Origin of the sequence: uncultured Rothia sp. (assembly GCF_916715725.1) — a bacterium.
Classification (GTDB): Bacteria; Actinomycetota; Actinomycetes; order Actinomycetales; family Micrococcaceae; genus Rothia.
In genome coordinates this window covers 1-57671 of record NZ_CAKAPD010000005.1, presented here as the reverse complement: position 1 = coordinate 57671, position 57671 = coordinate 1, and the positions used below count along the sequence as shown (strand labels likewise).

At 59.1% G+C, this 57671-nt stretch carries 37 protein-coding genes, 1 tRNA gene, 1 pseudogene and 1 CRISPR repeat array (1 of these 40 running past the window's edge); of the genes and pseudogenes, 17 read left to right on the top strand and 22 right to left on the bottom strand.

Translation table 11 applies throughout. The features are described 5' to 3' along the window. Positions 1-25 carry the final stretch of a DUF6318 family protein gene (locus QZ822_RS04450; protein ID WP_294642902.1) on the top strand. It extends 686 nt beyond the left edge of the window, so 25 of the gene's 711 nt are visible here — the last part of the coding sequence; the start codon falls outside the window, past its left edge; its stop codon occupies positions 23-25. 163 nt (positions 26-188) lie between these two features. Further along, a complete protein-coding gene (locus QZ822_RS04445; protein ID WP_294642900.1) occupies positions 189-1037 on the top strand; it encodes a DUF6318 family protein in 849 nt (282 codons plus the stop codon). A 204-nt stretch (positions 1038-1241) separates the two neighbouring features. On the opposite strand, the gene QZ822_RS04440 is transcribed toward QZ822_RS04445, so the two are convergent. The 4 genes from QZ822_RS04440 to QZ822_RS04425 form a co-directional block, all read right to left on the bottom strand. Beyond that, positions 1242-1314: transfer RNA gene (locus QZ822_RS04440), tRNA-Glu, on the bottom strand. Positions 1315-1610: 296 nt separating this feature from the next. Further along, complete coding sequence (locus QZ822_RS04435; RefSeq protein WP_070643138.1) at positions 1611-3803, bottom strand: LPXTG cell wall anchor domain-containing protein; 2193 nt, start codon at positions 3801-3803, stop codon at positions 1611-1613. 579 nt (positions 3804-4382) lie between these two features. Beyond that, the gene (locus tag QZ822_RS04430; RefSeq protein WP_294642898.1) at positions 4383-7487 is read right to left on the bottom strand and encodes a DUF5074 domain-containing protein; all 3105 of its coding nucleotides are present in this window, start codon (positions 7485-7487) and stop codon (positions 4383-4385) included. 498 nt (positions 7488-7985) lie between these two features. Beyond that, on the bottom strand, positions 7986-9065 hold the full coding sequence (locus tag QZ822_RS04425) for an S-layer homology domain-containing protein (RefSeq protein ID WP_294642896.1): 1080 nt from the start codon (positions 9063-9065) through the stop codon (positions 7986-7988). Positions 9066-9551: 486 nt separating this feature from the next. Between QZ822_RS04425 and QZ822_RS04420 the strand changes: the two genes are divergently transcribed. Continuing rightward, positions 9552-10334 (top strand): nicotinamide mononucleotide transporter, encoded by a 783-nt coding sequence (locus QZ822_RS04420; RefSeq protein WP_294642894.1) that lies wholly within the window; start codon positions 9552-9554, stop codon positions 10332-10334. Between the two features lie 153 nt (positions 10335-10487). Here the strand turns inward: QZ822_RS04420 and QZ822_RS04415 are convergent, their stop codons facing one another. From QZ822_RS04415 to zapE, 7 genes are all read right to left on the bottom strand, one after another. Continuing rightward, on the bottom strand, positions 10488-11552 hold the full coding sequence (locus QZ822_RS04415) for an aldehyde dehydrogenase (RefSeq protein WP_294642892.1): 1065 nt from the start codon (positions 11550-11552) through the stop codon (positions 10488-10490). Next, positions 11552-14395 carry a type I-U CRISPR-associated helicase/endonuclease Cas3 gene (gene cas3u / locus QZ822_RS04410; RefSeq protein ID WP_294642890.1) on the bottom strand — a complete coding sequence of 948 codons (2844 nt, stop codon included), beginning with the start codon at positions 14393-14395 and terminating at the stop codon, positions 11552-11554. Before cas3u ends, QZ822_RS04415 begins: the two co-directional genes overlap by 1 nt. After that, on the bottom strand, positions 14388-15974 hold the full coding sequence (csb2, locus tag QZ822_RS04405; protein WP_294642888.1) for a type I-U CRISPR-associated protein Csb2: 1587 nt from the start codon (positions 15972-15974) through the stop codon (positions 14388-14390). The genes cas3u and csb2 overlap by 8 nt, the downstream gene beginning before the upstream one ends. A 1-nt stretch (position 15975) precedes the next feature. After that, positions 15976-17265, bottom strand: a complete 1290-nt coding sequence (gene cas7u, locus QZ822_RS04400; RefSeq protein WP_294642886.1) for a type I-U CRISPR-associated RAMP protein Csb1/Cas7u — start codon at positions 17263-17265, stop codon at positions 15976-15978. Between the two features lie 2321 nt (positions 17266-19586). Further along, entirely contained in the window at positions 19587-19886 is a 300-nt protein-coding gene (gene cas2, locus QZ822_RS04395) for a CRISPR-associated endonuclease Cas2 (RefSeq protein ID WP_012903699.1), read from the bottom strand. Further along, complete coding sequence (gene cas1, locus QZ822_RS04390; protein WP_294642884.1) at positions 19886-21496, bottom strand: CRISPR-associated endonuclease Cas1; 1611 nt, start codon at positions 21494-21496, stop codon at positions 19886-19888. The genes cas2 and cas1 overlap by 1 nt, the downstream gene beginning before the upstream one ends. 495 nt (positions 21497-21991) lie before the next feature. Next, positions 21992-25563: direct repeats of the CRISPR family, unit length 36 nt; unit sequence CCCTCAATGAAAGTCCCTCCGAAAAGGAAGGGAAAT. Positions 25564-25938: 375 nt separating this feature from the next. Next, positions 25939-26994, bottom strand: coding sequence for a cell division protein ZapE (gene zapE, locus QZ822_RS04385; protein WP_005506346.1), 1056 nt, complete (start codon positions 26992-26994; stop codon positions 25939-25941). Between the two features lie 754 nt (positions 26995-27748). On the opposite strand from zapE, the gene QZ822_RS04380 reads away from it, so the two are divergent. The 9 genes and pseudogenes from QZ822_RS04380 to QZ822_RS04340 all read left to right on the top strand — a co-directional run bounded on the left by QZ822_RS04380 (position 27749) and on the right by QZ822_RS04340 (position 35691). Further along, positions 27749-28465: a DUF6318 family protein gene (locus QZ822_RS04380; RefSeq protein ID WP_294642881.1), complete on the top strand. Its 717-nt coding sequence runs from the start codon at positions 27749-27751 to the stop codon at positions 28463-28465. Between the two features lie 387 nt (positions 28466-28852). Next, a complete protein-coding gene (locus QZ822_RS04375) occupies positions 28853-29650 on the top strand; it encodes a hypothetical protein (RefSeq protein ID WP_294642879.1) in 798 nt (265 codons plus the stop codon). 75 nt (positions 29651-29725) lie between these two features. Further along, a pseudogene (locus QZ822_RS04370) lies at positions 29726-30541 on the top strand (DUF6318 family protein). A 144-nt stretch (positions 30542-30685) separates the two neighbouring features. Then, complete coding sequence (locus QZ822_RS04365; protein WP_294642877.1) at positions 30686-31021, top strand: DUF6318 family protein; 336 nt, start codon at positions 30686-30688, stop codon at positions 31019-31021. A gap of 156 nt (positions 31022-31177) precedes the next feature. Then, positions 31178-32188 (top strand): YeiH family protein, encoded by a 1011-nt coding sequence (locus QZ822_RS04360; RefSeq protein WP_294642876.1) that lies wholly within the window; start codon positions 31178-31180, stop codon positions 32186-32188. Positions 32189-32424: 236 nt separating this feature from the next. Further along, positions 32425-32925 (top strand): Cys-tRNA(Pro) deacylase, encoded by a 501-nt coding sequence (gene ybaK / locus QZ822_RS04355; protein WP_294642874.1) that lies wholly within the window; start codon positions 32425-32427, stop codon positions 32923-32925. 76 nt (positions 32926-33001) lie between these two features. Next, positions 33002-33463: a peptide-methionine (R)-S-oxide reductase MsrB gene (msrB, locus tag QZ822_RS04350; RefSeq protein ID WP_294643014.1), complete on the top strand. Its 462-nt coding sequence runs from the start codon at positions 33002-33004 to the stop codon at positions 33461-33463. A gap of 212 nt (positions 33464-33675) precedes the next feature. Then, the gene (locus tag QZ822_RS04345) at positions 33676-34941 is read left to right on the top strand and encodes an HRDC domain-containing protein (RefSeq protein ID WP_294642872.1); all 1266 of its coding nucleotides are present in this window, start codon (positions 33676-33678) and stop codon (positions 34939-34941) included. 210 nt (positions 34942-35151) lie between these two features. Next, complete coding sequence (locus QZ822_RS04340; protein WP_294642871.1) at positions 35152-35691, top strand: Rieske (2Fe-2S) protein; 540 nt, start codon at positions 35152-35154, stop codon at positions 35689-35691. A 183-nt stretch (positions 35692-35874) separates the two neighbouring features. Here the strand turns inward: QZ822_RS04340 and dxs are convergent, their stop codons facing one another. The 3 genes from dxs to QZ822_RS04325 form a co-directional block, all read right to left on the bottom strand. Continuing rightward, positions 35875-37947: a 1-deoxy-D-xylulose-5-phosphate synthase gene (gene dxs / locus QZ822_RS04335; protein WP_294642868.1), complete on the bottom strand. Its 2073-nt coding sequence runs from the start codon at positions 37945-37947 to the stop codon at positions 35875-35877. Between the two features lie 225 nt (positions 37948-38172). Beyond that, complete coding sequence (locus tag QZ822_RS04330; RefSeq protein WP_294642867.1) at positions 38173-39810, bottom strand: class I SAM-dependent RNA methyltransferase; 1638 nt, start codon at positions 39808-39810, stop codon at positions 38173-38175. Between the two features lie 241 nt (positions 39811-40051). Then, positions 40052-42199 (bottom strand): APC family permease, encoded by a 2148-nt coding sequence (locus tag QZ822_RS04325; protein ID WP_294642864.1) that lies wholly within the window; start codon positions 42197-42199, stop codon positions 40052-40054. Positions 42200-42392: 193 nt separating this feature from the next. Between QZ822_RS04325 and QZ822_RS04320 the strand changes: the two genes are divergently transcribed. Both QZ822_RS04320 and QZ822_RS04315 read left to right on the top strand, forming a co-directional pair. Continuing rightward, on the top strand, positions 42393-43265 hold the full coding sequence (locus tag QZ822_RS04320) for a TrkA family potassium uptake protein (RefSeq protein ID WP_294642862.1): 873 nt from the start codon (positions 42393-42395) through the stop codon (positions 43263-43265). After that, on the top strand, positions 43266-43919 hold the full coding sequence (locus tag QZ822_RS04315; protein WP_294631326.1) for a TrkA family potassium uptake protein: 654 nt from the start codon (positions 43266-43268) through the stop codon (positions 43917-43919). A gap of 112 nt (positions 43920-44031) precedes the next feature. Here QZ822_RS04315 and QZ822_RS04310 read toward each other — a convergent pair whose 3' ends face one another. From QZ822_RS04310 to QZ822_RS04290, 5 genes are all read right to left on the bottom strand, one after another. Next, entirely contained in the window at positions 44032-44838 is an 807-nt protein-coding gene (locus tag QZ822_RS04310) for a DUF3159 domain-containing protein (RefSeq protein WP_294642860.1), read from the bottom strand. Next, positions 44828-45367: an asparaginase gene (locus QZ822_RS04305; RefSeq protein WP_294642858.1), complete on the bottom strand. Its 540-nt coding sequence runs from the start codon at positions 45365-45367 to the stop codon at positions 44828-44830. The genes QZ822_RS04310 and QZ822_RS04305 overlap by 11 nt, the downstream gene beginning before the upstream one ends. Next, positions 45367-46158: a DUF3710 domain-containing protein gene (locus QZ822_RS04300; protein WP_294642857.1), complete on the bottom strand. Its 792-nt coding sequence runs from the start codon at positions 46156-46158 to the stop codon at positions 45367-45369. Before QZ822_RS04300 ends, QZ822_RS04305 begins: the two co-directional genes overlap by 1 nt. Positions 46159-46235: 77 nt before the next feature. After that, positions 46236-46682 carry a dUTP diphosphatase gene (dut, locus tag QZ822_RS04295; protein WP_070506583.1) on the bottom strand — a complete coding sequence of 149 codons (447 nt, stop codon included), beginning with the start codon at positions 46680-46682 and terminating at the stop codon, positions 46236-46238. A 245-nt stretch (positions 46683-46927) separates the two neighbouring features. Further along, positions 46928-47227, bottom strand: coding sequence for a DUF4193 domain-containing protein (locus QZ822_RS04290; protein WP_005506382.1), 300 nt, complete (start codon positions 47225-47227; stop codon positions 46928-46930). A 326-nt stretch (positions 47228-47553) separates the two neighbouring features. Between QZ822_RS04290 and sepH the strand changes: the two genes are divergently transcribed. After that, positions 47554-48726, top strand: coding sequence for a septation protein SepH (gene sepH / locus QZ822_RS04285; RefSeq protein ID WP_294642854.1), 1173 nt, complete (start codon positions 47554-47556; stop codon positions 48724-48726). Between the two features lie 155 nt (positions 48727-48881). On the opposite strand, the gene QZ822_RS04280 is transcribed toward sepH, so the two are convergent. Both QZ822_RS04280 and QZ822_RS04275 read right to left on the bottom strand, forming a co-directional pair. After that, positions 48882-50147 carry an alkaline phosphatase family protein gene (locus tag QZ822_RS04280; protein WP_294642852.1) on the bottom strand — a complete coding sequence of 422 codons (1266 nt, stop codon included), beginning with the start codon at positions 50145-50147 and terminating at the stop codon, positions 48882-48884. Positions 50148-50259: 112 nt separating this feature from the next. Then, positions 50260-50853, bottom strand: a complete 594-nt coding sequence (locus QZ822_RS04275; protein ID WP_294642850.1) for a DUF5998 family protein — start codon at positions 50851-50853, stop codon at positions 50260-50262. Positions 50854-51139: 286 nt separating this feature from the next. On the opposite strand from QZ822_RS04275, the gene QZ822_RS04270 reads away from it, so the two are divergent. Together QZ822_RS04270 and QZ822_RS04265 are read left to right on the top strand one after the other, a co-directional pair. Further along, positions 51140-53665 carry a DNA topoisomerase (ATP-hydrolyzing) subunit A gene (locus QZ822_RS04270; protein WP_294642848.1) on the top strand — a complete coding sequence of 842 codons (2526 nt, stop codon included), beginning with the start codon at positions 51140-51142 and terminating at the stop codon, positions 53663-53665. A gap of 149 nt (positions 53666-53814) precedes the next feature. Continuing rightward, a complete protein-coding gene (locus tag QZ822_RS04265) occupies positions 53815-54600 on the top strand; it encodes a sulfite exporter TauE/SafE family protein (RefSeq protein ID WP_367118627.1) in 786 nt (261 codons plus the stop codon). A gap of 163 nt (positions 54601-54763) precedes the next feature. Here the strand turns inward: QZ822_RS04265 and QZ822_RS04260 are convergent. Next, the coding region (locus tag QZ822_RS04260) for an ATP-binding cassette domain-containing protein (RefSeq protein WP_294642846.1) at positions 54764-57671 on the bottom strand (2908 nt) is incomplete at its 5' end.

Here is a 57671-nt window from a genome sequence, read left to right as displayed (position 1 = left end):
AGCAAGCAGTTCTTCTCCGGCGTAGAAGCAACAATATTACTGCCTTAGCGAGAGCCCGTGTTTTTCGTCATCTCCCGCCGCTTTTAGGGTCATGGAGGCGCACACAACATTGGGCTGGCCGCTCCCCTGCGATATTCTGGAATTAGTTCAATACCGGCACATACTTTATTCACCTCAGAAAGAGCCCCATGTCTACCATGTATACCCGCCGCACCGCCCTGACCGCACTGGGTCTGGGTACCGCCGCGCTTCTTGCCGCATGTTCCTCGAAGTCCTCCGAGTCTTCGGCGACCACGAGCGCATCCGCTACCGAGTCTTCGACCGCGAGCGCTACCGCATCCGTCTCCCCCACCGCGGAGGCAACCACCACCGTTGAGCCTGGCCCCAGCATGAAGGGTGAGGTCGTTCTTGCCGATTACTCCTCCACCGGCACTTTTGAGCCCGGCACCAAGGAGCACAAGGCAGTGAACGTTGCGATCCCCGTGGAGCCGGCGAAGCTGCGTGAGAACAGTGTTGAGGGTCTGCACGCGTTCATTGCGTACTGGCAGGCTACCCTGAACTACCTGCTGCTGACCGGTGACGGTACCCGCTTCACGAACATTGACCACACCGGCGACTACTCGACCGTGGCTGAGTTCTTCCAGAGCATGTACGCTTCGGAGAGCGGCTGGGTTATTGGTTCGGAGCGTCCGATGGTTCTGTCGCTGACCGCTGACCGCCCGACCAAGGACACCCGCACCGGCTACTACACTTGGGCAACCGAGATGGTGATTGATGGTGCTGAGGGTGCTGGTGTGTACAGCAAGACTAACGATCGTGTGCAGCCGCTGACCGAGGTGTTCAAGTACCCGGGCAAGCCGGTGGCTGGTCAGATTGTGGCGCACTACCAGGACGGCACCTGGCGTATGGTGCGTCGCGCTCCGGGTACTGCTTCTGCTTCGCCGGTTCCGTCGCTAAGCCCGAGTGCTTCTGCTGAGGCGACCGCTGCAGGTTCTGCGGAGGCTACGACTGCTTCTGCTGAGGCATCGGCACAGTAAATCTAGACCCCCTTTATACCACTGAGAAGCCACATGTGTTTCGAGAAGCCACCATTATGGTTGCTTTTCGAAACACATGTGGCTTTTCGCTTTTATTCTTTGAGAGGCTCACGGCGGCACCATAGAATCTAGAAGGTCTTCCAACATATGCAGACATAAACAAAAAAGCCTTGATTCCGAAGAATCAAGGCTTTTTTCCTAGTGTGACCCCAACCGGATTTGAACCGGTGTTGCCGCCGTGAGAGGGCGGAGTACTAGGCCGCTATACGATGGGGCCGTGAGATCTACATCTCTTTTACCAGGTCTCCCTGGCAACACATATAACTATACAGAGGTTCCCGAAAACAACCAAATCGAAATGTGGTGAAATGAGTCACATATTTTACACTGAGTGCAAGGCGCTCAGCATAGGTTCTTTTCCAGCTATGCCAGGCACTCCCCCGGCAGTCACCCAGCACCTCCGCCGTGCCCGCCTCCGCACCCGTGCCCGCCTCATTCAGATACAACGACATCAAGGCACAAAAATGCGCCCCGCACAGTGTACGGGGCGCATCCGCTCAACAGAGCGAGAAACTATGCCTTACGGCGGCGAAGCACCATCACAGCGGCACCGGCAATCAGCGCGAACGCACCGACAGCAGCCAGGCTCAGAACGTTCTGAGCACCGGTCTTAGCCAGCGAACCCTTGCTCTGAGGCGCAGACTTGGTAGCCGAAGCGCTCACCTGAGCATCGGAGTTAGAGCCCTTAGGCTGGGAGTCAGACTTCACCGAAGAAGAGTTCTTCAGCGGCGCGGTCTTCGCGGTGGTTCCCAGCTGGTCGTTAGCTTCCTCAGCCTTCGACTGCTCACCCTTGGGCTGATCAGCCGAAGGCTTCTCTGCTACTGCAGCAGATGCGGAAGGCGATGCCGAGGCGTTGGTCGGGAATGCCGGCTCGTCAGCCTCATCGCGGTTATCTGCGTTGCCAGCGTCCTTCGCATCGTTGACGATCAGCGAAACAGCCGAATCGTAATTGCGGTTGGTAGCCACGTCAGAACCAGCGGTAACGGTACCGAGCATGTAGCCCTGGCTGTACTGCATGGTGTTCGCGGGAACACGCAGAGTTGCATCGAAGGAGTACTTGCCGGTGCGTGCGTTGTAAACAAACGCGCTCGCCGGAACAATGGTGGACACCTTCTGGATGCTTGCCAGCTCGCTATCGGTCAGCTTGTCGAAACCCATCGACCATTCGCCTTCCTTGACGAGGAACAGGCGAACACCTTCGGCCGGGGGCTTCTCAAAGTCGTAGCCAGACACGTGGAAGGTGTAGGGGCGGGTAATGTCGACGGTGCCCTCAGCGAAGTTCAGGGTGGGGTCAATCAACACTGCGGTAGCCTGCTTCGGGTAGCCCTGGAAGGGAACCTTAGCGGGGTTAATGGTCGCGGTGGAGGTGAACTCACCCTCGGAAACCTCGGCGTAGAACTTCACGATGGAGTTCGGGACCAGCTTCTGCTGCGAGGAAGGAACAGCCTTGCCATTACGGTCCACGGTCGCCTTAGAGGTGTAGGTGTCGGTCATAGAGCCGTCACCGGTCTTCGAGTTCAGCACATAGGGTACCGCCGCGGTGGTGTTAGCGATGTCCTGCTTGTCCACTGCGATGACGGAGCCGTCCGCGGTGATGGTCAGGTCGTTAGCCTTACCGCCGTTCATCTCAACCTCGCCGATCACGCGGTCGGTCTTGGCGTCAAAGATGGCGATCTTGCCGGTGCCGAAGTCGGTCACGTACACCAGGTCGCGATCCTCGTCGTTCTCCATAGACAGCGCCTGGTTGCCGAACTTGACGAACTTCTTGAACGCGCCGGTGGTCAGGTCGTAGACAGAGATACCGGAGTTAACGCCATCCACGCCCTGGGAGGAGACGTAAATTTCGTTCTCGGAGTGGTCAATGGTGACGTCAGAGGGGCGAACCTCAACGGAGGAGTTCTCGCCGCGAGTCTGAATAACCTGCTCGGTCTTGAAGGTCTTGGTGTTGATGACGAAGACCTTGCCGCCGGTGCGCTCGGGCACGTACAACTTGTCGCCGTCAATGGTCATATTCATGCCGACGTAGCGGGTACCGCCGTTGGGGGCACCCTCCAGCTGCAGCTTAGTAACCTCAAAGGTCTTCATGTCGATAGCGGACACATAGTAGCGACCGGTCACGAACACCTTGCCGGAGTTGTGGTCCACCAGCACGGAGCGGGGGTGTTCAATCCAGTTCGGGTCGCTCTCGGCGATACCGTGGTTAGTCCAAATCTGTTCCATGGTGTTCTGGTCGAACACGGACAGGGAGTTGTCGGTGGTGTTAGTAACCCACACGGTGCCGGACACGTCATCAACAGTGATGCCGTACGCGGAAATGTAGCCGAATTCGCCGTTCTTATCCAGCTCGAAAGGAAGCGCTGCTACTTCTTCAATCTGAAGAGTGTCTGCGTTGACACGAGCAATGGTGGAGGCGAGGTCGCCGCGTGCACCCACGCCGACCATCCAAATCTTGTTGGTCGCCTTGGAGTAGGCAACCTGGTACTGGCCGGGCAGACCCTGGGTAATCTGCGCGACGGACGCGGAGGTATCAACAACGCGGCTCAGCGATGCGGTGGAAGGAGCCGATGCGCTGGGAGTCGCGGTCTGGTTTGCGGTGTTCGGTGCTGCGAAGGAGGCAGGGATCATAGCTGCGCCAGAGATTGCGAGCGCAAGGGAGCCGACGGCGAGCCCCTTCAATGCCTTGCCTGAGGAGGGAGTGAGGTTCAATGTGTGTCCTTCAAATGTGTAACGGAAGTGCTCACATGCCGCATGCGAATGCTAACGAGACACCCGTGAATATGCGGTGACATATTCGACGGCACGAAAAGCAGAAATGCAGGTAACGCATAAATTTACCTACCTTCTAATCCTCAATGTTTTCCCAGGAAAATACAAGCAGCGACGTGGGCGTGTTTTGTGTTTTTGTGAGTAATCCCCTAATTCGCCTTCAGTATCACGTGAAGGTTGAGGCGCTTCCCCGGTTTTTCCTTGCTCTTGCGGGCAAAAACCCAGGTCGCGAGGGGTATTGTGATGCTTTTATATTTACACATTAATGTAAATGTTTAGGTGAGGCGCGCCAGCGAGATTCACCACGGGTTAAACATTTTCTCGACATTCAAAACCTATATTTTTACAGGCAAGTGCACATATATAAATATTTCCTAAAACCACCTATCCAGCATTAGCCCAAGCGGGCACACAAAAGGCGGGTACCCCTCCCCCCAGATTCGAAGAATCCGAAAGAGAAAATACCCGCCTTTCACGCGTTATATCGAGCGTTTAAGCCCGAGAGCTAAACGTTACGCTTTATGCCTTGCGGCGGCGCACCACCAGAGCAGCACCCGCAATCAGAGCCACAGAAGCAAAAGCAACCAGCGGCATCACAGCGTTCGCACCGGTGTTCGCCAGAGCGCCACGCGAAGAACCAGCCTGCGAGGAACCTGCGTCGCTCTTAGCTACCGAGGAGCCACCGCCCAAATTATCGGAACCACCTGCGGAGGAACCACCGTTCTTCACAGCCGAACCGGACTTATCAGCCTTCACAGCATCCGGAGCAGACTTGGAGTCCTGTGCACCGGTCTTAGCGTCAGACTTCTTATCCTCAGACTTAACGTCCTCAGACTTCTTATCTTCAGCCTTCTTGTCCTCTACCTTCGGGTCAGCAGGCTTCGGGTCAGCAGGCTTCGGGTCAGCCGGCTTCGGATCTGCCGGCTTCGGATCTGCAGGCTTCGGGTCAGCAGGCTTCGGGTCAGCAGGCTTCGACTCCTCAGCCTTCACACCGGTCACCGTCGGGTAACCCGCAAAGTCCAGCGAAGTCGGGGTGATACCCACCGGAGCTGCGCTCGCGTCGGTGTCCTTCACGCCAACCTTGAACTTCAGAATGGAGTTAGCCTTCAGCTGCTGAACCGATGCGGGAACGTCGTTACCCTGGCGGTCCTTGCCGGGCAGGGTGGTGTACTCGCTGGCGGTGGTAATCTCGCCGGTGGTGCCGTTGAGCACGTAGGGCAGGGTCACCTTCTCGTCGCGGTCCTTCTTGTCGAGGACCAGTACGGAGCCGTCCTTGAGCAGGGTCACGTCGTTCGCGGCTGCGCCGTTCATCTCGACCTCGCCGATGACCTCGTCAGCGCGGCCGTCGAAGACAGCCACCTTGCCGGTGCCGAAGTCGGTTACGTACACCAGGTCGCGGTCCTCATCGTGCTCCAGAGCGAGCGCCTGGGTGCCGAACTTGACGAACTTCTTGAACTCGCCGGTGGTCAGGTCGTACACGGAGATACCGGAGTTGACGCCCTTCACACCCTGGGAAGATACGTAAATCTCATTCAGCGAGTGATCCACAGCAACGTCAGAGGGGCGAACCTCAACGGTGGAATCCTCACCCTGAGTCTGGATGGTCTTCTCAACCTTGAAGGTCTTGGTGTCCACGACGAAGAGCTTGCCGCCGGTGCGCTCGGGCACGTACAGCTTGCCGCCATCGAGGAACAGGTTCATGCTGATGTAGCGGGTGCCACCGTCGGGTGCGCCCTCAAGCTGAATCTTCTCAACCTGCTTAGTCTTCAGGTCAATAGCAGAGACAAAGTAACGGCCGGTCACGAACGCCTTACCGGACTCGTGGTCAACCAAAACGGAGCGGGGGTGCTCAATCCAGTTCGGGTCGTCCTTCTTCACGCCCTCGTTGCTCCAGATGAGCTTGAGAGTCTGCTGGTCGTACACTGCCACGGAGTTGTCGGTGGTGTTGGTAACCCAGACGGTGCCGTCCACGTCATCAACGGTCACGCCGTACGCGGAGGTGTAACCATACTGGCCCTTGTCGTTCTTCTTCACGGGCAGCTCGGCGAAAGCCTCGGTCTGCAGGGTGTCTGCATCCACGCGTGCCAGGGAGGAAGCGAGGCCGCCGCGTGCACCCACGGTGGGCACGAACAGCTTGTGGTTCTTCTTGGAGTAGCCAACCTGGAACTGGCCGGGCAGACCCTGAATGATGTTCGCAACGCTACCGTTTGCGTCCACGGTGCGGTGTGCCTCGGTGGAGGGGGTGGTAGAGTCGGTTGCCTTGGTCTTGGTGGCGGTTGCCGGGTAGCCCTGGAACTCGCGGGTTTCGGGGGTGACCTGCTTGACCTCGGAGTTGTCGCCTGCGGTTGCGGTGACCTTGAACTTCAGGATGGAGTTCGCCTGAATATCGGTGGTCTTTGCGGGTACGTCGTTGCCCTGGCGGTCCTTAGAAGGCTTGCTGGTAACCTTGTCCGAGGTGCTGACGGTGCCGGTGGTGCCGTCGAGGACGTAGGGCACGGTTGCGGTTGCGCCAGCCTGCTTGTCCACAGCGATAACGGAGCCGTTGGGCAGTACGACCAGGTCGTTTGCCTTGCCGCCGTTCATAGCGACCTCGGCAATCAGCTTGTCCGCTGCGCCGCCGTCAATCACGCCCACCTTGCCGGTGCCGAAGTCGGTCACGTACACCAAGTCGTTCGCCTCATCGTTATCGAGCGAGAGCGCCTGGGTGCCGAAGGGGATGAACTTCTTGAACTCGTAGGTGGTCGCATCGTACACGGATACACCGGAGTTCGCGCCCTTCACGCCCTGGGAGGAGACGTAAATTTCGTTCTGGGAGTGGTCAATCGCGATGTCGGAGGGGCGAACCTCACCCTCAGCGTTGCCCTTGGTGTCGAAGCTGCTCTCTACCTTGAAGGTCTTGGTGTCGATGACGAAAATCTTGCCGCCGGTACGCTCGGGAACGTACAGCTTACCGCCGTCAACCAGGATGTTCATGCTGATGTAGCGGGTGCCGCCGTCGGGTGCGCCTTCGAGCTGGATCTTCTCAACCTGCTTGGTCTTCAGGTCGATAGCGGATACGAAGAAGCGGCCGGTCACGAACGCCTTGCCGGACTCGTGGTCAACCAGAACGGAGCGGGGGTGCTCAATCCAGTTCGGGTCGGTCTCTGCGATACCCGCGGTGGTCCAGACCTGCTGCATCGTTGCCTGATCGTACACGGACACGGAGTTGTCGGTGGTGTTGGTAACCCAGACGGTACCGTCTACATCGTCAACGGTGATGCCGTAAGCTGCGTCGTACTGGTAGCCCTTGTCGTTCTTGACGATGGGCAGCTCGGCGACTGCCTCAATCTTCAGGGAGTTCGCGTCAATACGAGCAATAGTGGAGACGTGCTTGTCGCGGTCTGCAGTGCCCGCAACCCAAATCTTGTTGGTCTTCTTGGAGTATGCGACCTGGAACTGACCGGGCAGGCCCTGGGTGATCTTTGCCATCGCCTTGTCGGTGATGGTGCGAGCGTCAGTGCTCTGGCTTGCTACCGGGGTGGAGTCTGCCGCGAACGATGCGGGGATGGTGGCAACGCCGGAAATTGCCAGTGCCAGCGATCCAACGGCGAGGCCCTTGAATGCCTTGCTTGAAGCGAGGTTCATATGTATGTCCTTTTTCGTGGGTGGCGCGTGAAGGCGCGTCTCTCCCCCACCGATGGGTGGTGAGGCGCCGCGTTTTTCCTGCTCTTTGGTATGGGTTTCGTGGGCCCATGAGGAAGGAAACTAGTCTTCACACAGTATTAAGTAAGGCAACCTTTAACTTACCTTCTAGGTAATACTTACTTAGCGCACAGGATTTTGCAAGATTTCAGGTATATATGACGCAAAATTTCATATGACAGGCACAGCCTGTCACTAAAACTCCCCGAGAAGCGGCAATGTAGCAGCACGGCACGAGTCAGCACCCCGAAATAATGCGTCAAAACGGCACCCCAGCATAGTGCCTCGGCATAGCGCGCCGCAGGGCGCCACCCAAGGGGCACCGTAAAAGGGCATAGAGGAACCCCCGCCTCCAGCAAAAGCCAGAAGACGGGGGTTTCACGAACCCCAACAGGCACGCGCCGTGCCGGGGGTAGCTAAAAATTAGGAGCCGTACGAGAATTAGGAAACGTACGAGAAGTCAGTGAACAGCAGGTTCTGCAGCTTGTAGCGGCGAATGAAACGAGCCAGCTCCGCGCGAGTAGTCGGTGCGGTCGGCTTGAACTCACCCGAAGCGTCGAGCACGATGTCGTTCGCGCCAGCCCACGCAACGTAACGGTGCAGAGTACCCGCACCGAGCACGTCGCGGAAACGAGAACCAGTGCCCTCCTTCATTTCGGTCAGCTGAACCTCCGCGTTGTACTGGAACAGCACAGCCGCCAGCTCCTCGTGAGAAACCGGTGCGGTCGGGTCAATCTTGTCGCCACCAGTGAGCGGCTCGGTGATCTTGCGGTCACGAGCCCAGTGCAGCGCGTTCGCGGTCGGGCGGCCTGCCGCATCCGCGAAGGGTGCAACATTAGAGTTTTCGCTCACGCCAGCGTGACCTGCAGCGTGGTTCAGCAGAGCAATAAGCTCCTCACGGGTCACGGGGCGGTCCGGCTCAAACGCGCCAGTCTGCGGGTTCGGCATCAGCCATTTCTTCTGGTTCGCCATGCGGATATCCTCAGCGAACGGGTGGTTATCCGGAACATCCTTGAAAGAAGTCTTCAGGATCTTGGTCTCAGCCACGGGGATGCGCGCAGCAATCTGGCGGGTGATCTCCTGACCCCACGGGTCGGAGCAAATATCCAGCTGCAGGGCGTGATCAACGCCCTCACCCTGCATCAGCTCGATGGGGAACTGGTCGCTACCGCTGAAGCTGTCAGCGTCACCGTCAAATTCGGGGGTGAGCGGCCAGGAGCGCAGAGTTTCGAAAGAGTCGTTACGAACGTAGCCGTGGCGTACGGTCAGGGTGGTGCCTTCGGTGAGGAATTCGCGCAGACCGTGTGCAGTGTAGTTGACGGTCATACCGGTTTCAGTGATGGTGGCGCGCTGAATGACGAGGCGCGGGCCTTTAGTTTCCTCGGTTGCCGGGGCAAGGTTTGCGGGGGCTTCGTCTGCCTGAGCGGCCTGTGCCTGCAGGGTCAGTGCGCCTGCGGCTGCGGCGGCGGAAGCACCCTTTACGAAGAATCGTCGTGAGAGTCGATGGTTAAGCAAGGGCATGATTGTCCTATTCAGTTCTTGTTTGAGTTGAGTGAGTTACGGGCGGCAGGACGCGCGGACAGCGGCGTAAACGGTGAGTGAGGCCGATACGGTGGTTCCCTCCCCTGTGTGCGTGAGTGAGATGCAACGTGCGGGGTGCGGGTGTCTGTCGGGCGGATGCGCGGTGAGTGAGACCAGCACGGTTCCCTGACCCAGTCATCTAGCGTACCTTAAGGTCCCCTTTAAAGCGAAGACGAAACGGCGGTGATTTTACGCCCATTTTTAGTGTTCAACGAAGTAGGGGCGTTATCTGGCAACGTTTGCCGGAAGTTGGTATGGGTTCTTGATGGGGCGGCTTTGAACTGCTCTACGCCGAGGTGTTTCGGGATGTGGAATATGTGGGTTTCTGAGGTTTTATGTGTGACACGCCGTTTCGAGTCCTTTTCAAAGAGTTATAGTTATTGGTACCCTATCACTGTTTCTATATTCTCAACAAAGGAGTTACCCATGGAGGCCAAGGAATTCTCTGAGAAGGCCCTCCTCTTTTTCGCCAAGTCCAAGTACGCCGACCTTTTCGGCGTAGCACTGGTTATCGCCATCGCAATCGCCTCAGGATACCTGAGCACCAACCTTGCTAAATACGTCGACTGGGGCCCGATTACGAACTTCATTCCCCTCGGCGTGATTTCCGTGATTAACGTGGGTATTTCGATGATGTCTACCCGCCTGACCGGCCGCCTCTCAAACGTTGGCAACGTGCTCGGCATTATTAACACGGCACTGTCCGGAGCGATCGACTACATTCTGGGCAACAAGGCAGCAATCATCACCTACCCGGTGACCTTCATCGTGTACACCTTCGCGATTCGTAGGTGGCAGAACTCCGAACGCGGCAAAGCGATGGAACCGCCGACCGGCAAGAAGGGGCAGCTGATTATCGCCGGCATTGTGGTGGGCTCGTTCGCGTTCTCCCTGATTGCGAACTATGTCGGTTACTATCTGATTGCGAACTATGTCAGTTACGATGACAAGACCTCATTCCTGTTCTGGATCACGACCGCAGTGTTTGGCCTGTCCCTGTCAGCGAACATTCTGAACGCACTGAAGCTGACGATGCAGTGGCAGTTCTGGTTCGCGTACAACACCGTGCAGTGCATCAAGGCGCTGACCCAGGGCAACTTCGCGAACGTCGGCAAATACATCTTCTACATCATCAACAGCGTGGCGGCGCTCCTGCTCTGGACCCGAAGCGGCACCGCAGCCAAGGGAACTGTAGCGGCGGTGGCGTAGGGGTACTCCCCTGGGTACGCTACTGCGCTAGAGAGCTAGCCACCGAATATCCGCTGAACGATGCACAAAGGGAGGGGCCCTCCGGTCATTCAACCGGAGGGCCCCTCCCCTGCATTTTGTGGGCATATTTGCCCGCTCCTATAAGCGGCTAGGTTAGCCCAGCGGAATCGCGCTACCCTTCAGAACCTGACGTTCAGGAGCCGAGTCACTACCCACCTTCGCAATGGGGAAAGCAACAAACGCCTGAACGCCCTTCTCACGAAGAATCGCCTTCTCATCCGCCAGCTCAGACACGAAAATGTCAGAGCTCAAGGAACCGCGTTCCATCGCCTTACCGACCTCGTCAACCACCCTACGGTAGGGATGGCTGCGCAGCATGGTTCGTAACCGGGCGGGCGTAACCCTTCCGGAGGATACCGGAAGCACCATGAGCCGCGGGTGCAAAGCGTTGTACGGGTACGCACCGGGGGTCACACCAATCCGGTGAATCTGGTGAATCACCGGGAAATTCGCAACACCCACCAGGGCACAGAATGCGAGCGCGGTGTCCGTCGGCTGCGGGACGGTGAAGCCGGTTCCGGTTCGGGATTCCGGCTTATTATCCAGCGAGTCGTACAGGGTCTGCCCGGTAATACCGCTGAGCATCGCGGAAGGTTCCCAGGTTGCCAGGTCCGCGCACATCAGGCGCAGGCGGTCCTTGACGAATTCCTGGCCCTTATTGCGAGTCTTCATCTCCCAGCGGGATGCACCGTGGTCGGGGCGAGGTGCCTTGGAATCAAAACGCCAGTAGGAAGGTTCGCCCAGGCCGGAGATCCAGAGCAGAGACAGCAGGTCGTCACGTTCCATCAGTGCGTCCAGATGAGCCTGTCGGGTCTTCTGGTGAGAAGCCCAGTCGTCCGGGTACTTCTCCGCGTCGATTCCTCGAATACGCGGGGAGAACGGGGAGAAAACAGCAGCTTCCTTACCCGCACCGTAGGACTGGTCGACGTTCACCCAGCTGTCTTCGGCAGCCAGGGAAGAAACGTAGGAGTGCACGCACTCGGCAATTTCTTCTTCTGACATGCCTTCAGCATGCATCTGGGCGCGCGGCTGGCCCTCCTGAGACCAACCGACAGTAACGGTTCCGGGGTGCTTCTGCTCAACCATCAGGGACAGCCCGTAGAGGGCAAAATGGGTCAATGCCGAGGTGTAGTCACCGGCAATAGTCAGCGTTGCCATTAGTGTCCCTCCCGTGAAATCTGGGCATCTGCTGCGCGTTCAACAGCCTCAAGGTAGGCGGTAGCGTACGGGCCGTAGGTGCGGCTCGTCTGCTCTATGAGGTTGTCCCAGTAACCGACATTGAAGAGTCGGGTCGCCTGTTCCTTGAGCGCTTCGTAGTCCGTTCCCTCGGGCAGGTAGCCTTCCTTGAGCAGGAAGCCTGCGTCGTGGGCGAAGGAGAACCGGCCGTGACCGTGACTGCAGCCAATGATGCGCAATACCAGGTCGCGGTGCTCCCCCACCTGTTCGGGCGAGGCGGCAACCATGAGCGCGGACAGCTGCTCGTGACGCCAGCCCCTCGGCAGGGCGCTACGGCTACGGGCGCGGTACGCTTCTGCCACGGAACGGTGGCCACTCTTTGCAAGCGCCTCGGCATCCGGGTCTGCACCTAGCATTTGCTGGAAGCGCAGGTCGCGTTTGCCCTCGTCGTGGTACTTTGCAGCCAGTTCCAGTGCCTCAGAGAATTCCGGTGCCAGGCCGAGGTTCTCGGCAAGCTGGCGGGTACGCTCAGCAACGTCGTTCTGGTGGTCGTCCAGAAGAACGGGACCAGCCAGCACCAACTCCTGAGCGATATCGGAACCTTCAACAGACTTTTTCTCGGTCGCCTTGGTCACTTTGGCGTACCAGGAGATAACTTCCTGACCGTCCTCCGCTTCAGTAGAAAGCTCAGAAGCAATCCTCATCTTCTTACCGTCCGTGCTCTGAGTGTCGAGCAGCTCCGCTACCTCTTCGGGTGAGAGGCCCAGGTATTCCCCGAAGTCTTTCTCACGGTCCGCGCACTTCTCATACACGTAGAGCTCGGCCACGTAGAGCTCGGCCACGTAGAGCTCGGCCACGTAGAGCTCGGCTTCATCGAGGAAGGGCACAGCCTTCAGCGCGTCCTTCTTAGAAGGCAATTCACGCTGAGTCACGGCAATGCCCTGGTTCGTGAACGGAACACTGCCCGTGTCAAGAAGCAGGACGTCACCGGGAGCCAACGACTGACTGCTCTCTTCCCCATGGTCAGCATCCTGCCACAGGGAAATTTCACCCTGACGGTAGAGGAACTTACGCGGCTTCACGCCGTGCTCGTCCTGGTAGTCCAGAATCTCCTGGAGAATCTTCAGATTCGCGGGGAAGGTCTCCAGGTCGCGCGGTGCGAAATAGCTGGTCTTGAGAATCTCCATGGCGGCAGAAGTGTTGCTCGGCAGGTTATCGCGCACAATAACACCACCCATCGCAGTTTCTGCGTCCAGGGAGTCGTGCAGCCACAGGTCAAGGTCCGGCTCGTCGTAGGGGTTCTCGTCGGTACGCGAGAATTCCAGCAGGTCAGGCCATTCCGGGCGCTGGTAGAGCAGGCGCTCCGGGGAGGACTGCACCGGCGGGTTCTTCACCATTGCGGCGGGGTTCACCGACGGGTTCTCAGCACCGTTGAGCGCTTCGAGCCAACCATACGCATTGCTCAGGTCGACCGCTTTGTAGGGAGGCGCGTCCTTCTTTACTGAGTCACCGCTCACAGGCTCAATAACGACGACCTTGGAATCCGTACGGTGGCCCAGACGGTTAACACGTCCGAAGCGCTGCGCCAAGGAGGAAGCCGGAGCCAGCTCGGTCACCAGGTCAGCGAAGTCAACGTCGATACCGACTTCGAGAGTCTGGGTGGCCACAACAACCTTCACGGACTTATCGCCTTCGGTAGTGAAGAGCTTGCTGTGCTTCTTCTGCAACTTTTTCAGGTCGTACGGGCGCATGCGTCCTACGAGAAGCTGGACCTCATCCTCTGCCAGATCTTTAGCGAGTGCTTCCTTGATAGAGATAGCCGTCCGCACATGGTTGACAATACAACCAATAGTGTGGGCTTCCTCTGAGCCTTCGCTCGCCTCCCGGCGGGCCAGGAACTCCTTAATAGCCCCCACAGCAGCATCCACGACCGCACGGTTACCGGGCTTGCCATCCCACTTATCGATGGGGCGGAGCACCAGTTCCTTATGCGAGTAGACACGTTTGTGCAGCTCTTCATCATTCGGGCTATCGAGAGCCTCAATGTCAACGCCCAGGGTGGTCGATTCGCTGTCCTCAGTTGAGGGGGTAGCGGTCGTCTCGACCACCTGCAGGGTGGGAACACCCAGGTCAGCCTCACGCTTCTGCAACTGCGCAATACGCTGAGTGGTGTGCAGCAGCTGACGGTTCATGTGAGCCTCGTCGAGCACCATGACGGTGTCCATGGTCAGCAGAGCGGTCTCACGCGGGCGGGCAGCCTTGGTGCTGCCGTAGCCACGGAAGAGCGCTCGCGAACCGTACATGTCGGGGGTTGCGGCAATGATTGCGCAGGCCGAAATGTCGGTTACCGGCAGGGCGCGGTTTGAGAGTTCGCCACGGATGTGGCCAACTTCGAAGGGCGCGTTCCCCTCCTTGTCGTTGCGGGTCTGGAAGCTCTGGAGAGCTTCAGCAACCCTACGCAGAATACCGGGCTCACCGGATTCATCAGCGAGCGCATCCTTCAGATCGCCGAGAATCTTGTCGGCACGGGTTGCCTGGCTGTCGACCAGCGCACGACGTCCCACGGTCACGCAGAGGCGACGGGGAACGCGCGGCGCGGTGCCAACCGCTGCGAGCGCATTCGCGAAAAGGTGGATATCAACCACGGATGACTTACCGGAGCCGGTCGGTGCGTTAATGCGTTCCGGCCATACGCCGTGCTCACAAATGTGGTCGAGCACTTCTTCCTGCCAGCTGAAGGGTGCATTCCCTCCATTGAGCGCAGCAAAGAAGGCACCGAACTCTTCACGAGTGATGGAGGGCAGCGTGGTAGCGCGGCTAGTCATGCTCTTCCTCCTTCTTGCGGCGGTCGTATTCTTCGGTGGGCACGTCGAACGGAACCAGCAGACCGCCGCCCATGTGGCGGGATTGGCCGATGGCTACGAGGGTCGTGTCAGTTGCCAGGTTGCCGAGGTCTACGACGCCGCGCCACGGTTCTGCGGGCAGAGTGCGGGGCAGCTTGTAGGCGTAGGCGGCGGGGTTCTGGGTTACACGGTGGGCTTCCAGGACCTTGGCTTCAGCCTTTTTAGCGACATGGTTCCTCAAGCTGCGAATTCGTTCGCGTGAGGTTTCAGCCTCAGGCGCTTCGAAGCTGTCACGCCACACGTAAGCCATGGAAAGCAGAGCGGCGTCAGCGAAGGTCCAGGCCTTCGTCTCGGTCTTCTTCGGGCGGTTGAAAACGCGCGATTCGGGAACGGCCGCGCTGAGAGTACGCCACAGGCGCTTGTACCCGGTCTTGGGTGCATCCCAGAAACCCTGCGCGGGCAGGCGCTTCTGTCGAAGCTTCACGGTCAGCCGGGGGAAGTCCTGAGCGTAGAGAGTTTCTACGCTCCTGAGTGCGATACCGAGTTCTACTGCCTCATCGGTCGGGGCGTTTGCCGGGACCAAGACGAGCAGGACTCCCTTAGACTTCACCTCACGACGCAGATAGTCGGGCAGGTAGCGGGCAGGCAGGTACTGCAGCGCCAGGCTGTTGGCAGGCTTGTGCCCCTTGGGGTACCTGCCGGTGATGAGGCTGGGCGCACCGAATCCTGCGGCAGCTACGAGAGCCTTGTGGAGCAGGGAGCATGCCTTGACGTACTGTTCGGGCTTCAGCTCTTCACCGTCTACTTCGAGGAGCCACAAGTATTCCCAGGGGCTGGTGGAAGTTTCAGCCTCCACAGGCTGGTACTTGATGGATCCGAGGCCTGCGGTGGGTACCGATGAGGGGCGCATCGTGTCGCTCGCTGCGGTCTTGTCGCCTGCCTTGGTGGGCACCTTGGCGGGGTACGCTTCTGCGTGAGCACGCATGAGCGCGTTGATTCGACCGGGCACGGGTACACGGACGGGCATGCCGCCTGCTTCGAAGGGGCCCGACTTAGTGTCGATAGTGTGGGTGGGTTCCACGTCTCCGGTGTAGAGGGCGGTGAAACTGCTGGCCTCTCCGAGGGAGGGTACTTCGCCGCAGAGCTGGGTGATGGTTTCCGCGATGTCTGCGGGTACCTTATCGTACTGCCAGCCGATGGTGTCAGATACAGCCCAGCCGTCGGACACAGCACGACGTTCAGTCTGCCGCCCGTTGGCAGAGCGCGCTACCTCGCGGTACATAAAACGGTCCATCTTGTTGCGTGAGCGGTACACGGGGCACATGTCGGGAAGCTGTAGCCCGGTCGGGGGGTTCTCCTCAAGCCATTTGAGAGCTTTGAGAGATTCTTCCGAGGGGGCAAGCTGCCCGTTTTCGATAATTGCGTGAGGTCCCTGCGCGGCCGCGCTGAGGAGCGCGGCCTGCAAGCGGGCAGGGTCGGGGAAGGCGTCGGGGCTTCCGTCTGCCTTGTGGCCCTGGTATACGCCGAGCGGGAACCTCGCGAGAATTCCGAGGTTCGTCATATTATTCAGCGTCCTCCGCGGTGGCGTTCTTGATGATGATGGGGTTGCCGTCGACGTTGAAAGTCTGACCGTTCCAGTCAGCCACGCCAGCCTTCCTGGCGTTCTCGATAGCTTCGAGGAGCAGCTGGTCGGTGTGTTCAACGGTCAGGGGTGCGAAGGGCTTCTTCTCGCCGAAACGCTGGTCGAGGGTAACGACGGGTGCGGAGGATTCGATCAGGTCGCAGTTGGCACGGATGTAGAGTTCACGCTCCGCACGGGCAATGGCGTTGAGACCGAGTGCTGCAAGGAGTGCACGCGCGGCAACATTCTTGGCTTCGTCCTGGCCGAAGCGCAGCTGACGCAGGGTGGCGAGGCTCAGAACCCAGGAGCGGATGATACGGCGGCATGCGACGGCACCGGTTTCTTCGAGCGTGGGCGGGATGCTACCCAGGCCGAGAGTGGATGCGGAGATGCGGGCGTCAGCCTTGGCGGTCTTTACTTCCTTGCGGCGTGCGGCAACGTTCTTGGCGCTCAGTTCAGCTTCCTGGTCGTCGACGAGAGAGCTAAGTTCCTTAGCGTCAAGCTTTACGCTGGCGGCTACGGCGTCGACGCGGGCGCCGCCACGGCGTGCCTGTCGGTGTTCGGCACCAGGATCCTGGTCTGCGAGGACGCCGATGATTTCACCGACGAGGGCGCTGCGCAGGCGCACCTGGTTGCTCTTGCGGGTGGAGTCCCATGCACCGAAGAGGAGCGCTGCGGGGGCGGTGTTGAGCAGTGCACTCATGTCTGCGGGGGTACTGTTGCGCAGTGCGCGGTACTGGTCATTTTCGGTGATGGGCTTACCGTTGACGTGACCGGCGCGGAAGTGGCCGTCGAAGATGCGGTGGGAGAGTTCCATGTCGCTGTATTCTACGGGGCCGTTGTCGGTCTGGTAGGTGACGACGCCGCGGGGAATCTTGACAACTGCTTCGTCACCGGACTGGCGTCCCTGTTCGATGGCAGCTTCTGCACGGTTGAGTTCGGACTGCTTGCTGTCGATGAGGACGACCTTCTGAGGCTTGCCCTTGACAGCCTTCTCGGCGTCCTTGGATTCTTCTTCCTTCTTGGGTTCGTCCTGGCCTTCAGGCTTCTCTACGATGTAGCGGGTTTCGTAGGCGAAGACGGACTTGGAGCCGTCGACGAACTTGGCGGGTGCCAAGGGTGCGTGAGGGCCTGCTGCAGGTCCGAGTTCGGTGATGGAGGTGATGACGGAGCCGCCGCCGAGTTCGACGTTTTCGATGAGGTCGGCGAGGGTAATGATGTTCTGGGACATGATTGTCTCCTTAGGTAGTGTGTGCACATCTCGCGTCAATGCGTGGGTTGTGCACGATTTTTCTTGCGTAGCTTTAAGCTACCTGTCTTTTCCGGATGATGCGCGTGTTTTCGTCACGTTGCTAATTCGGTATGCCTTTTCCTTCTCCCCCTGTGCTGTCACGTCCCATATTTCAGGTAGTGACAGCACAGGGTGTGGAAGGTAAGCATATAGCCACACAAGCGGTCAGTATCGGGCTGGAATTAGGATTCTTTTCGGGAACCCCGGTATACTGGGTCGGTCATGTTTTGTTGCAGCAAAACGTGACCACCGCTTGATGCGGTAATACTTTTTACGAATAAAAGCCGCCCGTTGCGCCTCGCGTAGCGGGCGGCTTTTTGCTCGTAAGAGCAGTCGGAACATGTCCTTCACCTCCAAGGTCGGGGCTAGAGTTGCTTCAGCGGACTACTGAAGAGGTATCCAAGCCAGTTGATATTTTCAAGATAGCATTAAGTTCCAGAAGATGCAAACACAAAAACTCTCGAGCACACGATAAATTTCATTATCTATATGCAAAAATCCCCCTTCTCCTGAAAAATAAGACAAGAAAAGGGGGAACAAATGAAAGCCTCAACCTACGCTGAGGAATCCTAAGATGTGCGACTGGCACAGGATAAGTTACATTATCTTCCTCAATGAAAGCTCCTACTCCATGGAGTACGAGAGATAAGCAAGAAGCACTTATCGCTAGAGCGCTACCAGACCTCTTAATTATCCCTGTCACTCCCTTATAGCGCAATTGGTTTAGCTCTTCACTCATGACTTCACCATAGCGTCGCTACAGATTACGCGCATCCGATTTGGTCATTTCAGACTCAGATAGCTGCCATGAGAAATCCGCAGTAGGTGCCACATCTAGCCCCATCTTCATGTTTTAAAGAGAAGAGCCCCGGTCTAGACACCAGGATGGTTTCTAAACCGGGGCTACGCAACCCGCGCGAGATTTCGCGATTCATGCTCAGATTCGCACAGAAAATCCCTCACCCGAAAGAGGGGAAATAGGTGCGCGTAGATGAAATCACCGCACTCCTGCCAGCCTCAATGAAAGTCCCCCGACCGAAGGCGGAGAAATAGCTAGCTAAAACTAGCATGTTACGGCGCAACAGAAACTGCTATGGCACGAGATTCTCACGGATTACGTACCCAAAGTGTACATCACACAATATCTGTGCCTACCGCAGCATCGTCATCCAAAGGTGGAGAAATAAGCTGGCGGCGCCACCTACCCCTCTCAATGAAAGTCCCTGCCCGAAAGCGGGGAAATCGCTGACCTGACTCAGCTACTGAATACGTTCAAGACACCTCAATGAAAGTCCCCGCCCGAAGGCGGGGAAATTGACATTCCAGCTCGCCCTGAGCGTTCATCACCTCGCCTCAATGAAAGTCCCCGCCCGAAGGCAGGGAAATCCTCTCCCACCACGGGGTGAGGCCAAGGTGCATCGGGCGCCTCAATGAAAGTTCCCGCCCGAAGGCGGGGAAATCCCAAGGGCTTTAGCCGCCCGTGGGTGACTATGGTGCCTCAATGAAAGTCCCCACCCGAGGGGGAGGAAATTTGCCGCCTGCGGGGTCATTCGGGCTGCCCCCATGCCCACCTCAAAGAAAGTCCCCACCCGAAAGCGGGGAAATGTAGGTGACCGGGTGCCCGTCAAAGCTGCCCTGAACCCCTCAATGAAAGTCCCCACCCGAAGGCGGGGAAATCTGGGCACACCAGAACGTGTCCCTGCTGTTGACCTTGCGGCCTCAATGAAAGTCCCCACCCGAAAGCGGGGAAATCGACCCGCCTACTTCGGGTCAGCCACCTTGTCTTCCCCTCAATGAAAGTCCCCGCCCGAAGGTGGAGAAATTGGTGGCCTTCTTGCCCACCAGTTCCGAACGCTTCTTGCCTCAATGAAGGTCCCCGCCCGAAGGCGGGGAAATGATGGCGATGAAGGCTGCACCTTCAGCAGGGGAGCGGCCTCAATGAAAGTCCCCCGCTTGAAAGCGGGGAAATGCCAGGTACGGCGCTTCACAAGGGCGTGGCTAGGGCTGCCTCAATGAAAGTCCCCCGCCCGAAGGCGGGAAAATAAAAGTATACCCAAGCAGCCATTCAAGCATTTAAACACTATTGACAAGCCAAAACATCACACGAGCGACACGCCAACATTACGTCATGTGCCAGGTTCTCGCGGAGACAGACAAAGCCTCCAAAGGCCATTATCCTCACCTCTACTACCTGTCCGCAATCGAACTCGTCATTCCTCCGCTCCCCTGCCGCGCGTCGCTAGCGAATGAGCAGCACGCGGCTAGAGAATGAGCGCATCCGATTCGGTCACCTCGCGCGCCCGGCCAATGTAGCTGAAGGTCGGCTCGTCAAGCCGGGCCAGCAGCCCCAGGTCGCAGAAGAGCACCGAATCCTCGTCTGGATCGATGAGTTCCTGAACTTCGTCTTTGATGCGCCGCACCTTGGCGGGGGCCGCATCCACAATGAAGACGCTGTACTGAATTCGGTCCCCATAACTGAGAATGAGCTTGGCCAGTTTGGTTCGCCGCCGGTCGCTGGGCACGTCGTAAGCGATGAGTGTTCGTCGGGCGTCGTCACGCATTATCGTACGGTCACCCCCGTGTACTCGCGGGTGGTTCCGTTGATAACGCCCAGGAGCATGCGGGCCTGCACTTCAATAGCGCGGCGCCACGTCACCGAGTACCCGTAGGTGGGGTGGGTAATCTCCGTAGCCATTCGCTTCTCGAAAGCGGCGATGATAGTCTTCCGTCCCTCGGGTGTGAGCCGGTAGCTGCCACCAACCGCGGTGAAGTGCGCCGCTTTGACCTGCTTCCTGTTAATAAGGGACACCACCACAGAATCCGCGATGACTGCACGGAATTCTTCCATTAGGTCAAGAGCGAGCGCCGGCTTATTGCGAGAGCTGCTGTGCAGGAACCCGGCGTGCGGGTCGAGCCCGCAGGTGAGGATTGCGCGAATGCATTCTGAGCTAAGCAGACCGTAGGTGTAGTTCAGCAGAATGTTGATGGGGTCGTTGGCGCCTCTCCCCTGCCGCCCGGCCCAGGTCCAGCCGAGTTCGGCGAGTACATCTTCTTTGAGCATGGTTGCGAAGTTGCCGAAGTAGAGCGAGGCAGCTTCACCTTCGAGACCGAGCAGTTCCGGGATTGAGGTAGCTTGCGGCGTGTGCTTCTGAATGTCTCGCATAGCGCGGCATACATCTGCGGCGTGGCCGTTGCGGCGCAGCAGGGTCGCTTGGTTTGCGATTTTGCTGGCAATCATGGCGGCCGCTATAGGCAGGTGCCCCTGCGCTGAGAGGACATGCTGTTGCACGCGGGCCAGCCCATTCGGTCCGGTACCGGGTTGCGACCAGCCATAGACTCGGCCGGTGCTGGAGCACCAGATGATGGTGCAGTTGCGCCACATGAGTTCTCGTAGAAGCGCGGAGGAAACGTCGATATTTCCGTGGACCACGAGGCTGTGCACACGTTCGAGGGGTACGCTGCTGATTGTTTCACCGAGGTGTTGCACGATGAGGCGTCCTTGCTGGACGGTCGCTCTTGATCCTTGCGTGGTGAGGTGCGCTACTTGGCTGTCGGGGTTGCTGGCGACGACGCGTGTAATGTTTGCTTTTCCGTGGGATTCGTCGGGTAGGCACACGGAGATGTGGGAGCACCAGCTGCAGCGGGGTGAGTCTTCGAGGGGTTGCGGTGCTGTCGGGTTGTCGATGAGTGCGCGGGTGGTGTGTACGTATTCTTCTGCGGTGCGGATGTCTTCGTCTGAGATGTCGACGGGCACGGTTTTGTTGTGGTTGGTGAAGTGCACCGCGCATTCGCTGACGGTTTCGCCGGCTTCTTCGAGGCAGATTTTCTGAAGGGCAAGCTGCACCCTGTGGGCGGGCGTGACGGATGCGTTGCGGCGTACGGGGGTTGCTTTGTATTCGATGATGCGGGTAGAACCGTCTTCTTGGGGTTCGACGGCGTCGCATCGTCCTGTGAGCCCGAGGCGTGTTGATGAGATGGTGACTGCGCGCTGTTGCGTGCCGCGGGATGTTTTGGGGTCGTCGACTCGTTTGTGGGCGGATTGTCCTTCTTGCATTTGTGAGGTGTCGGTTTTTTCGCCGTTGGATTCGATCCATGCGCGGCGGGGGCAGTACACGGTGTGCATGACGAGTGAGATGGGTAGTTCGTCGCCTGCACTGTAGGGGGTAGACATCAGTGTCTCCTTGGTGTGAGCGAGTATGGTGGGCAGTCTGCTTTGGCTGCTTGGTTTTGAGGGTAGCACTGCGGCGGAATGTTTTGGCTTATCAGCGAGTTTATGACGCTATTCCGGCGTGTTGAATTTTCTGCTTGGAGGTGTGGAGGAGGCGGGTAGCAGCTGGCGGGTGGGGTTTGCGGTCGGTGTTTTGGCCTGGTTGCTTCCTGCGCGGCGAAAAGGAAAAGCTCCGTTCCTGGACTGTGATGGGTCCACGAACGGAGCAGGAATAGGTTAGGGAAAGTCCCTACAAAACTGTAGGGAAATCGCTGAGTTGAGAATCTTTCATTATTCGCCTTGACCTCAATGCCTTAATGAATGTCCCTACGAAAAGGTAGGGAAATGAGCGGACGGTTCTCATACACTGCGCCGATATTGAAGCCTCAATGAAAGGGCCCCGCCCAGGGCGGAGAAATGTAACCTGCAGCATCAGCCTGGCGAGCTTCCATAGACCAGCCTCAATGAATGCCCTTCCAAAAAGGAAGGGAAAAGCCAATACACCACGGGGTCACCATAAAGGTGCGCCAGATTCAATGAAAGTCCCTACGAAAAGGCAGGGAAATGCGCGCACCCCACACGTGTACAGGATGCTGGAGTGCCCTCAATGAAAGCCCTTCCCAAAAGGAAGGGAAATTATTTCCCGGTTGCTTTCATCTCATGCGCACTGCCGCCTCAATGAAAGCCCCTACGAAAAGTATGGGAAATCGCAAGCGAGCTTCTTTCAGCCCGAGTGTATCACACCCCCTTAATGAAAGCCCTTCCAAATAGGAAAGGAAATCCGACAGGATTTTACGCACCAGTGCTTCGGAACGGCGCCTTAATGAAAGCCCCTCCAAAAAGGAAGAGAAATTCACATGTCCAGCCTCGCCAATGCCCGCGCCACCGCCTCAATGAAAGCCCTTCCCAAAAGAAGGGAAATGCTAGTCGCTGTTGCCTAGCGGTGAGCCAGTCCTGGCCTCAATGAAAGTCCCTCCCAAAAGGAAGGGAAATTTCAAGGAGGGGTTGAACCTTTCGAGCTGCTGACGGCCTCAATGAAAGTCCCTCCCAAAGGTGGGGAAATCTCATAGCCAAATCGCCGGTGATGGTGTTGATATCGACACCTCAATGAAAGGTCCCTACGAAAAAGCAGGGAAATCGTTGTTCGCGTTTATATGCACCATCTGACGGTGTGCCTCAATGAAGGTTCCTCCAAAATTGTAGGGAAATCCGCTACCAGCCCTATGTTCGCGCCGCCGTCGACTGTCCTCAATGAAAGCCCCATCGAAAAGGCAGGGAAATGCGCGCAGGTTGAAGACCGAGGAGCGCGAGTACCGCCTCAATGAAAGCCCTTCCCAGAAGGAAGGGAAATCGCCAAAAATCCAGGCACCAAATACCCAGGTAAGTTGGGCCTCAATGAAAGCCCTTCCCAGAAGGAAGGGAAATCCGCGGCACCTGTAGGGCACGCGGCTCGTGCGTCTTCGCCTCAATGAAAGCCCTTCCCAGAAGGAAGGGAAATAAGGTGGGGGATTTTGTAGCGCAAGGTGGGGGGTTTTGCCTCAATGAAAGCCCTTCCCAGAAGGAAGGGAAATCTGCGTTGGCTCGTGAGGGCATGCTCGGCGAATCTGACCCTCAATGAAAGTCCCTCCGAAAAGGAAGGGAAATCGCTGGTTTTCTTCTGGACGCGGAGCGTGAGCTTGGCACCCTCAATGAAAGTCCCTCCGAAAAGGAAGGGAAATCCACGCCTCGACAAAATTATCTGCGTCGGGATTCTTGAACCCTCAATGAAAGTCCCTCCGAAAAGGAAGGGAAATCCGAGGAGTCACCGGCGGGTAAGGCTGGTACACCGGACCCCTCAATGAAAGTCCCTCCGAAAAGGAAGGGAAATTCTCGCTCGACATTTAGCACGCCGCGTTCACCGGCGCCCCTCAATGAAAGTCCCTCCGAAAAGGAAGGGAAATGCCTGCGTCGAGTTATCGCGTGCTTCCTTTGAATTTCTGCCCTCAATGAAAGTCCCTCCGAAAAGGAAGGGAAATTTCTTCTTTCGGTCGAGTCGGAGCGAATCTACTTCCCCTCAATGAAAGTCCCTCCGAAAAGGAAGGGAAATCCCTGAGCCATTCCTCACCTGTCGAGTCCTCAAGCCCTCAATGAAAGTCCCTCCGAAAAGGAAGGGAAATCTTGAACAGCATCCGGTTACGCTCTTTCAAGCTGCCCCCTCAATGAAAGTCCCTCCGAAAAGGAAGGGAAATATGAATTCATCCGGCGGAACCAAATATGCCTGCGCCCCCTCAATGAAAGTCCCTCCGAAAAGGAAGGGAAATAACACGCGATTCACCAAGAAGGGTTAATTAAGGACCCTCAATGAAAGTCCCTCCGAAAAGGAAGGGAAATTACCCGCCGGTTCATATTTGCCGCCGCGTCCAGTCCCTCAATGAAAGTCCCTCCGAAAAGGAAGGGAAATGGGGCGCGCTTTCTGAGCTTGCGACTGGACATCTTGACCCTCAATGAAAGTCCCTCCGAAAAGGAAGGGAAATGCCTCCGCATAGGTGAAGTGCCAGGCGGGGGACGTGTCCCTCAATGAAAGTCCCTCCGAAAAGGAAGGGAAATACCCAAAACGACTCGCGCCTGGTGACTGGTAGAATGTCCCTCAATGAAAGTCCCTCCGAAAAGGAAGGGAAATTTTCACTCTCTTTTTGTCACACCTCATGCACTCACCCTCAATGAAAGTCCCTCCGAAAAGGAAGGGAAATGCCAGCATCTAGCGGGTTGATTTTCGTGGAATTGCGGCCCTCAATGAAAGTCCCTCCGAAAAGGAAGGGAAATTCTAAAACTGCTAGCTTTGGGAGTCACGTTAAAAAACCCTCAATGAAAGTCCCTCCGAAAAGGAAGGGAAATCGCTCCGCAGGGTGCAGGCCGCGCGTTGTGGAAGCCCTCAATGAAAGTCCCTCCGAAAAGGAAGGGAAATCCGACACCTAACACACGCTGAGGGACGAAGTGCGTGCCCTCAATGAAAGTCCCTCCGAAAAGGAAGGGAAATCCCCGTCCCGGTCCGGTAAGCTGCCGCCTGCGGAGCCCCCTCAATGAAAGTCCCTCCGAAAAGGAAGGGAAATATGACGCATCTGCCACCATGGCAGGTGCCTTCATAGCCCTCAATGAAAGTCCCTCCGAAAAGGAAGGGAAATTGCAGTGCCGCGCGGGGTTGTTAAGTGGGTCGAGCCCTGCTCCCTCAATGAAAGTCCCTCCGAAAAGGAAGGGAAATTTATTCAATGGCACCATAATAGCGGGAATAATTCACCCTCAATGAAAGTCCCTCCGAAAAGGAAGGGAAATCCTCTGAATTGCCCTCGCTATCCAGCTCCTCATCACCCTCAATGAAAGTCCCTCCGAAAAGGAAGGGAAATCCCAATCTTTCGGTACCAGCCCCTAAAGTCCGAACCCCCTCAATGAAAGTCCCTCCGAAAAGGAAGGGAAATATCGCGATGACCGAAGGAACGTTAAGCGCTACAGATCCCTCAATGAAAGTCCCTCCGAAAAGGAAGGGAAATGTCGTGGGCTTGGATACGGTCGAGAATGTGGGATACCCTCAATGAAAGTCCCTCCGAAAAGGAAGGGAAATTATCCTGTTCACCACTGACCCGCTAGAGGCAGACCAGCCCTCAATGAAAGTCCCTCCGAAAAGGAAGGGAAATTCCAGGCTGTTAATGGTAACGCGGGTGGTAAGAGCTTCCCCTCAATGAAAGTCCCTCCGAAAAGGAAGGGAAATGAACAGTTAGCGGGCTGAACTAGGGGTAAAACTACCCTCAATGAAAGTCCCTCCGAAAAGGAAGGGAAATCCAACACCCGCGCCTGGGTACGGTAACCCGTAAGGTAGACCCTCAATGAAAGTCCCTCCGAAAAGGAAGGGAAATCCTCATTTACGCCGTGGACTCGGAAACATTCAGAGCCCTCAATGAAAGTCCCTCCGAAAAGGAAGGGAAATTCGGGTTGAGGCGGGGGTGGATTATTGTTTTGATGCTCCCTCAATGAAAGTCCCTCCGAAAAGGAAGGGAAATAGCTACCCGAAAATAGCCCGCAACCATGCGGCAGAAACGGGTACCCCGCGAGAACCTCGCGGCAGGCCACACAAAAAGTATACCCAAACCAGCCTACACGCGCCCAAACATCTGTGACAAGCCAAAACACCACGCGAGCGACACGCCATGTTCCCGTCACGTACCAGGTTCTCGCTCACACAAAGACCCCCGCCGGGTGCTTCCTAAGCGACCCGGCGAGGGTCCTCACGTATGAGAGGGGTTGGCGCGGTTCAGGTAAACCAGACTAACCAAGCTAACCATGCAAACCGGGCGAGCTTCGAGTCTCACGGGACTAGAAAGAACAGCGCATCAAAACCCGAGCCGGCCAAAGCTCGGCCCCGGCGAACAGCGGAACTAGCGCTCCGCCTCCTCACCCAGCATGCCCTCACGAGCCAACGCAGTCAAACGAGACACCGCACGGAAATACTTCTTCTGATAACCACCAGCCAGCATCTCCTCAGTAAACACCTTGTCAAAAGGCACACCCGAAGAAACAATCGGCAGGTCCTTGTCATACAGGCGGTCAGCCAACACCACAAAACGCAGCGCCACCGACTGCTCAGTAATCGGGTGAACATCACGCCACGCAATACCATCCAGGCCATCAATCAGCTGACGGTAACGCGACGGGTGCACCTTCGCCAGGTGCTCCACCAGGTCAGCGAAGTTATCAACGCCAACAGTCTGGCCGCCGAACACTTCCTCAACCTTCGCATCAAACGCATCATCAGCAACAGGCTCCGGCGCAGCAGGCAGGCCACGGTGACGGAAATCCTCACCATCCACACGGTGCACCTCAAACTGCGAAGCAAGCACCTGAATCTCACGCTTAAAATCCTCAGCCGCAAAACGGCCCTCACCCAGCGCACCAGGCAGCGTGTTCGACGTCGCCACAAGCTTCACGCCAGCATCCGCCAGCTCACGCATCAGACGAGACATGAGCACAGTATCACCCGGATCATCCAGCTCAAACTCGTCAATACACACCAGCTTGTAGCTGCTCAACGCCTCAACCGTCTTACGGAACGTCAACGCACCCACCAGGTTCGTGTACTCCACAAAAGTACCGAACGCCTTCGGGCCATCCACATAATGCCACAGCGACGCCAACAGGTGAGTCTTACCCACACCAAAACCGCCGTCAAGGTACAGGCCAGCCTTCGTCGAATCCTTCTTCTTGCCACCAAACAGGCGACCAAAGAAACCGGCACCAGCGCCGCCACCATTAATCTTGTCGCCAAAATCCTTCAGCTTCTGCACAGCCTCAGCCTGCGACGGCTGATTCGGATCAGGAATGTAGCTATCAAAAGACACTTCGCCAAAACGCTCAGAGGGGCGGAAACCCGCCAGCAACTCATCAGCAGAAACGCGAGGGATACGGTCGGTCAAGTGTACAGTCGTGGTGGGCACAAAAACTCTTTTCTTCAGTGACGGCGATGTGACTTCCGCTTTAAGTGTAGTACTGTCTAACACCCCGCGTGAGCGGCATGAGTTGCCCGCCACATTACGGGCATGAGGAAGGAATGGGGTGGGATATGCGGGAGGGACTGCTGGACTGGGACGCGGAGGGCGGGAATGCGAGGTCATGGGCGTTCGGGTGCGGAGGCTGCTCTGTTTTGGTATGCCGAAAATTTTGCAGAAGCGGCGCCTCCACACGGGTGGAGATTTGGTCATGACTTAATAATTTTGGTAATGACTTCGTGTCTTTGGCGATGGTTAAAACCCCCGCCTGAAGTCACTAACCCATTACCGAAAACACTAAGTCATTACCGGATCCCGCCTACCCGGCGCAGAGACAAATTCGGTCATGGTTACGGGTTTGTGCCATAGGTTAGTGTCTTTGGTTGTAGTTAAAAACCATGGCTGAAGGCGCTAAACCATGGCACAAATTCTGCTGAGGCGGCACCTCTTCGGGTGCAGATTTATTTGATGCATAAAACATTGAGAAGCCCGAATATTGACCAACGACCGTCATCATCCTCAAAAGAGTGCAAACGACTGCAAACATGCGGTAGGGTGGTAACTGTAGTGTTCCATAGCGCATTGATGCGCTTGATGGGTGCACTACGGGGCTGTTTTTCTTCCGGCAGTCAATGCAACCTGTGAATAACGGTTTGACATGCACATATATCACACCATCACCGACGATAGGAGCGTATCTTCTATGGATTCGACCATTTTCAACCGCCGTACCCTGCTGGGCAGCGGCACACTTGTGGGCATTGGCGCCCTGCTTGCGGCGTGCGGCCAGCAGGCTAATAACGAGGCGGCAGCCACCGCCTCCGCCGCGCCGAGCGAGTTGGCTTCGGCTACTGCCGCAGCATCTGAGTCGCCTTCGGCGAGCACTACCCCTAAACCGAAGGTTACTCGCGGATATTCAGGGCAGTCCAAAGCCCCTGACGGTGAATACCGTAAAGCTGACGGCTACGGGCCTGCACAGAATGTCCCCAAGCCTCGTAATGAGCCCGCTCAGTATCCTGAGACCGAAGAAGGCCTCAATCACATGATGGAGGATTGGGTCATTGCCCATAACTACGCGATTCAGACCGGTGACTGTTCCTATGCATTCAAGTATGTAACAGAAGATGCTGAAGAATATGGGTTCTACGAATATCTTGAAGAGATGTACTCCCACGGAGGCTGGGTCGCCGATGGCCTAGATTCTTATCAGTCTGAAAGTGCTTTGTTATTTAGTGATAAGACAAAAGAATACCGCATGAAAATTCGCAGGGTATGGTCTACGGCTATGTATGTAGAGCCTGATGGTGAAGTTGTATTCAAAGCAAATACCGACACTTCCGACGACTCATTTTATTTTATATTTATATATTCAAATGGGTACTGGAAAATTGCAGGAACCAAACCGCTCAATGAAGGATAATTAGGGGCTACCATGCATAAAAAACATTTCAATCAGATAGCATCTATTGCATTTATCCTGTCAGCCTTGCCCTTGTATACAATACCCGCTATAGGCAAAGAGTGCATAAATAAAGATTCATCTGGTCATTGTATTAGCTTTTCCAAAACAAGCAAATCAAAAACCTCAAAACGTACAGGTGAAACCAGCACTCATAATCAACAACAAGTATCATCAGTTGATTCTCTAGGATCCGATATGGAATCTGCACGAAAACGTTGGAATGACGAACACCCAACGCAACTCGATGGAGCAAAGCAACAATATCATGCAAGTAGTGCCAAAGCGCGAAAAGCTGGAGATGCAGAATGCTACACAGAAGGAGACCAACGTCCCGGCCACTACGTCATGGGATCTCTGCCTCTGGGAGATGATGCTAACAGGCAACCCAACCATGTTGGTGGCCGCTACTGCGTACCCAATGACACTAAAACCTTCACCTCCAATGACCCCGCGCAGCCTAAGGGTCCTTCTCCTGAGGAAATGCTCCAAGAGATTGAGGACCAATTCGCTAACACCAATATCCAAGCCCCTGTGTTGAAGCAGTCCTACAACCTCGGCACCAGCCTCAGCGAAGACAACCCCAACGTCTACAAGGGCGACCAGATCAACTTCTACGTCGACGCACCCACCGCACGATGGGAAGGTGACCTCATGATTGGCCATGTGGAGATGGAGTCCTACCCTACTCAGATGACCATCCAGTACGGCAACGGCGACGAGGGCAGCTTCTACACCATGGGCAAGCCGGTTAGCAGGGCACGTGGTGAAGAGTCACGCAAGACCGCGACCAGCTATGTATATAAGCGTTCGGGCAATTTCCACGCCTACGCGACGGTGTCATACTCTGGTCGTTTCCGTGTTGACGGTGGCGACTGGCAGGCCCTGGATGTCGTGTTGACGAAGGAAACTGTCGACCCGCTGCTGATTCGTGTGTGGTGGGTTGATGTGGGACGCGTCGGCGGCACCTGCGATGAAGACGACACTCGTTGGGGCTGCAAGAACGACCCGACGATGGGCAAGAAGGATAACCCAAACCCGCGTCTGCGCAAGGCTGATATTCGTACTGGCCAGCGTTGGCACCTAAATGACAATGGTGACGGGGATACAGAGTATTCGCTGCACCGCGACTGGCCCGACATGTAAAGCCCGCCGTGGGTCTTACGCTGAGAAGCCACATGTTCGCCGAGAAGCCACCATTATTGTGGCTTTTCGAAACACATGTGGCTTCTCAGCTATCGGGGTTATTCCCTTCGGCTGGTTAGTCTTCCGGTTTCTAGCCAGCCCCCTATTCACACACCACACCGATATAAGGAATACAATTCCATGACTTCCACGATTCTTACCCGCCGCGCAATGCTGAGCGGCGGCGCACTTATGGGCCTGGGGGCCCTGCTTGCGGCATGCGGCCAGCAGGCAAATAACGAGGCGGCAGCCACCGCCTCCGCCGCGCCGAGCGAGACCGCTTCGGCGTCTGCGGCGGCTTCTGAATCTCTCTCGGCGAGCGCCACCCCGTCTACTGTCCGAGGCTACTCCGGCGGATCCAAAGCCCCCGACGGTGAGTACCGTAAGGCCGACAAATACGGCAACGCGCAAAACGTACCGAAACCCAGCCTCCCAGAAGAAGGCTACAACGAAAAATCTGTAGAAGGCCTACGCAAAACATTTGATGCCTGGGTCCAGTGAGGAAACTACGGTATCCAAACTGGTGACTATGCAAAGGCACGAGAATTCATCTCGCCTAATTTTAGCTCCGAATTAGAAGCCTACGAAAGCGTCGAAAAACTATACAGGCGCGGCGGATGGGTTATCGACGGCATCGAAAAATATACAGCTGATGGGTCTCCCTGGTCCGAAGACGGCGAAACATATTTCTGGAAAATGTATCGTAACTGGAATCAGGAAATCCATGTTGAACCAGACGGTAAATGGACTGCATGGGATAACGAAGATAAAACTAACGATACTCTCAAAGTCAAAATGAAACATGATGGCCAAAAGTGGTCAATTCTAGACTTCGAAGAATTCAACGCCTAAACAGCATTCACCTTTTACACACCACACCGATATAAGGAATACATTTCCATGACTTCTACTCTTTTTTTCGTCGTACCTTGCTGAGCGACGGCACGCTCCTGGGCATTGGTGCCCTGCTTTCAGCCTGCGGTCAGCAGGCGGCTAATGAGGCGGGGCACCTCGGCTTCTTCGGTAGCTACGCCGAGTGAGACCGTTTCAGCTTCTGCGGCAGCATCTAACGCTGCTTCTGCATCAGCTACTCCAAGCCCGGTCATTACCCGCGGCTACTCCGGCGGATCAAAGGCGCCCGATGGCGAATACCGTGAAGCTGATGAATACGGTATGGCTCAGAACGTCCCTCTCCCCAAGGCTAAGCCGCAACAGTACCCTGAAACCTTTGCTGGTCTTCGTGAGATGATGACCGATTGGGTCAGAGCCCGTAACTACGGTATTCAGACCGGTGACATGCAGTATGTATGGCCCTATATGCTGGATACCTAAGAGAAGGATATTAAGTTCCTCAAGGATATCGAAGGCCTTTATCAGCGCGGCGGCTGAGGTGGTGCGCTCCCCGGGCTGGGTCTGTATTCCTACTTTCTATTTTATTTTTCTGACAAATAAGATTATAATAAGGAGTGTTTATTTTCGGAGGTTTTTATGTCATTTCTATCAAAAAATTGGGCAGGACTGTCAGTTTGTCTGATCATTTCTATCATCTCTTGGGTTTTAGGAGGATTCCTGCCTGTTGTGGGAGCACCTGTTTTCGCCATTTTTATCGGAATGATTCTCCATCCCTTTCTCAATTCCTATACACAACTGGATGCCGGTTTGACTTATAGCTCCAAAAAACTGCTTCAGTATGCTGTTATTTTGCTTGGGTTTGGACTCAATATCTCACAAGTTTTCGCAGTTGGAACATCTTCCCTTCCTGTTATCCTTTCAACTATTTCAATTGCTTTGATTATAGCTTTCTTTTTCCAACGCTTTTTTAACCTTGATACAAAGCTAGCTACCTTGGTTGGAGTTGGATCTTCTATCTGTGGCGGTTCTGCCATTGCAGCGACTGCTCCTGTTATTCACGCCAAGGAAAAAGAAGTAGCCCAAGCCATTTCTGTTATCTTTTTCTTCAATGTCTTGGCAGCTCTTATCTTTCCAACTCTAGGTTCTTGGCTCCATCTTTCCAACGAAGGTTTTGCTCTCTTTGCGGGTACTGCAGTCAACGATACTTCCTCTGTAACAGCCACAGCTAGCGCCTGGGATAGTCTTTACCAAAGCAATACTCTCGAATCTGCTACTATTGTCAAACTGACACGCACCCTGGCTATTATCCCTATTACTCTCTTCCTCTCCTATTGGCAAAGCCGTCAACAAGGCAACAACCAAGGAGTAAAGCTTAAAAAAATCTTCCCCGTTTTCATTCTCTACTTTATCCTAGCTTCTCTGCTAACTACTCTTCTCACATCTTTCGGTGTCAGCAATAGCTTCTTTTCACCTCTCAAACAACTCTCCAAATTCCTCATCATCATGGCTATGAGTGCTATTGGTCTCAAAACCAACCTCATTGCTATGATCAAATCCAGTGGAAAATCCATTCTTCTGGGTGCCCTTTGCTGGATTGCTATCATCCTGACTAGTCTTGGCATGCAATTACTCATCGGTATTTACTAAGAAAAAAGGGAGTCTAAAGGCTACCTCAGAACGTAGACAAATCAGATGGATTTTGGACTGTCGTTGGCTCGCTTTCTCAAGAGCAGCTGAAGGAAAAAGGGCTACTGAAATAACCCCATAACCATTGAGAAGCCACATGTGTTTCGAGAAGCCACCAAAGAAGTGGCTTTTCGAAACACATGTGGCTTTTCGGCGCATAGGTAACGGCGCATGGTGACTTCCGTAAAATGGTGTCTATGGCTAAGAAAACTAAAGGTAAGAAGAGCGGCGCAGCAACCGCCGCCGTAGCACTGCTGACCGAGACGAACACCCCCTTCCAGATGCGCGAATACGAGCACGTTGAGGGCGTCACCTCCTTCGGTGAAGAGGCCGCGAAGAACCTCGGCGCCTCCGAGGAGCAGGTGTTCAAGACCCTGCTGATTGTGCACGAGAAGGATTTCGCGGTCGCAATCGTGCCCGTGTCTGGCAAGCTGAACATTAAGGCCGCCGCCGCTGCTCTGGGGTGGAAGAGCGCCTCCATGTGCGACCCGAAGGTCGCTGAGCGCCGCACCGGCTACGTGGTGGGCGGTATTTCTCCGCTGGGTCAGAAGATCCCCTCCCCTACCCTGCTGGATGAGTCTGCGCAGCTTTTTGACACGATCATGGTCTCTGGCGGTAAGCGCGGTTTGGATGTTGAGCTCGCCCCGGACGACCTGCTGAAGCTCACCAACGGCAAGTACGCTGATATCCGCGCGTAGCGGGAATAACCCGCCCGGCCGCGGCGTTACATATGTCGTAAGAGCCTGGGCATGAGAGCAAACTGAAGGAGTCATGATGGGCAATTCGCTACCCGGCGTGGGTGCTATCGCCAAGAACTGGCGTGAGGTGCTCAAGCCTGAAGAGTACGCTGTTCTGCGTGAGGGCGGCACCGAGCGCGCGTTCACGGGCGAGTACTGGAACACTCACACTGAGGGTGTGTATTCGTGCCGTGCCTGCGGTACGGAGCTGTTCCGTTCTGATCAGAAGTTCGATTCGCATTGTGGTTGGCCGTCGTTTTTCGCGCCGCTGGCTGAGGACCGTGTGCGTTACCTGGAGGACACGACGTTCGGTATGCGCCGTGTGGAGGTGCGTTGCGCCGCCTGCGATTCGCACCTGGGTCACGTGTTTGAGGGTGAGGGCTACCCGACTCCCACGGATTTGCGGTATTGCATTAATTCGGTGTGTCTGACGCTGGCCCCGGCTGGTGAAGCACAGCCTGGTGATACTCCGGTTGACGAGGCGGAATCCGCCGAATAGAGCCCGGCAAGCCCCCTCGCGGGCACGCCGGTGAACCCCTTATTGTGAGTCTCTCTAAATTCGAGGCTTTAGGCTCGGACGGGTAGAATGGCGTAGTGCCTTCGCGGGCACGCCACCCCGCCCGGGCTCATGTTTGCTCGGGCGTACGCCTACCGGGCATCTGGCGCATCGTATGGGCGCGTCGAACCAGGCAGAGGAAAAGGATTGAGTGCATGAGTACCGCAGCTGAACAGAATGCCGCAGGCACCCCTCAGCTGACCCTTAACGGTATCGAAGTTCCGGACGTTGTTCCTCTGGAGACCCCTTCTGCACCGATTCCGACCCTTATCAACACGGAAAGCGGGTTGCGTCGTGCCGCTGAGCAGTTGGCGGCGGCGTCCGGCCCGGTGGCTGTTGATACTGAGCGTGCCCAGGGCATCCGCTACGGTTCGCGTGCTTTTTTGGTGCAGCTCAAGCGTGAAGATCAGCTATACCTGATTGACCCTGAGGCGTTTAAGGATTTGCGCATTATTAACGATGCTCTGGCGGATGCTGAGTGGGTTATTCACGCCGCAATTCAGGACTTCCCGAGCCTGGATATGCTCGGTATGCGCCCGAACCGTCTGTTTGATACGGAGCTTGGTGCACGTCTTGCCGGTCTGGAGCGCGTGAACCTGGGTGCGACCGTTGAGGAGCTACTCGGCTATAAGCTGGCGAAGAAGCACTCGAAGGAAGACTGGTCACGCCGGCCCCTGCCAGAGTCCTGGCTGAACTATGCGCTGCTGGACGTTGACGTGCTCATTGATTTGCGTGACGCAATGGAGGATTTGCTCCGCCAGCAGGGTAAGCTGCAGTACGCCCTGGAGGAGTTTGAGTACCTGTGCAAGAGCCCGGTGAAGGATCCGACGAATCAGCCGGAGCGTTGGCGTAAGACGAAGGGCCGCACGTTGTTGCGTTCGGTCAAGCAGCTGACGGCGTTGCGTAACCTGTGGCTTGAGCGTGACTCGCTGGCGCGTAAGAAGGACGTTGATGCGAAGCGTCTGCTGCCCGATTCTGCGATTGTGGAGGCGGCACGCACCATGCCGCGTAACGTGCCCGCTATTATGTCGATCCCTGGTTTTCAGACGCGCGGTTTGCGTCGTGAGGGCCCGCGCTGGGTGCGTGCTATTGCCGCGGCGGCACGCGGTGAGAACGCCGTACCGTTTACTTTGCCCTCGACTGCCCCGCCGCCGTTGAAGGCGTGGGAGTCTAAGCGCCCGGAAAACTTGGCACTGTTCACTGAGGTTCGTCAGACAATTGATGAGCTCTCGGAGGAACTGACCATCCCGGCGCAGAACCTGATCACGACCGATTATGTTCGCCGCCTCTGCTGGGAGCCGCCGGCTCGTTTTGACGAGCAGACCCTGCGGGATGCGCTCGCCGAGTACGGTGCGCGTTCGTGGCAGACGGGTCTGGTTGCCCCCGTGATTGCGCCGATTTTTGCCCGTCACCTGGGGTAGCTTTCTCTAACGCTGAATAGATGTGTGTGCCGGTTGGGTGTGTTGCTGATGCGACCACCCGACCGGCATTTTGTGTACCTCGGGAGTTTGACACGGTAGTTTGAGACGGTAGTTTGTCTCCGGTGCAAACGTGAACCAAGCTTAGCCTGCTCTCATTCGATTTTTGTCCCAAACCGGCATAGGGTGGGAGAGTACACGAAAGGAACCACCATGCCCGCACCCAACGGATGCTGCCGCTCTCAGAAGGCATGCGCCTCCCCTGCTACTGAATCTGCCGCTACTGAATCTGCAACCGTCGACACCGCAGTCGATACCACAGAAACTGATTCTTCTGCTCGCGTCTTCTCCCGCCGCGCAACCCTCATCACCGGTGCCGTCGCATCCGGTGCGCTGCTCGCCTCCTGCGCTGAAGGTGACTCCAACGTTACCGCACCCGAAGGCACCGTTGAGGTGGGTTCCGCTTCCGCAGTGGGCGTGGGCAAGGCGGCACGCCTGACCCACGGCTCCACGACCGTTATCGTCTCCCAGCCGTCCGCGGGCGAGTACAAGGCGTTCAGCACCGTGTGCACCCACCAGGGCTGCCAGGTGCAGGTGCAGGACTCCAACCGTATCGTGTGCCCCTGCCACGGCTCCGAGTACGCCGTAGCTGACGGCTCGGTCGTGCACGGTCCTGCAGAGGAGGCGCTGACCAGCTACCCGGTGCAGGTGAAGGGCGGCAAAATTTTCGTTAGCGGCACCGGCAACTCCTAAAACCGGCGGCTCAGAACCTACGTACAGCAAAACCTCTATACAGCAAGACCTGCGCACAGCAAAGCCCCGCCCATCACAATCGATGGGCGGGGCTTTGTGCTGTCTTATGGTGCCCGCTGCTACTGATGCTTGCTATTGCGGCGCGCTACTGAGAGAAGCTCAGGCGGCACTCAGGTACGACCGTTAGCGGGTGTGGCGCGGCTTCTGGCCCTCTTCACGAGCGAACGGAACCTTATCGCCAGCCAGCTGCGCACGCAGATCCGCGATAATGGTTTCGGCGGTCAGGCCGACCTCCTCCAGAATCTGCTCGCGAGAAGCGTGCGGAATGAACTCCGCCGGAAGACCCAGCTCGCTCAGCGCGGTGTCCACGCCAGCCGCACGCATTTCCTGGCGGATGCGCGAACCCACACCACCGGAACGCACGCCGTCCTCAATGGTCACCACGATGCGGTGATCACGAGCCAGCTCAACGACCGAAGACGGCACCGGCATCACCCAGCGCGGGTCAACCACGGTGGACTGAATACCCTCGGCGGCAAGCACCTCGGATGCTTCCAGAGCCACGCGAGCCATAGCGCCCACGGCAACGAACAGCACGTCACGCTGACCGGTCTCCGGGTGGGGTTCACCGGTGCGTGCCAGCACGTCCACGCCGTCGCTGCGGCGCTCCAGGGCGGGAATGTCCTCACCCACGGAGCCCTTCGGGTAGCGAATCACGGTCGGTGCGTCGTTGATAGCTACAGCCTCACGCAGTTCTTCGCGCAGGGTCGCGCCATCACGCGGAGCCGCCAGGTGCAGGCCGGGAATGAACTGCAGCATCGCCAAATCCCACATGCCGTGGTGGCTTGCACCGTCCGGGCCGGTAATGCCGGAGCGGTCCAGCACCACGGTCACGCCCGCCTTGTGCAGGGCAACGTCCATGAGCAACTGGTCAAAGCCGCGGTTCAGGAAGGTTGCGTAGAGGGCAACCACCGGGTGCATGCCGCCGTACGCCAGGCCGGCACTCATCGCCACGGCGTGCTGCTCAGCGATACCTACGTCAATAACGCGCTCGGGGTGGCGCTTCTGGAATTCGCGCAGACCCACGGGAATGAGCATCGCGCCGGTAATACCAACGACGTTCTCCTGCTCATCCGCAATATCTGCGATTTCGCGGCCAAAGACGCTCGTCCACGACTCGGAGGTGCTGGTCGAGACATCCTCACCGGTCAGCGGGTCAATCTGGCCCACCGCGTGGAATTGGTCGTCCTCATTAGCACGGGCGGGTGCGTAGCCGTGGCCCTTCTCGGTAATGGCGTGCACGATGACCGGGCCGGCGTAGTTCTTTGCCGCGGTCAGTGCGTTCTCCACAGCCTGCTGGTCGTGGCCGTCAATGGGGCCCACATACTTCATACCCAGGTCTTCGAAAATACCCTTGGGCACGACGACGTCCTTAATGCCCGCCTTCATGCCGTGCAGGCCGCGGTACACCATCTGACCGACGGGGCCGCCACGCTGCAGACCGATGCGCACCGCATCCAGTGCGTGGTCGTAGCGGTGATCGAGGCGCACGCGGTCCACCTGTTGCTGCACGCCGTGCTTGAGCTCAGAGAGCTGGTTTGCGAAACCGCCAATGGTCGGCGCGTAGGAGCGGCCGTTATCGTTGACCACAATCACGACCTTGCGGGTGCGGTCGGCAGCAATATTGTTCACAGCCTCCCACGCCATGCCGCCGGTCAGCGCGCCGTCACCAATGAGGACCACGGTGTAGCGGTCATCTTCACCGTTGAGCTTGTGCGCGCGAGAAATACCGTCAGCCCACGAAATCGAGCTGGATGCGTGCGAAGAAGCAATAATGTCGTGCTCAGACTCGCCACGATCCGGGTAGCCGGACAGGCCGCCCTTCTGACGCAGCGTCTTAAACGCGTGACGACCAGTCACCAGCTTATGCACATAGGACTGGTGGCCGGTGTCGAAAAGAATGTTGTCCTTGGGAGATTCGAAGACACGGTGAATGCCGAGGGTCAGCTCCACAACGCCCAGGTTCGGGCCCAGGTGACCGCCGGTCGCCGACACATTCGTCACGATGAACTGGCGAATTTCCTTAGAGAGCTCCTCCAGCTGCTCGTAGCTGAGGTTCTGCAGGTCCGCCGGGGACTGAATACCCGGGAGCAACTTGGCAGTGGCACCATTACCAATGCTGTAGTCGGCGGTGGGTGCGCCACCGGCGGCGCTATTCGGGGTCTCCTCCTGCGGCAATGCGTTTTCAGCGGACATACACCCACACTCCTCAAGGTCGGGGCACGGCTCATTCCGTGCGTTGGTTCTTCAATGATTCTACCGTTTAAGGTGCCAAAAAGCAGATTTATGCGCCCGCAGAGCAAGACGCACCGGGTTGAGCGAAAACGGCCTGAAATAACCCCTAGTGGGCAGGCTGGTGAACAGCCCAACCCGCCCAACACGGCGATTATTTGCTTCTTTGTTACAGCTACTAGCTGCGCGCTACTTGGTGCGGCGGCGGCGCGGACGAGGCTTCGCCGGGGCACGCTCAAAAAGCGCCACCGACTCCACGTGATGCGTATTCGGGTACATATCGAACGCCCGAAGCTGCACCATGTCCCAACCCAGCTCACGCAAAATACCGGTGTCACGGCCCAGGGATGCCGGGTCGCACGCCACGTACAGAATACGCTTGGGGTCTAGCGCATCCAGGCGTTCCAGGGTGGTTCGGTTCGCGCCCTCACGGGACGGGTCAAGGACCACCGCATCAATGGCGGGGATTTCACCAAATTCAAGGGCGGTCTTCAAATCGACCAGGTGGCGCGCCACGTCGCCGCGAATCACCTCGATGCGGGTGTCCGCAGAGTTCTCGGTGCGGGAGCAGCCATCCGGCGCGAAGTTCGAGCGCGCATCCTTATGGGTCACCGGGGAGCCCTCAATACTGACGACAGTACCCGTTGCACCCACGGCATCCGCGAGCGCGGCGGTGAACAGGCCCGCGCCGGCGTATAGGTCGAGGGTGCATTCACCTTCCTGCGGGCGGAGCATGGTGAGCATGGTTCCGACCATGGTGGAGGGGGCGGCGCGGTGAATCTGCCAGAAGCCGCCGGCGGACACCTGGTAGCTGAATCGGCGGGACCCGAAGGTGACTTCTTCGGTGACGGAGCGCAGGCCTGCGCCGAGCAACTGGTCGCCTTCGGGTACGCGGCGGTAGGGGGTGTGGGAGGAGCCGGGGCGGCGGCGCTTGGGCTTGCCGTTGGAGGTGGACTGCGGGGTGAAGAAGAGGGAGATTTTGCGCTTGGCGAGCAGTCCCCAGGCGTCGGCTGCCTGCTGTTCGATGTCCTTGGCTACCTCTTCGATGGAGAAGCGCGGGTCAACGATAAACTGCAGTAGGACCCTGCCGCGGGAGGAGACGGTTGCCTCGACTTCGCGTACGCCGCGCAGGTTTAGTTTCTCAAGCTCTAGGTTGCGCAGTTCGGTTGCGGCGAGGGGAAAGTCTACGACCGGTACGGGCAGGGAGGCGCGGTACGGGTGCATACCGACGCGCCAGGTGACGGCGGGGCTCTTCTTGCCGCTGTTCTTCTGGCTGCCGGGCTGGGTGCGGACCTTGGTCACGTTGTAGCGCACGCGGGTACGCCAGGACAGGCCCTCGCTGTTATCGCGCAGAGGCAGCTCTTCAACGATGAGGTTGGTCAGCAGGGGCGATTCGAGGGGCAGACCGCCCAGTCGGTTGATTTGGGTGCGGACGATATCGGTCTTGTAGCGTCGCTGCTCAGCCAGGCTGATGTGACCGTATTCCATGCCGCCGAGTAGTTCGGGTACGCCGGTTGCTGCGGCGCGTTCCTCGTCGGTGGCGAGCGCATCCGCCTGGATCCAGGGGTGGGGGCGGCGTGCCAGGGAAGGTACGGGTACGGAGACAACATCTGCAAAGTAGAAGCGGCGCTTGGGGCCGATGGCGGTGATACGCACTTCTGCCTGTTCGCCGACGATGCCGTGACGCACGAAGATGACCCCCTGTTCGGTGCGCGCTACGAAAGCGCCGCCGTGTGCGGGTGCCTCACAGGTGACGGTGAGGGTCTGCCCGACGCTGTATCCGTCTACGTTGTTGGAGGCGGCAGGCGTGGTAGCAGTGTGGGTCACAGCATTGTCTCCTAAAGAATCACTTAATGTGAACTATTTTACACCGGTTTGTACCTTTACTCCGATTCCGACGCCCCACAGGGGGCACCAAATAGGCTGCAAAGGGCAAAGTCCAGGCGCTATGCGGGGTGCTCAAGCAAAGTTGCGGGGCAATTGACTGGGCTCGGCGCTGGGCAATCATACTGGGCACCAGGCAAATATTTCTGGGCGCTGGGCAATCATACTGAGCGCTGGGCGATTATTACGGCTGGCGCTTCTTCTCGCGCGCCACAGCGTCCGCCTCGTGCAGGCGACCGCGGTACACCGCGTGGCGGTTACTCTGAATCAGCTCGCGGCCTCCACCGGCAGAACGGGTCACGTTCGGAGCGACTGCCGCCGTAGAACCGTCAGCCTCTGCGGTCGAATCGTTGGCAGTTTCTTTACCTTGCAGGCGCTGATCAAAAATTTCGTCGTACACTTCGTCCTCGTGCATCGCCCACGGCACGGTCGCGGTCATCACGCCCGGCTCATGCAACAGCGCCTGCTTGAGGCGGCGCACCGTGCGGCGGTGCAGAAGACGCTGCCACCAGTGCTCCACCACGAACTCGGGCAGGTACACCACCAAAATATCGCGGGGCGACTTCTTGCGGCGGCGGCGAATATACGAGACGACCGCCTCCACGGTGTCACGGTACGGCGAATCAATCACCGACAGCGGCACCGGAATGCCCAGGGCGTACCAGCGCTTCTTCACGACCTCCAGGGCGGCGCGGTCGTTGTTAACAGTCAGCGCCTCAATCGTGGAGGGGCGACCGGCACGCGCATACGAGAGGGCGCGAACCGCCGGGCGGCGCACACGCTCCACGTACACGATGGCGTGCACACGCGAAGGCAGGGCCGCCACATCCGCAACGGATTCAGCGTTCAGGGGGATGTCCAGGGCGGCATCCACCGCATCGTAGTGGCGGCGAGTCACAACCATACCTCCAACCATCAGGGCAATCATTCCAAGGGAGAGCCACGCACCGGCGGCGAACTTCGTCACCACGACGGTGACCAGCACCGCGGCGGTCACCATCACGCCCACCGCAGAGACCGCAATATCGCGCAGCAGGGCGCGGCGCGGCATCTGCGCCAGGGTGATGCGCAGCAGACGCATGCGGTAGCGCACCACCGCCAGCTGAACCAGCACCATGGACAGGCACATGCCCACGATGTACAGCTGAATCAGCGAATACACGTCCGAATTAAAAACGGTGGTGAGGAAAATCGAAATCGCAGACAGCGCCAGCACACCGTTCGCGTACAGGCCGCGCGAATCCACGCTGCGGAAGAACACTGGTAGGTACTGGTAGTCGGCCAGCGACGAAGCAATCACCGGGAAGCCCGTAAACGCGGTCAGCGAGGCAATAATCAGCACGCCCACCGTGGCAAAAACCAGCAGCTGCGCGAAGAACGGCACACCCTGATAAATTGCCAACGCCACCTGGTACAGCGCAGGCTTCTGGTGGAAGTACTCCCCCGGCGTGTGCCCGTCAATGAACAAGAAACGGGTCGTATCGTGCACCATGTGAACGCGGGTTGCCGCCGCAAAACCGAGCAGGCTCACCAACAGCACCGAGGTAATGACGCCCATCAGCATCATGGTGACCGCCGCATTGTATTTCTTCGGGCGGCGGAAGTACCTCACCGAATTAGAAATCGTCGAAACACCCGAGAACGCCACCAGGCCCGCAGAGAAAGATCGCGCCAGAAGCAATATCAGCGCCAGGCCCTCCAGCGAATGGGTCTCCAGCTCAGGGGCAATCACGTAGGTTGCAGACTCAGCCAGCGGCAGAGTACCCGTGGCGGCACGAACCCAACCCACAATGAGGGTGACCCCCAACAGCGCCAAGAAAACGTACAGCGGCCAGTACGCAATCTTTCCCAGCAGCTGCACGCCACGCAACGCAAACAGCGTCAGGGCAACAATGAGCAGCACCGCAATGAGGGTGCGCCAATCCTGAATCTGCGGGTACAGCGCCACCAAAAACGAGGACGCCGAAGACATAGACACCGCCACCGTGAGCATATAGTCCATCAGCGAGGATGCACCCATCACGATCGAGGGCAACGCACCCAGTTTGCGGTGCACCAGCTGAATATCGCCCTCGGAAGCAATCTGGTTGATGTTGTACCGATACGTGCCAATCACCAGCAGACCCACCATCGCCACACCCAAACCAATCCAGGGTGAAAAAGCGAGCGCAGAGGCACCCGCAGCGGCAAGGGTCAGGATCATCTGGTCGGCTGCGTAGGCGACCGAAGAGATGCCGTCGGCACCGAAAAGAGGCAGGGCGTAGCGCTTCGGCAGCGCGACTGCCGAAAGATTTCGCGTGCTGACCGGCTGACCGATCAGGGCGATGCGCATTTTATCCCAACGATTCCTCACGCTGTTAAGGCTATCGGTCGCGGCTTCAAAGCTCAATTTTATTCAGCCGAATAGTGGGCATTGCGAGCGGAATATCACGGAGCATCGGCGTGGAGGCTCACCCGCCCATTACACTGGTAGAGGTAGGCGGTAACGCCTTATCACCGTAAAACATCAACACTCGGAGGGATGTATGCCTCACTTCGTCATTATGGGTGCCGGACGCGTGGGCGTCATGCTGGCGCGCACTCTGGAAGCTTCGGGGCATACGGTCGCCGTCATTGACCAGGACGAACGTGCTTTCCAGCCGCTGCGTAAGGGCTTTGAGGGCCGCCTGGTGACCGGTGTCGGTTTTGATGAGGACACCCTCAAGCGTGCCGGCATTACTGAGGCGTACGCTTTTGCCGCAGTCTCTTCGGGCGATAACTCGAATATTATTGCCGCCCGTGTGGCACGCGAAATGTTCAAGGTGAAGAACGTTGTGGCGCGTGTGTACGACCCGAACCGCGCCGAATTCTTTCAGCGCATGGGCATTCCCACTGTGGCATCGGTGCGTTGGTCCACCGACCAGGTGCTGCGCCGTCTGCTGCCCGAGCAGGCACTCAAGGGCGACTTCCGCGAACCCTCGGGCCGCCTCATGCTCACCGAAATTCCGCTCGACGACGGTTGGGCGGGTCATGCCCTGACCAGCATCGAACGTGCCGCCGGGGTGCGCATCGCCTACATCACCCGCTTTGGTGAGGGCATGCTCCCCCGCCCCGACAGCGCCTACCAGCAGGGCGATAGTGTGCACGTCATGATGCGCACCGACGACGTTGCGGACGTAACCCGCATCCTCTCCCGCCCGCCGCGCATTGAAGACGAAGAAGCAGAAGCTGAGGGGGACTACGCCCCCGCCTCGGGCCACCGCAAGTACCCCCACGCCCCGAAGAAACCCGCCGAACAGAAGCACAACGACGGCCCCGTTATCGAGCATGAATTCCACCTCGGTGACACTCCCCCGGAGCTGCCCGACCCCCTCGAGCTCATCGGCCGCCATCGTGATTCCTCGAAAGGTGAGAAGTAAGTGAAGGTCCTTATTGTTGGTGCCGGTTCTGTGGGCGCCTCCATCGCTAAAGAGCTCATGATGAACGGCCACGACGTGACCATCATCGACTCCAAGCCCGAAGCGAAGAAGCGCGCCGATCTGCCCGGCGTGCGCTGGCATATTGGTGACGCCTGCGAGCTGTCCGTGCTGCGCCAGGTGCACCCGAACAAGGCGGACGTGGTCGTTGCCGCAACCGGTGACGACAAGGCAAACCTGATGACGTCCCTGCTGGCTCGTAGTGAGTTTGGTGTGCCCCGCACCGTGGCGCGTGTGAACAACCCGCGTAATGAGTGGCTTTTTGATGACTCCTGGGGCGTGGACGTCGCCGTGTCCACCCCGCGCCTGATGACCGCCCTCGTCGAGGAAGCCGTGGAAGTCGGCGACGTGGTGCGCCTGCTGACCCTGCAGGCTGGCGGCGCGACCCTTGCCGAGTACACGGTGCCGGACGGCCACCCCGTCATCGGGTACCGCGTGGACCACGTGCAGTGGCCCGTCGATACGGTGCTCACCGCGATTCTGCGTGACGGCGCGCCGATCCCGCCCAGTGCCGACGTGGCGATTGAGGGCGGCGACGAGCTGTTCTTCATCACGACCATTGCCGGTGAGGATCAGATTCGCGCGCTGTTTGCATAGCACTGTTCGCATAGCGTTTATACGTAAGTTTTTGAGGAGGCGAAAGCCCCGGTCACGGGTACCGGGGCTTTCGCATACTTCTATGAAGTTCTTCTAGTATGAAGTTGTGGGGTTAGCGGCTTTCTGAACCGTCAACCTCGGCGGTGTCGGCAGCTTCGGCAGTTTCGTCAGCCTCGGGGTCCTCGCTCACCGGCGCCTCCTCGGGAGCCGACACACGCCACGCCAGCCACACGCCCAAAGCGTACAGCGGCAGGCCCATGATTAGGCGGGTCGCGCCCAGCGCCTCCACATTATTCGCAAAATACAGGGGCACCTGCACGGCAAGGCGCAGCATCATCAGCACGGTAATAATCCAGGTGGCCAGCATGTACTGGCGCAGGCGCACCGGGTTCTGGCGCCAGCTCAGCGCCTCACCGCGAATGACCGCGAAAATCAGGCCCATCAGCGGCCAACGCGCCAACATCGACAGCAGGTACGCCAGGATGTACACGCCGTTCGTCCAGAAGCCCACCACAAAGTAGTCGCTCGCATTACCGGTACGGTACGCGGCAAACGCACAAATCGCCACGCCCACCAGACCGGTCAGCGCACTCACCAGCTTAGAGCCCTGCACCAGGCGAATCAGCGTGAACACGCCCGCCGCAGCCAACGCCGCAATCAGGGACAGGTTCAGTTCCTTCGTCACGGTGAACAACACCAGGAACGCCACAGCGGGCAGGGAGGATTCCACCAGGCCGCGCCAGCCGCCGATAGCGTGCAGAATATCCACATCACCGTTAGCGGTGCGGCGCATATTCGCACCCATGGAGGCGCTCAGGCTCTGCGCCAGCTGATTTTCCTCCCGCGCCGGGTCAGCAGCCGGGCTAGTTGCGGGGTTAGCGTTCGGATCGGGCTGGGTCGAAGACTGCTCAGCGCTCATATTTTCCCTTCTCCACAAAGAATTGCGGTACGATCTCATAGCGCGGGTTATAAATCACCGGCTGATGAGCCCTCACCGACACCACACCGGAACAGCGCAACAACGCACCGGCAAGCACACCGGGCACCATCCGCTGCCCCTGCCACTTCAGCAGCACCCTATCCCCCGGGTTGAACGGCGCATACGGCGGGAAAGACACCTCGTGAGGCTCCTGCACCGCCACGGTCGCCAAAGACGCCGTGTTCAAATGGTGCTGCTTCTCGAGGTCCTCGGATTCCTCCTCGAAATCCTCACCGGGCGGCTCCACAATCGGCATACCAATCAGCGCCAGCGGACTCGACCACTGCAGGGGCTTCGACTTAGCCACCACCAGCTCGGCACGGTACATCGGCTTATCCTGCAGCGCAGGTAGCCATACCTGCTCCACGCGTCCGGCAAGGCGTACGCGAAAGCGCTCGGGGTACCCGGGAGCAAGAATCTGCTCCTCAGGAACCGCGAGCGCACTCGGGTAGTTCGAAAACTCAGGCATTAGCCAATCTCGGTAATCTCAGGGCCGCGGCGAGGCATCGGGCGCAGCTTGCTGTGCTCGTTCTCGGTTTCTTCCTCAACGGCGGGCTCTTCCTCAGCCACAACCAGGTCGGCGGGCAGAGTCATGGGCAGCAGCTCGCGCGGCGGGCGCGGGTCGTCGCCACGGTCCACCACGACAGTGCGGAAGACTTCCTCCACGGAGGCGGCAGCCTTATCGTCACCGAGCACAGCCGCGCCGGAGATGACGCCGCGCAGGAACCAGCGGGGGCCGTCCACACCCACGAAACGGGCGATGCGCTCGCCGGGCTGACCGTCCGGGGTGACGGCGGGCAGGCGGGTCAGCATCTCGGCACCGAATACGCCAGCGTAGATTTCGACGATGCCGCCCTGGGATGCGACGGACTCGGTCAGGTCGTGACGGATGTCGTCCCAAATGCCGGTGGTGCGCGGTGCGGCGAATGCCTGCACCTGCAGGGTTGCGCCGTCGCGGGTGATGGTTGCGGCGATCACTGCGCCGGTTGCGTCATCAGTTTCGAGGCGCAGGTTCATGCCGTCGAGTAGCTTGATGCGCAGCGCACCCAGGTCGACGTAGTCTTCGAGGTCTTCGGCGGTGACTTCTTCAATGTCGTGCGGGCCGTTGACGCGGTCGTACTTGATGACCTCGGGTGAGTTCTCCTCTTCCTTCAGCTCCTCAACCTCGACGTTGGTCTCCTCAATCTCTTCGGCGACAGCCTTGTCGATGGCGGCCTTTTCAGCCTCCTCGGCGCGCTTCTTCTTACCAAATCCGAACATGGTATTCCTACTTTCACCGCACGCAGGGTGCGGGGGTTTCTTCTCTTCTCTCGTGCGACAATCGCGGTGAGAGCAGACTAGTGGATGCCGCTGGAGCCGAAGCCGCTGGAGCCGCGTTCGGTCTGTTCCAGTTCATCCACCACGGTAAAGGTTGCGTGCTCGTACTTCTGAATGATCAGCTGGGCGATGCGGTCGCCGCGCTGCACGTGGAAGGACTTGGTCTTGTCAGTGTTGAGCAGGGTGACCATCAGCTCGCCGCGGTAGCCGGAATCGACAGTGCCGGGCGCGTTCACAATGGTGATACCGTTCTTGGTCGCCAGGCCGGAGCGCGGGTGCACCAGGCCAACGTAGCCTTCGGGCAGGGCGATTGCCACGCCGGTGGGTACCAGGGCGCGTTCGCCCGGCTCCAGTTCGAAGTCGATGCGGGAGCGCAGGTCAGCGCCAGCGTCGCCGGGCTTTGCGTAAGCGGGTGCGGGCAGCTCGGGGTCGAGCAGCTTAATGTGGACGTTTACGGGGGTCATCATGGTCAATACTCTAACCTTTCGCGGGTGTCTGTGCCATTACCTCGCGCTGTGTTGAGGCTCTACTGCGGGGTGTTTGGGGTGCGTGTTCGCGTTCAGCACGTGCCGCGGTGTGCCGTGTTGGGTGCGACGCGGCGCTGTTTGTGTGTGTGCGCGCGGCTTTCACATACTCAACGGGGCGGGTGCACTCGGCACTCGCCCCGTCATGAGGTGTATGTCGGGTGGGTGTTAGCCCTTCCCGTAAGTTATTAGCCCTCGCACTCGATGCAGTAGGACAGGCCGCCCTCTTCGCGTGCAATCTGCGAGCGGTGACGCACCAGGAAGCAAGATGCGCAGGTGAACTCGTCGTCCTGAGCGGGCAGAACAACAACGTTCAGCTCCTCGTTGGACAGGTCAGCACCGGGCAGCTCGAAGCTCTCAGCTGCGCTGTTCTCGTCTTCGTCCACCGCACCGGACTGCATCTCGGAACGGCGGGCGTTCAGCTCCTCGTAGGACTCTTCGTTCTGCTCTTCGTCCTGCTTGCGAGGTGCATCGTAATCAGTTGCCAAACTTTCACGCTCCGTTGGTTCTGTGGCTGTGTGTTGAACTGGGCCACGCTGGTTTAATGAGTGCTCTAGGTGCCGCTGGTGGGGATTTAACCCCGACGGCATGCCAGGTATTGTTCACCATTGGCACCCTATTTGTCTAATCCTGGGTAGGCTTTGGACTGTTTTGGCGTCACATTCTAGCTTTTTCGGTCCGAAAAGTACATCTTTTTTTGGGGAAAATCCCGCCTCCGCTACTGATTTACCGCGCTTTCACGGTACCCTGGTAGGTAGTTTGCGTTCCGTGCAACACATTCACGAACGCGTCCGGTTCACCTATGGAGGTTCTCATGCTTGAACTGCGTCTGATTGGCGTTCACGATGACGGCGAAAATCTGGTGCTTGAGTCTGCTGACGGCACCCGCTTCTTGTTGCCGATTGACGCGAACCTGCGCACGAGCATCACCAAGGCTCGCCGTATTCAGCCTGCCCGCGGTCTGGGCGCTAAGGGCACCTTCGGTCCGCGCGATATTCAGACCCGTTTCCGTCAGGGTGCCTCCGTTGAGGAAATCGCTGAAGAGTCCGGTTGGGAGCCGGAGCGCGTGCGCCGCTACGAGTGGCCGATTGTTGCTGAGCGCGCGCACATTATTCGTGCCGCTCAGAGCGTGAAGATTGGTCGCCGCAGCTCCGCTTCGGGTACCGCACAGATTCCCGTGACCCTGAGCGCCCGCATTGAGGAAGTCTCCGAGCGTTACGGTTTTGAGGACGCAACCCAGGACTGGACCACCCGCCAGCAGGAGAACGGCCAGTGGCGCGTTGAGGTTGATATTGCGCTGAAGGATTCGGTGCGTCAGAACCTGCCCGCGCAGGTCGTCTTCCCCGCACGTTGGGTGTACAACCCGGCGAACCAGGGCCTGTACGCGTCGAATGAGGCGGCGTACTTCCTGATGGGCAATAGTGAGGACGCTGTCGCCGCCGCCGCGAAGAAGGCTCCCGTGGAGGTTCCTCCCGCCCGCCTGCCGAAGGCACCCGAGCCCGCACCGGCACCCCTTACTTCCTCTGAGAGCGCTGATGAGCGTAAGCTCAAGGAGCTTCTGGAGCGTGCCCGTTCGGTGCGCCCGGCACAGGTTGAGGAGCCCGAGGTGTTCGTGCACCGCGAGCCTGCCCAGCCCGCTGCACCTGTTGCGTCTGCCCCGGCAGCACCTGTTGCACCGGCGGCTCCGGCTACACCCGAGCCCACCGCAGAAACCACCGTAGAAACCACCGACCCGCTGGCTGTGGATTCGGAAGCACCCGCTGAATCCGTTCCGGTCGAGTCCTTCACCCTGGCGGCACCCATCGAGGATGCACCGGCAGCTGAGGCTACTGAGGCGCCCGTTGCTGAGGCGCCCGCTACTGAGGCACAGCCTGAGTCCGCCTCCGCCGTGTCTGTATCTGAGGAGAAGCCCAAGCCTTCCTCCTCGAAGAAGCAGCGCGTGAGCGTTCCGGCATGGGATGACATCATCTTCGGTAGCCGCAAGTAAGCGAGCGCCCTCGCGCCGCCCGATAGGGGCATCTAGGCAGTAGCTTCTAGGCAGGGGCTTTAGGCAAGGGCATCTAGACATACGAAAACCGCTGGTTATTCACCCGAATAACCAGCGGTTTTCTATGCCCTCTGATGTTTTAGAAGACTAGTACTTTAGAAAGTCTTGAGCATGCGCAAGGGCACCAGACGCTCAGCGTCCGTGAGCGAACCGTGCTGACCCACCATGTGCAGGGCACGCTCCTGGTAGTGGCGCATATCGTACAGCGCCCAGTCGTCGCGAGCGCACACCATCAGGTCGCCAATGCGGGCGCGTGCCGCATCCATGATGACCGGGCCGAAGTAGCCGGCGCGCATCAGTTCGCGCGAGTCAATCACCCAGGCGCGCTCGCCCCAATACTGCGCCCAACGCTGAGCGGTGGCGGTACGTGCCGCCTCCGAAGTGTCTTCCAGGTACAGGTGTACGGCGCGCGGTTCACCCGCAGTCATTGCGATGTTGCGGGTCAGCTCCTCAACGCCCGAGTAGTCGATGCGCTGGTGCTCGGGCACGTTTACCATGCCGTGATCGGCGGTCACGAAGAGTGCCGCCCACGCCGGGGCGCGCTCCGCCAGACGCTTCAGAGCCGAGTTCAGCTCCTCCAGCTGCTGCAGCCACTCGTCGCTGCCCACGCCGTAGCGGTGGCCCGCCGCATCAATCTCGCCCCAGTACAGGTACACGGTGGTCGGGGTGCGGCTGGAGAGCGCCTCCAGGGCGTAGGTGACGCGGGCGTTATAGCCGACGGCATCCACAAAGTCGCCGCCGCGCAGCGCCGCCTCGGTCAGACCCGTGCCGCGGTACTTACCCAGCGAAATGGTCAGCACGCGGCGGTTCGTATGGTGGCGTTCCAGCACGGTCGGCAGCGGCTGCCAGGCGTGCGGGTCCACCGACTGATCCCAGCCGGAGAGGTGGTTCATGACCGAGCCCGCTCCCCCGTTACCAGCTGGGTTGCGCACCTCGTAGCCCGCAATGCCGTGCGCGCCGGGTGCCGTACCGGTACCCAACGAGGTGAGGGAGGCGGCGGTCGTAGTGGGGAACGCGGCGTCCAGCGGGCCCAGGTTCAGGGTCTTACGCAGGGCGGGCGCGTAGCCGCCGTAGCTATTGATAAGCTGCTCGCCCAGGCCATCCACCATCACCACGCAGGCGTGACGGAACGAAGCCGGGTCAACGTCATGCTCCGCGAGGCGACCGGCAAGGTTCAGCGGGTCGGCTGCAGAGTTGAACGCCGGGTCGGAATCCAGGGCGTGCGCGGGGCGCGCCAGGCTTCGCTGAGCCACCAGAGAGGAGGCGGACTCCAGCACATCGGCGATGCTATTGCTACCGTAGGCGGGCGCGGGAGGCAACGGCGCGCCCAGAACATCGTGCAGGGTGGTCTGTACCGTCATAAGGTCCTCTCAGGGGTGTGGCGGGTGTGTGAAAGTACGGGGCACCGCGCGGGCTGTTATTGTGCGGCGAGCGCTACCACCGGTGCTTATCGGTGGTGCTTATCGGTGGTGCTTATCGGCGGGTTGCGTACATGCGGGCACGGTGCAGAGCACGGGCAAAATGCTGCGCACGCTGAACCGACTCCGGGCCGTCAGCGGTCGCAGAAACACGCACCGCAATGTCCTCGCGGCGCGCATCGCCGGTGAAGCCGTGGTCGGCGTTGCACTGCGGATCCTGGCAGCCGGCAGGAGCCAGCTCCATGTGCAACGAACCGGTCCAGGCAATCTGGAAGGAAATCTCAGTCGGGGCGGTGCTACCGGCGTTGTACGCCTGCGGCTGGCTGAAACCGTAGCTGATGGTGACCGCGTTCAGGGCGCTCAGGTGCACCGACTCCACGCTCACGTGCGCCACGGTACCCTGCGCGTCACCTTCAAGGTGCTGGTCGTCCAGGTGCGCAAAGATGACGTGCTCACCGCAGAGCACCATCACGGTGATGTGGCGGTGAAAATCATCGCGTGAGAAGTGGGTTTCATGCTGTACGAAGTGCGCGTCCGGGTTCATGCCCGCCAGCGCGTCATCCACCACTTCCAGCACGAGGTCGGGGTAGAAACCGGCATGCTTAATGTCTGCGACCAGTTGCTCGCGTTCGGGGGTGGTGGCGTACATCGTACCTCTTTCGTGCGGTGCCCTCATGAGGCGACGTCGGTCGGCGCACACGATGAAGGCGGTTAGGTATTACTCCCCTCTACCTTAGAGGGTTCCAGCCGGGCTGTGCTACTTGACCACGCTAATACAGGCTCATATGACGGTGTGCGCTCCCCCGGTGCGCTTCGGTTACTGCCCCGCAACCGTCTTGGCGCACCCCACAGATGACGCCGACCAGCCAGCCCGTCTCATCCGCTACCACCCGCTAAAATAAGAGGAGCGAAAACACACCGACACGAGGAGATATATGGCTCGCCGATCCAAATCCGCCGTCAGCGACTACCCGGTGGATGTGGTAGAGAATATCGTCGACATCGACGTATCCGCCGAGATGGAAACCAGCTTCCTGGAATACTCCTACTCGGTGATTTATTCGCGCGCCCTCCCCGACGCCCGCGACGGCCTCAAGCCCGTGCAGCGCCGCATCCTCTACATGATGCAGCAGATGGGTCTGCGCCCCGACAAGGGCCACGTCAAGAGCGCCCGCGTGACCGGCGAGGTCATGGGTAAGCTCCACCCGCACGGCGACGCCGCCATCTACGACGCGATGGTGCGCCTCGCCCAGCCCTTCGCGCTGCGCCTACCCCTCGTTGACGGTCACGGTAACTTCGGCTCCCTCGACGACGGCCCGGCAGCCGCCCGATACACCGAAGCACGCATGGCGCCCGCCGCGCAGGCACTCACCGCGGATCTCGAAGAAGACGTGGTTGACTTCGTACCGAACTACGACAACCAGTTCATGCAGCCCTCCGTGCTGCCCGCAGCGTTCCCGAACCTGCTCGTCAACGGCACCACCGGCATCGCGGTCGGCATGGCAACCAACATGGCGCCGCACAACCTGCGCGAGGTCATCGCCGGTACCCGCCACCTCATCGCCCACCCCGAGGCGAGCCTCAAAGACATCATGAAGTTCATCCCCGGCCCCGACCTGCCTACCGGCGGCACCATCGTGGGTCTGGGAGGTATCCGTGACGCTTACGAAACCGGCCGCGGCACCTTCAAGACCCGCGCGAAGGTCTCCATCGAGCAGGTCAGCCCCCGCAAGCAGGGCATTGTCGTCACCGAACTGCCGTACATGGTCGGCCCCGAAAAGGTCATCGAAAAGATCAAGGACGGCGTCAACTCCAAGAAGCTCACCGGCATCTCCGACGTGGTCGACCTGACCGACCGCACCAACGGTCTGCGCCTCGTCATCGAAATCAAGAACGGCTTCAACCCGGAGGCGGTGCTCGCCGCCCTCTACAAGCACACTCCGCTTGAGGATTCCTTCGGCATTAACAACGTGGCGCTCGTGGACGGTCAGCCGCAGACCCTCGGCCTGCTCGACCTGATGCGCGTGTACATTGACCACCGCCTGAACGTGGTCCGCCGCCGCACCGAATTCCGCCTGGGCAAGCGCACCGACCGCCTGCACCTGGTGGAGGGCCTGCTCGTGGCGATTCTCGACATTGACGAGGTCATCCAGATTATTCGTGAGTCTGATGAGACCGCTCAGGCACGCGAAAAGCTGAAGGTTGTCTTCGATCTGACCGACACCCAGGCGAACCACATTCTGGAGCTGCGCCTGCGCCAGCTCACCAAGTACTCCCGCCTGGAGTTGGAAGCAGAACGCGACACCCTGCAGCAGGAAATCGCAGAACTGCAGCGTATCCTCGGCTCCGATGCGGCGCTGCGCGAACTGGTCTCCGAGGAGCTCGCCGAGGTCGCCGAACGCTACGGCACCGACCGCCGAACCCAGCTCAAAACCAAGGACGAGATGCAGGTCGCCATTGAGGCAGTTACCGCGCAGTCCAAGGCGAAGAAGAGCCTGGGCCTCGCCCTCGAAATCGCGGACGATCCCTGCTGGGTGCTGCTTTCGGCCTCCGGCATGATGGGACGCACCCCCGGCAAGCCCATCCGCGAGGCGCTCGTGGATCCCGGCAAGCGTTTCAAGCACGACGTTTTCACTTCGATTGTGCCGACCACCGCGCGCGGCGAAATCGGTGCCGTGACCTCCGCAGGACGCATGGTGCGCCTGTCCGTCATGGACATTGCGGTGCTGGACGAGAACGGCGGCACCCCCTCCATGGCGTCGGCGGTGAAGGCATCTGAGCTGGTTCAGCTCGCCAAGGGCGAGAAGCTGGTCGCCCTCGTACCGCTGAACACGGTGCTGGCGCTGGCAACCGCGGGCGGCGTGATCAAGCGCCTGAACCCGGATTACCCGCTGAACCAGACCGAGTGGGACATCATGAAGCTCAAGGACGGCGACGAAATCGTAGCCGCCGCCCCCTGCCCCACCGACGATGCGGTACTCACCTTCGTCACCCGCGACGCGAAGCTGCTGACCTTCGACGCGGCGAAGGTCCGCCCGCAGGGACGCACCGGCGGCGGTATCGCAGGCATCAAGCTTGCTGATGGCGACCGCCTCATCGCCCTGGGTGTGACCGCGCCTGGCGACGCGGCGGAGGTCGTGACCATCACCAACGGCAAGGACGGCCTGGCGAGCGCCAAGGTCACCGCCCTGAGCGAGTACCCGCAGAAGGGCCGCGCGACCGGCGGTGTGCGTGCGCACCGTTTCCTCACCGGTGAGAGCCAGCTGGCTCTGGCGTGGGTGGGTGTGGGCCCGGCGAAGGCGGCGTCCTCCGGCGGTGTGGCTCGTTCCCTGCCGACCGAGCACGGTGCCCGTGACGGTTCCGGTGTGATGCTCACTCAGAGCATCGGCATTGTGGGCCCGAACTATGCGGCTGTTTCTGCTGCGCTGGCGGTTAGCCCGGAGGGTGAAAAGCTCTTCTAGGCGCGCCGTTCACGGCCTTTCGACCTTAGGTTGCTAACGAAGCCGGGGGTGAAGACACGTTGTGTGTGTCTTCGCCCCCGGCTTTTATGTGGTGTACCTTAAGTAACACAGCACACATTTATTGACGCATTATTCTTAGAGGATTTGTCGTGCTTGATTTACTGTCCGTCACACCAGAGTTATTTATCGTGCTCCTGCTCGCTGCCTTCTGCGCGGGATGCATCGACTCTGTCGTGGGCGGAGGCGGCATGATCCAGCTCCCCGCCCTGCTCATGGCGCCCGGATTCTCACCCGTCGCCGCCCTGAGCACCAATAAAGTTGCCAGCGCCATGGGCACTTTGACGAGCGCCTCAACCTATATTCGCTCGCTCAAAATCCCGTGGAAAATCCTGCTCCCCGTAGCGTTCGTGGCGTTCTGCGCCTCAGCCGCCAGCGCGTACTGCGCCACGATCCTGCCGGCACATATTTTCCGCCCCGCCATTGTGGTGGTTCTAGCCGCTATCCTCGTCTTCTCTGTGCTACAACCGCGCATACCTCGCGGGCAGCCTCGCGCGCTCACAACCTCGTCGTTCCTAGTACGCGGCTTTGTGCTGGGTCTGATTCTGGGCGGCTATGACGGCATCCTCGGGGCTGGCACCGGCGCGATGATGCTCGTCGCCCTGCAGGTAGCCATGGGCTACGATATGCTCCACGCAACCGCAGCCGCCAAGGTTCTCAACACCGCCACCAACCTCGGCGCACTCCTCTACTTCATTCCGCTGGGCTCGATTCACTGGCTCCTCGGAATCGCCATGGGATGCGCCAACATGACGGGAAGCTGGGTTGGTGCCCGCACCGCAATTCACCTGGGCGAGCGGTTCATTCGCCGCGTGCTCGTTATCGTTATGACCCTCATGCTGCTGCGGTTGAGCGCTCAGATACTCGGCTGGGTCTAGCTCTCTCCTCCCCCACCCACACCTGAACCTATCCGCGCGGAGATATAAACACTCAGAACTATCTGAGCACAAAGAAATGCCCCGGTACTTTCACGAAGTACCGGGGCATTCCTCGCAGTTTCTTGCGTTCAATCTCGCCCGTAGTGGCTACGCTCAGCTGCGTTTAGAGGCGAACCACCTCGTCGCAGCGGGCAATATCCTCAGGACGGTGCGACACCAGAACCGTAGCCACGGAGCTGGAGCGGGTCGCCGCATCCAAGTCAGCCATCAGCGCGCGAGCAGACTCAGCGTCCAGGTGCGCGGTCGGCTCATCCAGCAGCAGCACCGGCGAGTTCACCAGCAGGGCACGAGCCACCGCCAGACGCTGACGCTGACCGCCCGACAAGAAGGAACCGCCAGCACCCACCGGGGTGCGCAGGCCCTGAGGCAGAGCGTCAAACCACTCGCCCAGACCCACACGGCGCAGCACCTCAATCAGCTCTTCCTCGCTCGGGCGATCCGAACGGTCACGAGCCAGCATCAGGTTACCCTCAAGGGTCGACTCGAAAATGTGAGCCGCCTGCGGGCACCACGCCGCGTAGCCGCGCAGCTGCTCACCCTCCAGGACCTCACCGGAAGCCAGCACGCGGCCGGATTCCAGCGGCAAGAATCCCAGAACGGTGGCAAGCACCGTAGACTTACCGGAACCGGAGGGGCCGGTCACCGCAGTCCAGGAGCCGGCGCGGGCGTTCATGTTCAGGTCGGTGAAGACCGGGTGATCCATGCCGGGCCAGCGGGCGGCTGCGTCCTGCAGGCTCAGTGCCGGGGCGGGGTCGGTGACCTTCACGCCGAGTTCCTGCGGGGTGCCGCAGCTGACCAGGGTGGGTTCGCCGGGCTTCGGCGGGCGCGGTGCGCCAGCCTTAGAATCCGCCTGAGCGCCAGCCGCAGATTCGGGGCGGTCAAAGCGGTGGGCGCGCTGACGGTCAGCTTCCAGCAGCTCCTCCATCTCGGCCTCCGCGCGGGCACGCAGACGCTCAGCACGACGCGGCAGAACGTGGGTGTCCACCTCAGCCTCGGTCGGCACGGAACGCTTTAGGGTCGAGGTCGCAACAACACCCTCCAGGGATACGTCACGCACGCTCGGGGCAATCGTTGCGAGCAGGCGGCTGAACGCGGGCCAGGAGCGGACCGCCTCAACATGGCCCAGGGAGCTTTCCAGCATGCCGGTGCACAGCAGCACCACAATCGCCGCTTCGGGGGCACGCACGGTGCCGTCAACAGCCAGCGGGTACGCAATGACTGCGCTCGCCAGAGCCGCACCGAACCAGCTGAGGGTCACGAGGGTACGGCCCACGCCCTGAGCGGTCGAGCCCTTCTGCAGGGCGGACAGGTTCTCGGCGTCCAGGGCGCCGTTAGCCTTCTCAGCGGTGGTTGCCACGCCGTTAGCGCGCAGATCCTCAGCCGCCGAAAGCATGCCGGTACCCAGGCGCAGCATCTGCGCGGTGGAGCGGCGAGCCAGCGCCTCCGCACGGGCATCGGCGCGCAGCACAATCCACGGAGCCACAAAAGTGCTGACCAGCACGGCAAGTAGGACCGGAATCAGAGCCTGCGGCAGGATGCACGCGGTCGTAATCAGCGCCGCGGTCATGACCAGCAGGTGCGCAGCCGGCGGGATAATAACGCGCGGCACGCCGTCACGCAGCTCATCAATACCGCCCACGAGGCGTTCGAGCAGCGCGTCACCACGCAGCAGGGCACGCACGCTGCTCACGCTCTGCCATGCGCCAACCCAGGCGCGCAGACGCAGAATATTTGCGGCGGCAAGAACCTTCGAGTGGGTCATCAGACGCTCAGCGTAGCGGGCGCAGGCACGACCCAGACCGAAGAAACGCACGCCCACAATGGCGACCATCAGGTACATCATTGCCGGGCCCTCGGCAGCGCGAACAATCAGCCAGCCGGACAGCGCGGTCAGTGCCGCAGCCATCAGGGACGTAATCGCAGCCATAATCACCGGGCCGGTTGCGGCGCGAACACCAATACCGGTTAGTTCCTTCAGGGTGCGCAGGCTTGCGAACAGGCCGGCAGGCTCGGCTTCCTGAACCTCGGCAGCTGCGGAGGCGCCCGCCGGGGCGGTGCTTTCAGCCTCGTACTCTTCCCGATCCTTGAGCAGGTGCGCGGGGGCTTGCGCAGGAACCGCAACGCGGGCGGTGTTCGCCTCGGCGGTCCAGGTGTAGCCCTGAGCAGTCTGCACGGCACGAACGAGGGTGTCGCAGCCAGCGGCAAGCTCCTGCTCGTGGGTCACAATCAGCACGGTTGCGCCCAGTTCCGCCAGGCGGTGCAGGGCGCGGGTCACCAGGTATGCCGAGTAGGCGTCCAGGTGCGCGGTCGGCTCATCCACCAGGACGGTCAGCACGGTCTGCTCACCGCCAGCACGGTAGATAGCCTCGGCACGAGCCAGGGTGCGCGCCACGGCGAGGCGGCGCGCCTGACCTGCGCTGAGAGCGCCAGGCTCAAGCGCGGTGAGCTTCTCCATGCCCAGCTGAGCCAGCGGGCCAACCAGCAGCGCGGACTCGGCATCGGTGACGGACAGCTTCTTGGAGTCCATCGCTTCACCGAGCAGAGCGGCTGCACGCTCACGCTCCGCCTCGGTAGCGCTCAGCGCGTAGAGAGCCATTTCGGTCTGCACGGTGGGTGCGGTGAAGACCGGCGACTGCGGAATAACCAGGGTCGTTCCCAGACCGGTCACGCTACCGGTCACGTGCACGGGCTCCTCCGAGCCGGTGGGCACCAGACCCTCACGCACGGCACCGGAGAACACGTTCAGCAGGGTGGACTTACCGCAGCCGGACTCACCCATCACGCCGATCACCGCGCCGCGCTCACCCTGGGCAATTTCACCCTGGGCGGTAGTAACGCGACGATCCAAGTTCAGGGACAGGTTAGTCAGCACGGCAGGACGTGCCGGGTAGCTCACCGACAGGTCCTCAACATCGATGGTGGAAGGCTGAGCCTCTTCACTCTCAGGTGCAGCACTGTCCGCAGCGGCGGCGGGCAGGGGCGCATCAATAATCTTCTGGGCGCTACGCAGG

What these genes read in the sequence shown, in the direction of transcription:
- QZ822_RS04445 (WP_294642900.1), top strand. Translation starts at nt 189, where the DNA reads ATGTCTACCATGTATACCCGCCGCACCGCCCTGACCGCACTGGGTCTG.
- QZ822_RS04430 (WP_294642898.1), bottom strand. Translation starts at nt 7,487, where the DNA reads ATGAACCTCGCTTCAAGCAAGGCATTCAAGGGCCTCGCCGTTGGATCG.
- QZ822_RS04425 (WP_294642896.1), bottom strand. Translation starts at nt 9,065, where the DNA reads ATGCCCTTGCTTAACCATCGACTCTCACGACGATTCTTCGTAAAGGGT.
- QZ822_RS04420 (WP_294642894.1), top strand. Translation starts at nt 9,552, where the DNA reads ATGGAGGCCAAGGAATTCTCTGAGAAGGCCCTCCTCTTTTTCGCCAAG.
- QZ822_RS04415 (WP_294642892.1), bottom strand. Translation starts at nt 11,552, where the DNA reads ATGGCAACGCTGACTATTGCCGGTGACTACACCTCGGCATTGACCCAT.
- cas3u (WP_294642890.1), bottom strand. Translation starts at nt 14,395, where the DNA reads ATGACTAGCCGCGCTACCACGCTGCCCTCCATCACTCGTGAAGAGTTC.
- csb2 (WP_294642888.1), bottom strand. Translation starts at nt 15,974, where the DNA reads ATGACGAACCTCGGAATTCTCGCGAGGTTCCCGCTCGGCGTATACCAG.
- cas7u (WP_294642886.1), bottom strand. Translation starts at nt 17,265, where the DNA reads ATGTCCCAGAACATCATTACCCTCGCCGACCTCATCGAAAACGTCGAA.
- cas2 (WP_012903699.1), bottom strand. Translation starts at nt 19,886, where the DNA reads ATGCGTGACGACGCCCGACGAACACTCATCGCTTACGACGTGCCCAGC.
- cas1 (WP_294642884.1), bottom strand. Translation starts at nt 21,496, where the DNA reads ATGTCTACCCCCTACAGTGCAGGCGACGAACTACCCATCTCACTCGTC.
- QZ822_RS04380 (WP_294642881.1), top strand. Translation starts at nt 27,749, where the DNA reads ATGGATTCGACCATTTTCAACCGCCGTACCCTGCTGGGCAGCGGCACA.
- QZ822_RS04375 (WP_294642879.1), top strand. Translation starts at nt 28,853, where the DNA reads ATGGGATCTCTGCCTCTGGGAGATGATGCTAACAGGCAACCCAACCAT.
- QZ822_RS04365 (WP_294642877.1), top strand. Translation starts at nt 30,686, where the DNA reads ATGAGGCGGGGCACCTCGGCTTCTTCGGTAGCTACGCCGAGTGAGACC.
- QZ822_RS04360 (WP_294642876.1), top strand. Translation starts at nt 31,178, where the DNA reads ATGTCATTTCTATCAAAAAATTGGGCAGGACTGTCAGTTTGTCTGATC.
- ybaK (WP_294642874.1), top strand. Translation starts at nt 32,425, where the DNA reads ATGGCTAAGAAAACTAAAGGTAAGAAGAGCGGCGCAGCAACCGCCGCC.
- msrB (WP_294643014.1), top strand. Translation starts at nt 33,002, where the DNA reads ATGGGCAATTCGCTACCCGGCGTGGGTGCTATCGCCAAGAACTGGCGT.
- QZ822_RS04345 (WP_294642872.1), top strand. Translation starts at nt 33,676, where the DNA reads ATGAGTACCGCAGCTGAACAGAATGCCGCAGGCACCCCTCAGCTGACC.
- QZ822_RS04340 (WP_294642871.1), top strand. Translation starts at nt 35,152, where the DNA reads ATGCCCGCACCCAACGGATGCTGCCGCTCTCAGAAGGCATGCGCCTCC.
- dxs (WP_294642868.1), bottom strand. Translation starts at nt 37,947, where the DNA reads ATGTCCGCTGAAAACGCATTGCCGCAGGAGGAGACCCCGAATAGCGCC.
- QZ822_RS04325 (WP_294642864.1), bottom strand. Translation starts at nt 42,199, where the DNA reads ATGCGCATCGCCCTGATCGGTCAGCCGGTCAGCACGCGAAATCTTTCG.
- QZ822_RS04320 (WP_294642862.1), top strand. Translation starts at nt 42,393, where the DNA reads ATGCCTCACTTCGTCATTATGGGTGCCGGACGCGTGGGCGTCATGCTG.
- QZ822_RS04310 (WP_294642860.1), bottom strand. Translation starts at nt 44,838, where the DNA reads ATGAGCGCTGAGCAGTCTTCGACCCAGCCCGATCCGAACGCTAACCCC.
- QZ822_RS04305 (WP_294642858.1), bottom strand. Translation starts at nt 45,367, where the DNA reads ATGCCTGAGTTTTCGAACTACCCGAGTGCGCTCGCGGTTCCTGAGGAG.
- QZ822_RS04300 (WP_294642857.1), bottom strand. Translation starts at nt 46,158, where the DNA reads ATGTTCGGATTTGGTAAGAAGAAGCGCGCCGAGGAGGCTGAAAAGGCC.
- dut (WP_070506583.1), bottom strand. Translation starts at nt 46,682, where the DNA reads ATGATGACCCCCGTAAACGTCCACATTAAGCTGCTCGACCCCGAGCTG.
- sepH (WP_294642854.1), top strand. Translation starts at nt 47,554, where the DNA reads ATGCTTGAACTGCGTCTGATTGGCGTTCACGATGACGGCGAAAATCTG.
- QZ822_RS04280 (WP_294642852.1), bottom strand. Translation starts at nt 50,147, where the DNA reads ATGACGGTACAGACCACCCTGCACGATGTTCTGGGCGCGCCGTTGCCT.
- QZ822_RS04275 (WP_294642850.1), bottom strand. Translation starts at nt 50,853, where the DNA reads ATGTACGCCACCACCCCCGAACGCGAGCAACTGGTCGCAGACATTAAG.
- QZ822_RS04270 (WP_294642848.1), top strand. Translation starts at nt 51,140, where the DNA reads ATGGCTCGCCGATCCAAATCCGCCGTCAGCGACTACCCGGTGGATGTG.